The organism is Ensifer sp. ENS02, from assembly GCF_014851885.1.
GTDB classification, from domain to species: Bacteria; Pseudomonadota; Alphaproteobacteria; order Rhizobiales; family Rhizobiaceae; genus Ensifer; species Ensifer adhaerens.
Genome location: NZ_JACVAO010000009.1, coordinates 280044 through 334883 on the forward strand (window position 1 = coordinate 280044; position 54840 = coordinate 334883).

Sequence of the window (54840 nt, forward strand, 5' to 3'; positions counted from 1 at the left end):
GAACATGCGGCGGCGTTAAACATTGAAATCGAAAGTGAAATCGGGGCGGATTGCCTCGACCGGCAAATGCTTTACCAAGACAGCGCGCCGGGCGGCATTTCCGCCCTCGTTGAACAGGGGCGCCCATCGCGGCGCGGGGACGAATTCGGAGACGACTATGTGCGGTATTGTAGGCATCGTTGGCAACCAGCCGGTATCGGAACGACTGGTCGATGCGCTGAAGCGCTTGGAATACCGCGGTTATGATTCCGCCGGTGTCGCCACCGTCATTGGCGGCAAGCTGGAGCGCCGGCGCGCCGAGGGCAAGCTCGTCAATCTGGAGATCAGGCTGCGCGAAGAGCCGCTCGCCGGCACGATCGGCATTGCCCACACGCGCTGGGCAACCCATGGCGCGCCGACCGAACGCAACGCCCACCCGCATTTCACCGACGGGGTCGCCGTCGTCCACAACGGCATCATTGAGAACTTCGCCGAGCTGAAGGACGAACTGATCGCCAGTGGCGCAAAGTTCGAGACGGACACCGACACCGAGGTCGTGGCCCATCTGCTCTCCAAGTTCCGCCGCGAGGGCCTCGGCCGGCGCGAAGCCATGCACGCGATGCTGAAGCGCGTCACCGGTGCCTATGCACTGGCGGTGCTCTTCCAGGACGATCCTTCGACGATCATGGCGGCGCGTAACGGCCCGCCGCTTGCGATCGGTCACGGCCGCGGCGAAATGTTCCTCGGCTCCGACGCGATCGCGCTTGCGCCCTTCACCAACGAGATCACCTATCTGATCGACGGCGACTGGGCGGTGATCGGGGCGAACGGCGTGCATATCTTCGATCTCGACGGCAACGTCGTCGACCGGCCGAAGCAGCTGTCTACGGCCGCCGCCTACATGATCGACAAGGGCAACCACCGGCACTTCATGGAGAAGGAGATCTATGAGCAGCCGGAGGTGATCGCGCACGCGCTCAGCCACTACATCGATTTTGCCGGCAACCGCATAAAGGCGCTCTCAGGCACGATCGATTTCGCCAAGGTTCCGAGCCTTGCGATTTCCGCTTGCGGCACCGCCTATCTCGCTGGCCTCGTCGGCAAGTACTGGTTTGAGCGTTACGCCCGCCTGCCGGTGGAAATCGACGTCGCGTCCGAGTTCCGCTACCGCGAGATCCCGCTGCCTTCCGAGGCGGCCGCGTTGTTCATCTCTCAATCCGGCGAAACCGCTGATACGCTGGCGTCGCTGCGCTATTGCAAGGAACTTGGCCTGAAGATCGGCGCCGTGGTCAACACGCGTGAATCGACCATCGCGCGTGAATCCGATGCGGTCTTTCCGATCCTTGCCGGTCCGGAAATCGGTGTCGCCTCGACCAAGGCCTTCACCTGCCAGCTCGCAGTGCTGGCGTCGCTCGCGATCGGCGCCGGTCGCGCCCGCGGCACGGTGAGTGCTGAGGAAGAGCAGGTCTTGGTTCGCTATCTCGCGGAAATGCCGCGTCTCATGGGGCAGGTGCTGAACGCCGTTCAGCCGAAGATCGAGCTTCTTTCGCGCGAGCTGTCGAAGTGCCGCGACGTTCTCTACCTCGGCCGCGGCACCAGCTTCCCGCTGGCGATGGAGGGGGCGCTCAAGCTCAAGGAGATCTCCTATATCCATGCGGAAGGTTATGCCGCCGGCGAACTGAAGCATGGACCGATCGCGCTGATTGACGAGAACATGCCGGTTATCGTCATCGCGCCGCACGACCGCTTCTACGAGAAGACCGTTTCCAACATGCAGGAAGTCGCGGCCCGCGGCGGCCGGATCATTCTCATCACCGACGAGAAGGGCGCCGCCGCCTCGAAGCTCGAGACCATGGCGACGATCGTGCTGCCTGATGTCGATGAGGTCATCGCGCCGATGATCTTCTCGCTGCCGATCCAGCTCCTTGCCTATCACACGGCGGTGTTCATGGGCACCGACGTCGACCAGCCCCGCAACCTCGCCAAATCGGTGACCGTCGAATGATCTATGTCCGGCACGAGCGCCCCGGCGACGAAGCGGCGATACATGCCGTGACCGCGGCCGCCTTCGAAGGGCATCCGCACAGCGACCAGAGCGAACCCTTCATCATCGAGCGACTGCGTGAGTCCGGTGCGCTGAGTGTGTCGCTGGTCGCCGAGATGAACGAGGAAATCGTCGGGCACATCGCCTTTTCGCCCGTCACTCTGACGCCGGAAGAGCCCGGCTGGTTCGGGCTCGGGCCGGTCTCGGTCAAGCCGGACGTTCAGGCCCAGGGCATCGGCCGGCAGCTGATCCTCGAAGGGCTCGAATGGCTGCGGGCGGAAGGGGCCGCCGGCTGCGTCGTGGTCGGCGATCCGGCCTTGTATCAAAAGTTCGGTTTCCGTAACGAATCGGCTCTTGTATTCCCCGGTTGTGCGCCGCAATATTTCATGGCGCTGGCTCTCTCCGGCGCGATGGCGGCCGGTACGGTCGCCTATCATCCGGCCTTCGGCGTCGAGTGAGGTTGAGACGGAAGAAGCATGACGGAACATTCGAAACGCGGCTATATCGGCACCCGGCTGCGCAACTACTTCCTGACGGGTTTGATCATCTGCGCACCGGTCGCGATCACCGTCTGGCTCGTGCGCACCTTCATCGACTGGGCCGACGGTTGGGTGAAGCCCTACCTGCCGAACTTCTATAATCCGGACACCTATTCGCCCGTGGCCATTCCCGGCTTCGGTCTGCTCGTCGCTATTTTCGTGATCACCTTCGTCGGTTTCATGACCGCAAACCTCGTCGGTCGGTCGATCGTGAATTTCGCCGAGTCGCTCCTCAATCGCACGCCGCTCGTCCGCACGATCTACAAGTCCACCAAGCAGATATTCCAGACGGTGCTGCAGGAACAGTCCTCCTCCTTCAAGAAGGCCGGGCTGATCGAGTATCCGAGCCCGGGCATCTGGTCGCTGGTGTTCATCGCAACGGATGTGAAAGGCGAGATCGCCTCGAAATTCAAGGAACGCGGCATGGACATGGTCGCGGTCTTCCTGCCGCCGACCCCGATCCCGACGGCGGGGTTCCTGCTGTTCATCCCGCGCGACAAGATCATCCCGCTTGACATGAGCGCGGAGGACGCGGCGAAGCTCCTGATCTCGGGGGGGCTCGTGACGCCCGACCAGAAGCCGCTCGCCAATGCACCTTTGAAAATCGGTCAGCAGAAGACTGAGATTCCCGTATCTTGATGCCGGGCCGCCGTGATCGTCGCCTTGGCAGGGTGGTCGGTCAGCCGGCGCGCAGGAAGCGGATCGCCTCATCGCGGCGGTAGAGATAGAGCAGCGTGCGGAGCGCTTCGCCGCGCTCCGAAGTGAGGTCCGGATCGCGCTCGATCACGTAGGCGGCGTCCTTCCGCGCGATTTCGAGCAGATCGCCGTGGGCCTCCAGGCTGGCGATGCGAAAACCGGGCGTGCCTGACTGGCGCGTGCCGAGCAACTCGCCTTCGCCGCGCAGCTTCAGGTCTTCCTCGGCGATAAGGAAGCCGTCCTCGCTGTCGCGCAGGATCGAGAGCCGCGCGCGGCCGGTTTCGCCGAGCGGCCCCTTGTAGAGCAGGATGCACGTCGATGCCTCGTCGCCACGGCCGACGCGGCCGCGCAACTGGTGAAGCTGGGCAAGGCCGAAGCGTTCCGCATGCTCAATCACCATGATCGTTGCGTCGGGCACGTCGACGCCGACTTCCACGACTGTTGTCGCAACCAGCAGGCGGATCTCGCCGTTCTTGAAGGCGAGCATGACGGCGTCCTTCTCCGCCCCGTTCATACGGCCGTGTACCAGGCCGACATTGTTGCCGAAGCGCTTGGCGAGGCCTTCGTATCGTTCTTCGGCCGACATGACGTCGACGGCTTCGGACTCTTCCACGAGCGGGCAGATCCAGTAGGCCTTCTTGCCTTCGCGAAGGGCGGCGTCGAGCCGATCGACGATGTCGCCAACGCGCTCCGTCGGGATCGTCACCGTCTGGATCGGCTTGCGTCCGGCGGGCTTTTCCGTGAGCTTCGAAACGTCCATGTCGCCGAAGGCGGCAAGCACCAGCGTGCGGGGGATCGGCGTTGCCGTCATGACCAGCATATGCGGCGAGATGCCCTTGGCGGTCAGGCGCAGGCGCTGGTGAACGCCGAAGCGATGCTGTTCGTCCACCACCGCCAGTGTCAGCTCCTTGTAGCTCACCGTGTCCTGGAAAAGCGCATGCGTGCCGATCACCATGCGCGTTTCTCCGGACGCGATGCGCTCGAGAATGGCGTCGCGCTCCTTGCCCTTGGTGCGGCCGGTCAAAACGTCGATGGCGATGCCGGCGGATGCGGCCATCCTTGCAAGCGTCGCATGGTGCTGGCGGGCGAGAATTTCGGTCGGCGCCATCAGCACCGCCTGACCGCCGGATTCGACGGCGGCGAGCATCGCCATCAGCGCCACCATCGTCTTGCCGGAGCCGACATCGCCTTGCAGCAGCCGGAGCATGCGCTCGGTGCCGGCCATGTCCTTCAGGATGTCGGCGATCGCCGTCGACTGACTGGCTGTCAAGGAAAAGGGAAGGGCGTCGATGACCGGACGGGAAAGTACACCGGTCGCGTGAACCGGTACTCCCGCGACCTTGCGCAGGCGCTGGCGAACGAGAGCCAGGGACAATTGCCCGGCGAGAAACTCGTCATAGGCGAGGCGGCGGCGGGCAGGTGCCTGCGGATCGAGGTCGGTCGCGTCGCGGGGATCATGCAGCGCGCGGAAACTTTCGGCTGCGGTGCTGAAACCTTGTCGCGTCAGCAGCGCGTCGTCCGTCCATTCGGGCATGTCCGGAACGCGGGCGACGGCGGCCTCGATCGACTTGCGCAATATCCTTGGTGAAAGTCCTGCTGTCAGCCCGTAGACCGGCTCGACCAGCGGCAGGTTTTCCGCCTCGCTTGCCCGGACCGCATAGTCAGGGTGAACCATGGAGGGGCGGCCGTTGAACCAGTCGACCTTGCCGCTGACGATGACTGTCTCATCGACCGGCAGCGATTTTTCCAGCCAGTTGCCCTTGACGCGGAAGTAGGTGAGCGCCAGCTCCCCGGTCTCGTCATGCAGGAAGACGCGATAGGGCAGGTTGGGCTTTCCGCGTGGGGGCGGCTGGTGGCGATCGACCCGACCGGTGATGGTGACGATAACCCCTTGAGGCGCGTGGGCGATGCCAGGCTGTTGGCGCCGGTCGATCAACGAATGCGGCGCGTGAAAAACGAGATCGACCACGCGGCAGTCTTCGATCGTCTCGCGACCGAGCAAACGGGCATAGAGTTCGCCGATCTTCGGGCCGATGCCTGGAAGCGTGTCGAGCGGGGAGAAGAGCGGATCTAGCAGGGCGGGGCGCATGGCGATGAAATTGCGATGATAATTCGGGCTTTGGCAAGGCTGACAATCGGCTATTCAGAGTTTATAGAGCCGTTGACGACAAACCGTACCCCAAAGGCCTCGCGCGTTCGTCCGAGCGTGCAGGCGTCATCGCGGGCGGCAGGAAGGAATTTCCCATGACCGGCATCTCTCGCACCAGCGCCGATCTCGATCCGCGTCGACGGCGGATCCTGTTTCGCGCTTGGCATCGCGGCATTCGCGAGATGGATTTGATCCTCGGGCAATTTGCAGAGGCTGAGCTCTCGACGCTTTCTGAAGCACAACTCGATGAACTCGAGACGATCATGGGCGAGGAAGACAACGATCTCGTCAAGTGGATCATCGGCGAACAGCCGGTGCCGGCTTGCTATCAGACGCAGATGTTTCAGCGCATCGCTGCCTATCGTCCGGATTTCGACAAGCTTCCCGAAGGGATGAAATAGACCGATGATGCTGGCTGGCCTTGATCCGAAGAAGATTGTCGAAGCACAGCGAGAGATCACGATCGGGCCGGTGCCCTCCGGGGCCGAGGCGCTGATCCTTGCTGAGCTCGCCCGCGCCGGCCAGCCGGTCGCCTACATTCTTTCGGACGGCCAGCGGATCGCCGATCTTGAGCAGGTCCTCTCATTCGTCGCGCCAGACATTCCGGTGCTCACTCTTCCCGGCTGGGACTGCCTTCCCTATGACCGCGTCTCGCCGAGCGCCGACACGTCGGCACGGCGGCTGGCGGCGCTGAGCGCCTTGATTGCGCACAAGAAGAAGCCGCATGCGGCGATCGTGCTGGTGACGGTCAACGCCGCCCTCCAGAAGATCTCGCCGCAGGACGTGATCCAGAGCCTGGCGTTTTCGGCCCGTCCGGGCAATCAGGTGCGTATGGACGACATCGCGATGCGGCTGGAGCGCAACGGCTTCGAGCGTGTCGCGACCGTGCGTGAGGTTGGCGAATACGCAGTGCGCGGCGGCATCCTCGATGTCTTCGTGCCGGGGAGCGGCGAGCCGCTGCGCCTTGATTTCTTCGGCGATACGCTCGAAACAATCCGCTCGTTCGATCCGGCAAGCCAGCGCACCACCGGTCAGGTCCGCTCCCTCGATCTCAATCCGATGAGCGAGGTGTCGCTGACGCCCGAAACGATCAGCCACTTCCGCAAGCACTACCTGTCGCTGTTCGGCGCGACGACCCGCGACGACGCGCTTTACCAGGCTGTCTCCGAAGGCCGGCGCTATGCCGGCATGGAGCATTGGCTGCCGCTGTTCTATGACGGGCTGGAGACAGTCTTCGACTATCTCGACGGCTTCCGTATCGTCACCGATCATCTGGCGCGCGAAGCTGCGGCTGAGCGCTCGAAGCTCATTCTCGACTATTACGACGCCCGTTTGGCCTCGGCGTCTCCGGGCAAGGCGCAGGCCACCCAGGGTACGCCCTACAAGCCGGTTCCGCCGGAGCTGCTATATCTGAGCTCGCAGGGCTTCAACGCCGGCCTGAGCTCACGCGACGCCATTCGCCTGTCGCCCTTCAACGAGCACGAGGGCGAAGCCCGCCAGGTCATCTCGGTCGATGCGCGCCAGGGCATGCGTTGGGCGAAGTCGGCGGGTGAGGGCGAAGCCGAAGACGAACGCGTTAACGTCTTCGATCAGGCGGTCAAGTACATCGCCGAGCGGCGCTCGAAGGGCGCCAAGGTGGTGATTTCAGGCTGGAGCGAAGGATCGCTCGATCGCCTGCTCCAGGTTCTCGCCGAACACGGTCTCGGCAACGTCAAGCCCATCAAGGCACTCGCCGAGATCAAGTCGCTGAAGCCGGGCGAGGCGGCCTCGGCCGTGCTCAGCATCGAAGCCGGTTTCGAGACGGGCGATCTCGTCATCATCGGCGAACAGGATATTCTGGGCGACCGCATGGTCCGCCGCTCGAAGCGGCGCAAGCGCGGTGCCGACTTCATCGCCGAGGTGGCTGGTCTCGACGAGGGCAGCTATGTCGTGCACGCCGAACACGGCATCGGCCGTTTCGTCGGCCTGCGCACCATCGAGGCGGTCGGCGCCCCGCATGATTGCCTCGAGCTCGTCTATGCCGACGATGCCAAGCTGTTCCTGCCGGTCGAAAACATCGAGCTTCTGTCGCGCTACGGTTCAGAAGGCACCGATGCGATCCTCGACAAGCTCGGCGGCGTCGCCTGGCAGGCGCGCAAGGCCAAGCTCAAGAAGCGGCTGCTCGATATGGCGGGCGGCCTCATTCGCATCGCCGCCGAACGCCATACGCGCCGGGCGCCGGTGCTCGCCGCACAGGACGGCGTCTATGACGAGTTTGCCGCCCGCTTCCCCTATGACGAGACCGAAGACCAGCTGAACTCGATCGAGGCGGTGCGGGAGGATCTCGGCAGCGGCCGTCCGATGGACCGCCTCGTCTGCGGCGACGTCGGCTTCGGCAAGACGGAAGTGGCGCTTCGTGCCGCCTTCATCGCTGCTATGAACGGCGTACAGGTCGCGGTCGTCGTGCCGACGACACTGCTTGCCCGCCAGCACTTCAAGACCTTTTCCGAACGGTTCCGTGGGCTGCCGATCCGCATCCAGCAGGCGTCGCGCCTCGTCGGTTCCAAGGAACTGGCGCTGACGAAGAAGGAAGTGGCCGATGGCAAGACCGATGTCGTCGTCGGTACGCATGCGCTGCTCGGCACGTCGGTCAACTTTGCCAATCTCGGCCTCTTGATTATCGACGAGGAACAGCACTTCGGTGTCAAGCACAAGGAGCGGCTGAAGGAGCTGAAGTCCGACGTGCACGTGTTGACGCTTTCGGCGACGCCGATCCCGCGCACGCTGCAGCTTGCCCTGACCGGGGTGCGTGAACTGTCGCTGATCACGACGCCGCCGGTCGACCGCATGGCGGTGCGCACCTTCATCTCGCCCTTCGATGCGCTGGTGATCCGCGAAACGCTGATGCGCGAGCACTATCGCGGCGGCCAGAGCTTCTATGTCTGCCCGCGTCTGAGCGACTTGTCGGAGATCCATGATTTCCTGAAATCGGACGTTCCGGAGCTGAAGGTAGCCGTCGCCCACGGCCAGATGCCGGCAACCGAGCTCGAAGACATCATGAACGCCTTCTATGACGGCCGTTACGATGTGCTGCTGTCGACGACGATCGTCGAATCCGGTCTCGACGTACCGACGGCCAACACGCTGATCGTGCACCGCGCCGACATGTTCGGTCTCGCCCAGCTCTACCAGCTTCGCGGCCGCGTCGGCCGCTCGAAGGTGCGCGCCTTTGCGCTGTTCACGCTGCCGGTCAACAAGACGCTGACGGGCATGGCCGAACGCCGGCTGAAGGTACTGCAGTCGCTCGACACGCTTGGCGCCGGTTTCCAGCTCGCAAGTCACGACCTCGATATCCGTGGCGCTGGCAACCTGCTCGGCGAGGAACAGTCGGGCCATATCAAGGAGGTTGGCTTCGAGCTTTACCAGCAGATGCTCGAGGAAGCGGTCGCCGAACTCAAGGGCGAGGAAGAAATCCACGACACCGGCTGGTCGCCGCAGATTTCGGTCGGAACGCCCGTCATGATCCCGGAACACTACGTTCCGGATCTGCATCTGAGGCTCGGCCTTTATCGTCGTCTCGGCGAACTGACGGACTTGAAGGAGATCGACGGCTTCGGCGCCGAGATGATCGACCGCTTCGGTCCGCTGCCGATCGAGGTCCAGCATCTCTTGAAGATCGTCTACATCAAGTCGCTCTGCCGCACGGCGAATGTCGAGAAGCTCGATGCCGGGCCGAAGGGCGTCGTCGTGCAGTTCCGCAACAAGGAATTCCCGAACCCTGCGGCACTGGTGGGTTACATCGCCAAGCAGGGCACGCTTTCGAAGATTCGGCCCGACCAGAGCATCTTCTTCCAGCGCGAACTGGCGACGCCGGAAAAGCGCCTGTCCGGTGCAGCAATGGTCATGACGCAGCTCGCCGGCCTGGCGAAGTAACAAAAAACCGTACTGCCGCGTGGTGCGGCAGTACGGTCGAGGTCTGTCGAGCAAGTCTGTTTCAGGTCGTGCCGAGATCAGTTCGGCTTGCCGCTCGCCTTCATCTCGGCGATTTCGCGCAGCGCATTCGTCAATACGTCGACCGATTGCGCGCCCATCACGGCATATTGTCCTTCGAGGATGAAGCAGGGAACGCCGGTCACGCCCATCTCGCGGGCCATGCCAACCTCTTCCTTGACCGCATCCTTGTCGGCATCGGAGCCAAGCAGAGCCGCAACGACGGGGCGATCGAGCCCTGCTTGCTCGGCGATATCGAGCAGGACCGCGTGATCACCGACATTGCGGCCTTCTTCGAAATTGGCCTTGAACAGCAAGCCGACGACGGCCGACTGCGCCTGCTCGCCGTTGGTCGCGGCCCAGCGGACAAGCCGATGAGCGTCTAGCGTGTTCGGGCTGATCTTCACCGCATCGAAGTCGAAGGCGATGCCGTCGGCATTGCCGAGTTCGCGCAGCGTGTCGTGGGCGCGATCGACGGCCGCCTGGCCGCCGAGCTTCTCGGCAAGATGCCGCTTGTGATCGATCCCCTCGGGCGGCAGGTCGGGGTTGAGCTGGTAGGGGCGCCAATTGACCGTGACCAGCACGTCCGGAAGATTGGCAATCGCCTGGTCGAGCCGCGCCTTGCCGAGATAACACCAGGGACAAACAACGTCCGAGACAATATCGATGCTGACGGTTTGCATGGTGTGGGCGCCTTTCCTTGTTCGGTTGAAGGCGAGATAAGCCGGTTTCATCCGGCTTTCAATGCGTTACCAAAAGGGAACCAACCCTCTATTGTGCGTTTTGATCCCACCAGGTCGGAAGCTGGTAGCCGTAGAGCGGCATGGTATCGGGCCGGCCGATATGCTTGCGTCGCGCCACCCACTGTGCGTCGAGGTGATAGAGCGGCACCAGATAGGAATTGTTGACGAGCAACCGGTCATGCGCACGCACCGCCGCCGTGAAGTCTTCGCTCGTGCGGGCCTGCAGGATGTTATTGACCATCCGGTCGACGTCCTTGTCGGCGACGCCGGCGAAGTTGTCGCTACCCTGCCGGTCGCGCGCCTGTGAGGTCCAGCGCCCGGCCTGCTCGATGCCGGGTGACAGCGTCGAGGGGAAGGATTTGATGATCACGTCGTAGTCGAAGGACTGGCTGCGCTGCTGGTACTGCGAATCGTCGACAGTGCGCACGGACGCCTGGATGCCGAGAGGTGCGAGAAATCGCTGGTAGGCGAGGGCGATTTTTTCCTGGCCGGCATTCTGGCTCATGATCTCGAACGCGAGCGGTTTGCCCTGCGGGTCGACCATCTTGCCGTCCTTGATCTGATAGCCGGCCTCGCGCATCAGCGAGACAGCAACACGCAGCACGTTGCGATCGCGCCCGGACGCGTCGGTCACCGGCAGGCGATAGGTGCCGTCGAGGATCGCCGGGTTGATTCGATCGCGGGCGTCGCCGATCAGGCCGAGTTCGCGGTCGTCGGCCGGTGCGCCGAGAAAACTCAGCGCCGAGTTCTGCCAGTAGCTCTGCGTGCGCGTATAGGCGCTGTCGAAGAGGTTCTTGTTGACCCACTCGAAGTCGAAGACCAGCGCCAGGCCCTGCCGGAGCTTCAAGTTGTCGAACATTGGCCTGCGGGTATTGAAGACGATGCCGAGCATGCCGGACGGCGTCTTCGGCGTGAAGGTTTCCTTGACGACGTCGCCGGAACGAACCGCCGGGAAATCGTAGCCGCGCGCCCATTTGGTGGCGCTGCCTTCCGGATAGATGTCGATCTCGCCCTTCTTGAAGGCTTCGAACAGCGAGTTCTCCTGGAGGAAATACTCCACGGAGATCTCGTCGTAATTGTCCTGGCCGACCTTCGAGGGGAGGTCCTTGGCCCAATAGTCCGGGTTTCGCTTGTAGACGATGCGCTCGCCCGGTTTCACCTCTGCGACGCGGTAGGGGCCGGAGCCGAGCGGCGGCTTCAGCGTGGTCTGGTCGAAGGTCGCAAGGTCGATGGCATGTTTCGGCAGCACCGGCGACAGGCCGAGCAGGAGCGGCAGCTCGCGGTCGGCATCCTCGGTGAAGGTAAAGCGCACGCTGCGCTCCCCGACCTTTTCGAGCTTCGCCACCTTGGCCATGCGGTTGCTGAAGGGGACACGCCCCTTGTCACGCAGCAGCTCGAAGCTGAAGATCACGTCCTCGGCGGTAACAGGTTGCCCGTCGGCCCAGCGGGCCTTCGGGTTGAGATTGAACTGGATGAAGGTCCGGTCGTCATCCCACTCCACTGTTTCGGCGAGCAGGCCATACATGGTGAAGGCCTCGTCGCGCGAACGCTGCATCAGCGATTCGTAGACGAGGTTGCCGTATTCCGGATCCCACATGCCGCGCGCGGTGGTGCGCATGCTCTTCAGGATGAAGGGATTGAGGCTGTCGAAGCTGCCGACGACGCCATAGGAGATCTTTCCACCCTTTTTTACGTCCGGATTGACGTAGGGAAAGTTCTTGAAATCGGCAGGCAGCGCCGGCTCTCCGTGCATGGCAATCGCATGCACGGGAGCGGCTGCCGCAGCAGTGCCGAATGAAGTGGCGGTCAGGATCAGCGCCAGACCGGAAAGAATTGCACGCAAGGTCACCTCCCGTGAGGGGTATCAACAGGCCGATTCCCCGAACGTTACCAATGCCGACGGATGAATCCAACCGATCCGCGGTCCAAATTCCGCCTAGTATGAAGTCAAAAAATGACAGGAAACACTGGATAATCGAAGCGAGCCAATGTAACAGGTGTTTCCGGAAACGGGGTCATGCATTTGCCTTATTTGGCCAACAGGACAACGGCGGCTGACGATACTCACCTGCGGAACAACTGTTCCGTTACCGGATTTCAGGAGACGGAATCACAATGATCTTCAAGTCGAATATTGCAAAACGTTCGGGCATGGCAGCGCTGGCGCTCACTGTAGCTGCTGCGGGCGTTCCGAGCGTTGCGTCTGCACAGCAGGCTGGCGGCAAGCCGCCGCAGGGCTGGTTCAAGGTTTGCACCAAGCAGGAAGACAACGATGTCTGCATCGTTCAGAACCTGCTGACCGCCAACAACGGCCAGCTCGTGACCGCTGTCGGCCTCATCACCGTCTCCGGCAAGGTCAACCGCAAGATCATGCAGGTTTCCGTACCGTCCGCGCGCCTCATTCCGACCGGCGTTCAGATGCAGATCGACGGCGGCAAGCCGGTCAAGCTCGACTACGCCATCTGCATGCCCGACAAGTGCGTTGCAGAAGCGCCGCTTTCCGACCAGCTGATCGCCAGCCTGAAGAAGGGCAATGAGGTCGTCTTCACCTCGGTCAACTTCCAGCGCGCTCCGAACCCGATCAAGATGGCCCTGACGGGCTTCACCGGTGTGTTCGACGGCGAGCCGATCGAGCAGTCGCAGCTCGAAGAGCGTCAGCGCCTGCTGCAGGAAGAAATGCAGAAGAAGGCCGAGGACGCGCGCAAGAAGCTTGAAGAAGCCCAGAAGGCTGCCAAGCAGAACTAAGCGGCCCTCCGCAAACTCATAAAGAAACGCCCGGACCTCGCGGTCCGGGCGTTTTCATTTGTTCGAGAGCGCAGTGCCTTAGTGCCGGAACGTCGCCTTGGGCCTGTAGTGGCCGACGCCATCCTTGTCGAACAGGGCATCGACTTGCGCGTGGCGCATCGGCCGGTCGCTGTCGTCGAATTCCAGGTTCTGCTCGGAGACGTAGGCGACATACTCGCTGTCGTCGTTCTCGGCGAACAGGTGATAGAAGGGCTGATCCTTGCTCGGGCGGATCTCCTGCGGAATGGCGTTCCACCACTCCTCGGTGTTGGCGTATTCCGGGTCGACATCGAAAATGACGCCGCGGAACGGGAAAACCCGATGGCGAACCACCTGTCCGATCTCGAATTTGGCGTTTCTCTGTTTCATGACGCAACACATCCTTTCAGGAGATTATCTGGGTTGGCGAACCCAAAACATCAATAGGGAATTCCCTACACCCTCCATTGATCGATCTCGCCGCGCGTGTCCCGCGGACGCGCAAAAGTTGTTGGCAACATAATATCACACAATTCGACGGTTTCGTGCCGCTCCTTGTTCAGGGCGCTCGCAATCGTGCGCGCCAAAGAAAAGGCCGGCGGCTCCGTTTGAGGAGCCGCCGGCCCTTGAGCACGGCTTGAACCGGTTGCCGATGCCGCCGGTTCCAATGGTTTTAGACCGAGTAGTACATGTCGTACTCGACCGGATGCGGGGTCATTTCGAAGCGCATGACTTCCTGCATCTTCAGTTCGATGAAGGAATCGATCTGGTCGTCGTCGAAGACGCCGCCGGCCGTCAGGTACTTGCGGTCCTTGTCGAGGCTTTCCAGCGCTTCGCGCAGCGAGCCGCAAACGGTCGGGATCTTCTTCAGTTCCTTCGGCGGCAGGTCATAGAGGTCCTTGTCCATGGCCTTGCCGGGGTGCAGCTTGTTCTTGATGCCGTCGAGGCCGGCCATCAGCATGGCTGCGAAGGCGAGGTAGGGGTTGGCGGTCGGGTCCGGGAAGCGGACTTCGACGCGCTTGGCCTTCGGGTTGGTGCCGAACGGAATGCGGCACGAAGCCGAACGGTTGCGTGCCGAATAGGCGAGCAGAACCGGTGCTTCATAGCCCGGGACGAGACGCTTGTAGGAGTTCGTCGACGGGTTGGTGAAGGCGTTCAGCGACTTGGCATGCTTGATGATGCCGCCGATGAAGTAGAGGCAGGATTCCGACAGGCCGGCATATTCATCGCCGGCGAAGGTCGGCTTGCCGTCCTTCCAGATCGACAGGTGTACGTGCATGCCCGAGCCGTTGTCGCCGAAGATCGGCTTCGGCATGAAGGTTGCCGTCTTGCCATAGGCATTGGCGACCTGGTGCACGACGTACTTGTAGATCTGCATCTTGTCGGCGTTGCGCACCAGCGCGTCGAACTTGACGCCGAGCTCGTGCTGGGCGGCCGCCACTTCGTGGTGATGCTTTTCGACGGTGACGCCCATTTCGGACAGAACCGTCAGCATTTCAGAGCGCATGTCCTGGCAGCTGTCGATCGGCGGAACCGGGAAGTAGCCGCCCTTGACGCGCGGGCGGTGGCCGAGGTTGCCGGTCTCATAATCGGTGTCGTCGTTCGACGGCAGTTCCGAGGAGTCGAGCTTGAAGCCGGTGTTGTACGGGTCGGCCTTGTACTTGACGTCGTCGAAGACGAAGAATTCTGCTTCCGGGCCAACGAAGACTGTGTCGCCGATGCCGGATGCCTTGAGGTAGGCTTCAGCCTTCTTGGCCGTGCCGCGCGGGTCGCGGTTGTAGGATTCGCCCGAAACCGGATCGAGAATGTCGCAGATGATGACCATCGTCGACTGCGCGAAGAACGGGTCCATATGCGCTGTTTCCGGATCGGGCATCAGCACCATGTCGGACTCGTTGATGGCCTTCCAGCCGCCAATCGAGGAACCGTCGAACATGACGCCATCGGCGAACATGTCTTCGTCGACGCAGACCACATCCATCGTTACGTGCTGCAGCTTGCCCTTGGGATCGGTAAAGCGCAGGTCGACGAACTTGACGTCGTTGTCCTTGATTTGCTTCAGAATATCGCTTGCAGTCGTCATTTGCCGTTATTCCCTGTGTGAGATGACGAGGATTTGAAAAGAACCGGGCCGAACGGCCCGTGATGTCAGATGGCGTCGAGGCCGGTTTCGCCCGTCCGAATTCGGATGACTTCTTCCACATTGGAAACGAAAATCTTTCCGTCACCAATGCGGCCGGTTTGCGCGGCGTTGCGGATCGCCTCGATGACGGCCTCCGCGTTTTCATCCGCCAGCACGACTTCGACCTTTACCTTCGGCAGGAAGTCCACCACGTATTCGGCGCCGCGATACAGCTCCGTGTGACCCTTCTGCCGCCCGAAGCCCTTGGCTTCCGTGACGGTGATACCCTGCAGACCGACTTCCTGAAGGGCTTCCTTCACTTCGTCGAGCTTGAAGGGCTTAATGATCGCTTCGATCTTTTTCATGAGAAAATGTCTCTCCGCTTCTCCCTTGAAAGCAGGATCATGCCCGCTCGCCCTGAATATGCACGTTGCATGCCAGTTTTTCTGCGAAAATCTGTCAGAACGACAAAAAATCTGCTGTCGGCGCGCCGATTGCGGGATTTCCATACCTTTGGCGGGCGCGATCTGCCTATTTTTTATGATTTCCGATCGAAAGATGCCCGCTTTTTGCGGCGTCTCCGCGTCATTGCTGGCGCAAAGCTTGTTATTTGAGCAACAATTATGTGCAAATGCATGATTTTAAGGCAATCGTGGTGGCAGCGCTGAGGCCTTGCTTCACGCGCGTGGGCATGGATAAGTCTGGCGCATGCGCTCCGACCTTCAGCACCTGTTGATCACGCCCGCCGAAATGACGGCAATCGACCGGGCGGCAGCCCAATCCGGCATCGATAGTTTTACGCTGATGCGCAACGCCGGACTGGCGGTGACGGCGGCGGCCCTGCGACATTTTCCGGATGCCCGCCGCTTCGTCGTGCTCTGCGGTCCAGGCAACAATGGCGGTGACGGGTACATCGCAGCCCGCGGCCTTGCCGAAAGCGGGGCGGATGTCGCGGTGTTCGTCCTCGGCGATCCCGCCAGGCTTCAAGGAGATGCAGCGCGGGCCTGGTCCGACTGGAGTGGTCCTGCTGCGCCAATCTCTGCATTCGAACCACAGGCTGGCGATGTCGTCATCGATGCGCTCTTTGGGGCGGGCTTGTCACGCGACCTCCCTGACGACGTCGTTCACCTTATAGAACGGGTCAATGCCAGCGGCGTTCCGGTCGTTGCCATCGATCTGCCGAGCGGCATCGACGGCCGGACGGGCGAGATCCGGGGCGCCGCCTTTGCCGCTCGCCACACTGTCACGTTCATGGCGCCCAAGCCCGGTCATTGGCTTCTGCCCGGGCGATCCCTCTGCGGCACACTCAAGGTGTTCGATATCGGCATTCCCGCGCGCATTGTGCGTGCCGGCGCAGGTTCGCTGCGCCTCAACGCGCCGTTCCTCTGGGCGGGCTGGGGAGGTGACCTGGCGGCCTCGACGCACAAGTTCAAGCGCGGGCATCTGGTCGTTTTCTCAGGCGACCGCCAGGCAACGGGCGCGGCGCGACTTTCGGCGGCAGCGGGCCTTGCGGCTGGCGCTGGCCTCGTTACCGTCGCCACCGGCAAGGCCGCGCTCGGCATCAATGCGTCTCATCTGACGGCGGTGATGGTGAAGGAGATCGACGGAAGCCGGGAGCTTACCAAATGGCTGCAGGACCAGCGCCTGGGCAGCTTCGTGCTTGGGCCGGGTTTTGGCATCGGCAAGAAGGCGAGGGACTTTGCGCTTGCGCTCTGCGATCGCTCTCTGGTGCTCGACGCCGATGGCATCACCTCGTTCCAGACGAACCCCGGCGAACTGTTCGCGGCGCTGGCGAAAGGTGGCGGGCAAATGGTGATGACGCCGCATGATGGCGAGTTCGCTCGCCTCTTTCCGGAGATCGCCGGCGACGACGGGCTTTCGAAGATCGAGAAGGCGCAGGCCGCGGCGCGGGCGAGCCATGCCGTGATCGTCTACAAGGGCGCCGACACCGTCGTTGCCGCGCCGGACGGGCGGGCCGTCGTCAACAACAATGCGCCGCCGTGGCTGGCAACCGCCGGATCGGGGGACGTACTTGCCGGCATCGTCGGCGCACATCTGGCGAAAGGAATGCCGGCCTTCGAAGCGGCGATCGCAGCGGTCTGGCGCCATGGCGCAGCCGGGGCCAAGGCAGGGCCAGGCTTGACCGCTGAAACGCTGATCGGCGCGATACCGCCGATCAGTTGATCGTGAGCGCACAGGCGACAAACCACCTCTTGAGAGGCGACGTTCGCGGTGTCCGCCCAGATGCGCTATCAGCCGCGCGTGCCCTTGGCGATCGGCTCCTGGTAGGTGAAGCCCAAGTCCCAGGGGAAATAGATCCAGGTGTCCTGGCTGACTTCGGTCACGAAGGTATCGACGAGCGGCCGGCCCTTCGGCTTTGCGTAGACGGCAGCGAAATGCGCCTTCGGCAGCATTGCCCGTACTTCGGCCGCGGTCTTGCCGGTGTCCGTCAGGTCGTCGACGATCAGCACGCCTTCACCGCCATCCTTGGTGATTTCAGGCGTGATGCCCTTCAGCACTTTCATCTGCCCCTGCGTGTCGTAGTCATGGTAGGAGGCGACGCAGACGGTTTCGATCATCCGGATATTGAGTTCGCGCGAAATGATCGCGGCCGGAACCAGGCCGCCACGGGTGATGCAAACCATGGCACGCCATTCCTGGCCGTTGTCGGCCAGCCGCCAGGCAAGCGCCCGGGCATCGCGGTGGAACTGGTCCCAGGAAACGGGAAAGGCTTTATCGGGCAGCGACATGGGTGGGCTCCGGCTTGTCTGAACGAGGGTAAGGCGAAGCGTCCGGCAGATCGGGCAGGCGGGAACGCGTCATCCTGATTTGCCGACATGCAATAACGGCATTGAGGCCTTGAGTGCAAGGGCTTCGCGCTATCCCTTTGCCCGCGCATCGGCGATTGCCTGGATCATCGCCTGGACATCAGCCTCCGCTGCAGCAAGCGCTTCCGGATCGCGGGCCCGCACGACGATATCCGTCGAGAAGGTCTTGCCGTCAAATTTCGGGTAGGAGCCGATGCTCGTCTCCGGATGGTTCTTCTGCACTTCGGTCAGCGGGCTGCCGATATCGCCCTCGCCGAAGGGCGAGCGTACGGTGCGGGAGAGGAGGGGCGAGCCGACGTTCAGGCCGGGCAGCAGCGCGTCGAGCATGGCCTGGAAGACCTGCGGCACGCCGGCCATGACATGCACGTTGCCGATGGCGAAACCAGGCGCTGTCGATACCGGGTTGGGGATATGGCGTGCACCGAATGGCATGCGCGCCATGCGCTTGCGCGCGTCGGTAAACTCCATGTTGCGGCGTTCGTACATGGCTCCGAGCAGCGCCATCGCCTCGGGCTCGTAGATGCATTCGACGCCGAAGGCGCGAGACACGGCATCGGCCGTGATGTCGTCATGCGTCGGGCCGATGCCGCCGGATGTGAAGACGTAATCGTAGCGGCTGCGCACCGCATTGATCGCCTCGACGATCGCCGCCTCGTCGTCGGCGACGATGCGCACTTCCTTCAGGTCGATGCCGACCATGGTCATCATGTCGGCGAGGTGACCGATGTTCTTGTCCTTGGTTCGCCCCGACAGAAGTTCGTCGCCGATGGCGACCATGGCGGCAGTGACGACTTTTATGCTGCTCATCGGGTGATCCTGTTTGTTTAGTCAGTCATTTAACAGTGAATTATTATTGTTCACATTGCGAGAACAGTCTGTTTCCCGGACGGCTCCTGGCATGCGGCTGCATTTTGATAAATCTTCCGCGCAGCAGTGATCAAGTGGGATCGCTTGTATCCAAAGGAGCAATTATGGCCAAGGTTCTCGTTCTCTACTATTCGGCATACGGACACGTCGAAACCATGGCTTACGCCGTGGCCGAAGGCGCCAAGTCTGCCGGCGCCGAAGTCGACGTCAAGCGCGTTCCGGAACTGGTGCCGGACGAGATCGCCAAGGCCTCTCATTTCAAGCTCGACCAGGCCGCGCCGATCGCCCATGTCGAGGAGCTTGCCCAATACGACGCGATCATCTTCGGCGCCGGCACGCGCTTCGGCACCGTTGCTTCGCAGATGCGCAACTTCATCGACCAGACCGGCAGCCTGTGGGCGTCTGGCAAGCTGGTCGGCAAGGTCGGCTCGGTCTTCACGTCCTCGGCCACCCAGCATGGCGGTCAGGAATCCACGATCCTCGGCTTCATTCCGACGCTGATGCATCACGGCATGGTCGTCGCTGGTCTTCCCTACGCATTCCAGGGCCAGATGGGCCTCGACGAAATCAAGGGCGGCTCGCCCTATGGCGCCTCGACGATCACCGATGCCGACGGCTCACGCCAGCCGTCCGAGGTCGAACTCCAGGCGGCCCGCTTCCAGGGCGCACACGTCGCCAAGATCGCTGCGAAGCTTTCGGCCTGATCATTTCGACGCAATCGTTTCAAGAGCTTAGGCGGCGCCGCAAGGGGCCGCCTTTTTGTTTTGCGGCTAGCCTTTCCGGGTGATTCGCGAATGTGGCAATTCCTACCACACTTGTGCTAATATCCGCGGCGTTCGGCATTGAGTATGCCTTTGACGAGGAGGAATGCAGGGCCGTGCGGCAACGGCCCGCCGAAGACGGAAACGTCTTTCGGATTATCGGGAGGGAAGTATGGCGCGAATTACGTACACCATCGTTCCTCATGACGGCGGATGGGCCTATAAGGCCGCCGACGCCTTTTCGGAACCCTTTCCCAACCGCGAAACGGCGCTTGCCGCCGCCAAGGCCGCCGCCGCCGAACAGCAAGTCGGCGGCGACGACGAGGAGATCAGCTTCCAGGACGAAGAGGGCCACTGGCACTTCGAACACACGGATGGCGGCGATCGGCCTGAAGCGACCGTCGAAGACGGCTGAAACGGTCAAGGCGACCGGCTCATTGCGAACACACAGCGTTTAGTATTGCGTGCACACCATCTCTCCACGGAGGATATTCGATGCACTACAGCGTTCAGATCTTCACCTGGACCCCGCGGCAGGGTGTCCACCAGGTCGGATCGGCAATCGAGGTGGACGCCCCCAATTCCAAGGCGGCAGCGGTCTCGCTTCTCGGCCTCAGGCTGGAAAACCAGGGATGCGCAACGAAACTCGCCGTCCGCGTCTGGCACGACGACGCCTACCAGGCGGAATGCGATTGTTATTACTACAACAACTGAGCGGCCAGTCTCGCCGGCGCAACGTCTCGCCCTCCTGAGAGCGTCGGATGCGCCTATCCTGTTGATCCTTGAAAACCGATTGCCTGGTGCGGGCGGCGGGGATCGAACCCGCACAGCCAAGGCCGAGGGATTTTAAGTCCCTTGCGTCTACCAGTTTCGCCACGCCCGCATACAGCCTAGATCAAACACTCAGGTCAAACAGTCAAGGGTGATCGGGGGGTTCGGGGTGGACAACGCGCTTAGGCGCGCTGTTCTCTCGTCTTCATGAAGTAGAAGACGGCCGCGGCAATCAGTGCCCCAAGGCCGTAGACGATAAACGCGTCGACAAACGGCCAGCCCGAATCGAACGAGTGGATGGCGGGTGCGGGAAACAACAGAACCGCCAAACCCGCGAGGCGCGAGGAAAAGACGCTCAAAGCCGAAACCTTCCGCAGCAACCAATGAGCATGCCCACCACCACCATCGATATCGCTGAAAACAAGCGCCAACATTGGTTCCCCTCATCTAAGCCACCATGGGGACGATAAGCTGACTCGTGTATCATCGATACGGATCATCTTATAATTGCAGTCGACTTGGCGCTTGCGGACGACAGTCAAGCCTTCAGTGTCAAGCGCTCAAGGACCGTGCCCAACCCGCCGAGATCCGCAATCTCGCGAAAACGCGGATGGTCCTCCGGCTTATCGTGGTGTTCGAACGACCAGGTGAGCGCGTGCGGGACATAGACACCCCAGCTTCCGGCACCGAGTGCAGGCACGATATCCGACTTCAGCGAATTGCCGACCATCATGCTTTTCAGCGCTCCGTCGCCGTGGCGTTTGAAGATGCGCTCGTAGGTGGCGACGGTCTTGTCGCTGACGATCTCGACGGCGTTGAAGTAGTCGCCAAGGCCGGAGGCGGCGAGCTTGCGCTCCTGGTCGAAGAGATCGCCCTTGGTGATCATGACAAGGCGAAAATGGCCGTGAAGCGCCTCGAGGGTTTCCTTGACATGCGGCAGCGGTTCGACCGGGTGCACGAGCATGTCGCGCCCAGCGGCGAGGATCTCGGCAATGACGGAGGAGGGCACCTTGCCATCGGTGACGTCGACGGCGGTTTCGACCATGGAGAGCACGAAGCCCTTGATGCCGAAGCCGTAGAGCCCAAGGTTGCGCTTCTCTGCGGCAAGCAGCCGGTCGGAGAGATGTTCGGTGTCGGTGTGCGGCCTCAGAAGCTCGGCGAAGCGCGCTTCCGTCAGCCGGAAGAACTGCTCGTTCTGCCAGAGTGTATCGTCGGCATCGAAGCCGACGGTCGTTACAGTATGGGGCATAATATTACGGTCCGGCAATCTTGAAGGGTTGGTCGACGCTGGCGCTTTTGCCGCTGTTGACGTCATTGAAGTGGAAGCGCAGCACATAGTCGCCGGCAGGCGCGCCGGAAACGTCGATGGTCAGCGTCGAATAGATTTCCTGGTTTCTGAGGTGGCCTGTGAAGGTGAAATCGCCGAACGCCTTCTGGCCGGCGAGCACGTCGCCCTTCGGATTGAGAATATCGAAATCCACGGTGAAGTGGCTTTCGAGTTGGCCTTTCGTTGCCGAATCCTTCCACGTGAGGCCGATCGGCTCGATATAGGAGATCAGCGACTCTCCCTCCTTGAAGACTGCGCCCTCGCGCGGATCGTACATGGCGTAGCCAGTCGGCGCCTTGGTCACGAAAACCGCCTTGCCGATCGCCAGCGGCAACGTTTGCGAAAAGTCGCTCATCGCCTGGCGGAGCAGGTCATGGGCTTTCGCCGCGTCGCCGGAAGCCGCGAGCTTTTCGGCCTGCACCGCCGCGTCGGCAAGCGGGCCGGCATGGGCCGCGAGACCAGCCGAAAGCGTCACGGCGGCGGTCAGCATCGCCAGACGACGTATATGTTTCACCATGACGTTCCCCCATCGCCGGTTTCGACCGACTTTCGGCATCTGCTGCACCGAGTCAAGACGATAGGGCCGCCAGGCGAATGGTCAATGCTTCCAGAAGACCGGCGTCAGGATTACCAGCACGGTCAGCACTTCGAGACGACCGAGCAGCATCATCAGCGACAGCAGATAGAGTTCGGGATCGCCGAGCGTCGAGAAGTTGCCGGCCGGCCCGATGATCGGACCAAGGCCCGGGCCGACATTGGAAAGGCAGGTAATGACGGCCGAAGTGGCGGTGACCAGATCGTAGCCGAGCGCGCCCATGGCGAGACTGCCGAGCACCCAGAGCAGCATATAGGTGATGAAGAACAGGAAGATGGAGCGCTGCGTGTCCGCGTCGACGGTGTTGCCGCCATAGCGCACCGCATAGATCGCATTGGGGTAGACGATCTTGTTCAAACCCGACCGGATCGCATTGAAGAGCACGATGAAGCGATAGGCCTTGATGCCACCGGCGGTCGAGCCGGAGCAACCGCCCATGAAGGTGGCGATGAAGGCTGCGATGACGACGAAGGGCCCCCAGAGGCTGTAGTCCTGGCTGGCATAGCCGCTGGTCGAGAGGATAGAGGTGATGTTGAAGAAGGAGTGTGCCAGCGCCAGATGGAATTCCACGCCATTGGCGAGCCGATGATAGACGGCAACGGCAATCGAGAAGGCCGAGAGATAGCCGAGGAACACGATGATCTGCGGGTCGCGCAGCGCATCCAGCCTGCCACGGGCGACCAGCACGATCAGGATCGAGAAGGGCAGGCTGCAGAGCGCCATGAAGAAGGTGGCGGTCCAGAGCAGCGGAATGCTGCCGAAATAGGCGAAGGATGCGTCATGGGTGGAAAAGCCACCCGTCGCCACCGTCGACATCGCGTGGTTGATCGCATCGAAGCGGTTCATGCCCGTCAGGAAATAGCCGATCGTGCAGAGAAGCGTGATGACGACATAGATCGCGAGGAAAGCGCGGCTGAAGCTCGCGAGCCGGGCAAATGGTTTGTCGCCGGTGTCGGAGGATTCCATCTTGAAGAACGACATGCCGCCGACCCTGAGATAGGGGATGACGAACAGGCCGAGCACGACGATGCCGATGCCGCCGAGCCAGCACAAAAGTGACCGCCAGAGGAGGAGCCCGGGCGGCGCATCGTCCAGACCGACGATCACTGTCGCACCGGTCGTCGTGATGGCCGAGACGGATTCGAACAGTGCCTGGGCAAAATCGAGCTTCATCGATGACAGCCAGAGCGGGATCGCGCCGACAACCGAGAACACGGCCCACAGCATATTGACGAGAACAAAGCCGAACTTCTTGGAGAAGGGCGGCGGGCCCATGCGCGTCGCCATGAAGGTCGCAAGCGAAAGGCCGCCGACCATGAACGCCGAAGCGGCAAAGATCTGCCAATCCGAATGGCCGTAATAGAGATCGACCATCGCCGGCACCAACATAGCGCAGGCAAGATATATGCCGAGGATCGCCGAAATGTGCACGGCATGCCGGATCAGGGTTGCGTTCAAGCGTTTATTTCCCGGAAGAACAGTGTGGCCGTGCCGGTGGAACGGTCAGTGCGTCATTTTCAACGTCGGCCCGATTCGAGTCAAAGCCATGGCTTCGGGCGTTGCGATGTGCAATAGCGACGGCCAGCGACCAACTCAACGGAAGACCGCACGTGATGAAGCAGGATGTCGAAACCGCAACCGAAGCCTTGCGGGAGATCTTCCCGCCGACGCCGCTGCAGCTCAACGAGCATTTGAGCGCACGCTACGGTGCGAATATTTATCTGAAGCGCGAGGATCTTTCGCCGGTTCGCTCCTATAAGATCAGGGGCGCCTTCAACTTCTTCCGCAAGGCGATCGGTGCCGGCGCCTCGGGTAAGACCTTCGTCTGCGCCTCGGCCGGCAACCATGCCCAGGGCTTCGCCTTCGTCTGCCGCCATTTCGGCGTTCCGGGTGTCGTGTTCATGCCGGTGACGACGCCGCAGCAGAAGATCGACAAGACCAGGATGTTCGGCGGCGAGTTCATCACCATCAAGCTGGTCGGCGATATCTTCGACCAGTGCTACAAGGCTGCCCGCGACCACGTGGAGGCGATCGGTGGCGTCATGGTGCCGCCTTTCGACCACGCCGACATCATCGAGGGACAGGCAAGCGTCGCGGCGGAAATTGCCTGGCAACTGCCGGAAGAGGTGGTTCCGGATCTCGTCGTGCTGCCGGTTGGCGGTGGCGGTCTTGCCGCCGGCGTCACCGGCTACCTCAAGGATAAGGTTGCAGCCGATCACTTCATCTTCTGCGAGCCGTCGGGTGCGCCGAGCCTGCGCGAAAGCCTGGAAACCGGCAGCGTCGTGACCCTCGATCAGGTCGACAACTTCGTCGACGGTGCCGCGGTTGGGCGCATCGGCGACCTCAATTTTGCGGCACTTCGGCGTTTCTCGCCTGACCAGGTCATGTTGCTATCGGAGAACGCGATTTGCCAGACGATCATCGACATGCTGAATGTCGAAGGCGTCGTGCTTGAGCCGGCTGGCGCTCTTTCGATCTCGGCGCTGGAAGCGCTAGGACCGGAGACGCTTGCGGGCAAGACGGTGGTCGCGGTCGTTTCCGGCGGCAACTTTGATTTCGAGCGCCTGCCTGACGTCAAGGAGCGGGCGATGCGCCACGCCGGCCTCAAGAAGTACTTCATCCTGCGCATGGCGCAGCGGCCGGGCGCGCTCCGCGACTTCCTCAACCTGCTCGGCGACGAGGACGACATCTCGCGCTTCGAATATCTGAAGAAGTCAGCGCGCAACTTCGGTTCCATCCTGATCGGCATCGAGACGAAACATGCCGAGAATTTCCCGGTGCTGAAGGCTCGCTTCGACGCCGCGGGACTGCGCTACCAGGACATTACCGAGAACGAGATCCTTTCCAACCTCATCATCTGACGGGAGTGGGCGTCGCGGTCAATTATCGGCACTTAGGCTTTGACAGTGTTGGCCGCGGCGTCTAAGTCTTGGGCATGGCATCGTTTTTCTCGAAATTGTTCGGCCGTTCCGGCAACTCCGAAGACCAGGCGCAGGCAGCACCGGGGAAATCCGAGGCCTATGCCGATTGCACCATCCGTGCGACGCCGATGCGCGAGGGCTCGCAGTTCCGTCTGGCGGGTAATATCGAGAAGGTCTCGGCCGAAGGCAGCGCCAAGGTTCGCAGCTTCATCCGTGCCGATCTCTTCACGTCCGAGCAGGACGCGATCGACGCGGCGCTGCGCAAGGGGCGCCAGATCATCGACCAGACCGGCCCGTCGCTGTTTTCCGACGACGCCTCGTCGCGCCAGGTCTGAGCCGGCTCGTCTCTTCAAGATAATCTAATGTAAACATAAGTTTGCCTGTCGAAGCTCATGTCTTGCAGTAGGAGTGCCGTGGGCTTGTGTCGGCGGTTCAGCTGGCTGATCGACTGCGCGCCAAGTGTGTGGGCGGCCGCAAGCGGCGGCCCACACTGATCGGTTGGGGACTCAGAGCTTGATGCGGAAGCGCGCAAAACCCTCGGCGGCATCGCCAGCGTCCTCGATCGTCACGCCCTTCACCTGTGCCAGGAACTGCCGTGCCTTCGGTCCACTGTCGAATGTCACGCTCGTCCCGGCGAGCGGAACGAAGGTCCAGTTGGCGTCGGCCGACGGATTGATCGTGCCCTGGTCGATGATGTAGCGCACCACCACATCGCGGTTGGTGTCGGGAGCCACGAACACCACCTTGTCGGCGGTGATGTCGGGGAAGTTGCCGCCGCCGCCGGCCCGGTAGTTGTTGGTGGCGACGACGAATTTCTGCGCCGGATCAATCGCTTGTCCATTGAACTGCAGGTTCTTGATGCGGTTCGATGCGGCGTTGATCGTGTTGCCGTCCTTGTCGAACTTCGGCGGTACGGAAAGGTCGATCTGATAGGTGACCCCGTCGATGACGTCGAAATTGTAGGACGGGAAGCCGCCGTTGATCAGCGGCGCGTCGGAAGCCCCCGGCTTGACCTCGTTGAAGATGCCGGCCGACATTTCCAGCCAGTTGCGCACCTGTTCGCCTGTTATGACCACGGCCTGCACCGTGTTCGGATAAAGGTAGAGATCGGCGACGTTCTTGATCGCGATGTCGCCGGCTGGAACGTCGGTGTAGTAATCGGCGCCGCCGCGGCCGCCGGCCTTGAAGGGGGCCGCGGCCGAAAGCACCGGCAGGTCGCGGTGCTCGGTGTCCTTCAGCATGTCCTTGATGTACCAGGTCTGCGCCTGGCTGACGATCTGGACCGACGGGTCGTCGGCAACCAGGGCGAAGTAGGAATAGAGCGGCGCGCTGGTCTTGCCGACGGGCGTGCGCACATAGGCAAGCGTCGCCTCGTGGTCCTTTTGTGCGGCGGCCAGAACGTCTTTTCGATCGGCGACTTCAGCCACGACTTTCTTTTCAACGCGGCGATAGATTGGCCGCGCTTCGCTTGTCGAGCTGACGACGCGCCAAGCGCCACCCTCACGCTCGATCAAGAGGTCGATCAGGCCGAGATGCGAACCCCAGAAGCCGCCCATGACGCCGGGCTTGCCGGAGATCAGGCCCTTCTTGTTGTCGACGCCGCCAACGCCGTCGAACTTCGGCCCAGGAAAATCGAGATGGCTGTGTCCGGTGACGATCGCATCGATACCTTCGATCGCGGCGAGCGGAACGGATGCGTTCTCGAGGTTCTCCGCATAGGCTTCCTGGCCAATGCCGGAGTGGGAGAGCGCCACGACGATGTCGGCGCCTTCCTCGCGCATCTGCGGCACCCAGGCTTCCGCCGCCTTGACGATGTCGCGGGCATCGGCCTTGCCCTCCAGGTGCTTGGCGTCCCAGGTCATGATCTGCGGCGGTACGAAGCCGATGAGACCGATGCGGATCTGATGCTCCTGGCCGGAACCGTCCTTCACCTTGCGGTCGAGGATGACATAGGGCTTCAGGAACAGCTCATCCTCCCGCGCATTGGCGGCAAGCGCTCCCTTCGTCAGGTTGGCGCAGACGAGCGGGAAGTTCGCCCCGTTCAGCACCTTGAACATGAAGTCCAGGCCATAGTTGAATTCGTGGTTGCCGAGCGTGCCACAGTCATAGCCGAGCACGTTCATGGCCGCGACGATCGGGTGGAGATCGCCGTCCTTCATGCCACGCTGATAGGCGATGTAGTCGCCCATCGGGTTACCCTGCAGGAAGTCGCCGTTATCCACGAGGATGGAGTTGGTCGCTTCGGCGCGGATGGCGTCGATGATGGAAGCGGTGCGCGCAAGGCCGACCGTGTCGTTCGGCTTGTCGCCGTAATAGTCGTAGGGGAAGACGTGGACGTGCAGGTCCGTCGTTTCCATGATCCTGAGATGCGCCTGGTTAGCGGCAGCGCGAACCGAGAATGGATGCAACATGACGAGTGCCGAGGACGCTGCGGCCCCCGCAAGAAGCGAGCGGCGCGTGAGGTTAAGCGGGGAAGTCATCGATGTCATGCGGTCCTCCATTGATCAAGAATGCGGGTCTTCATGGAAACGGGATGCAATCGGGAGTTTTGTTCGTCGGAAGGCGAACGACGGTGGGTGGGCGCCGACTATGCCGGAAAGCCGACGTTTCCGAAAGCGGCAGATTTTCGCACTGAAAGGTCGAGCGACAGCAGACATCCGGTAAAGTTTTCTTCAAGTTTCCTGGTTAACGGTGCTTGAGGAAACGGAACTTTCTCAAGCACATGCCAAACGCCAACCTTCTTCTCTTCGTCGGCGAGGCGCTGGTCTACGTCACGGCGATGATCGGGCTTTTGCACCTTCGTGCCCGGTTGGGTCTCGGGGTCTTTGTCGCGGCCCTCGGCGTCATGCACTTCATCGAGACCTATCTTGCCGCGGTCTTTTATGTGCAACTGCCGTTCGGCGTGATTTCGCCCGGATCGGCCGTGCTATTCTCCGGCAAGCTGATGATGATCCTCCTCCTCTATGTGAAGGAGGACGCAGCAACGGTGCGCCAGCCGATCTATGGCCTGCTCGCCGGCAATTTCCTGACGGTGGCGCTCAGCCTTCTGCTGCGGCAGCACGATACGGTGTCGATCGTCGCGGAGCGCTCCGCCGACCTCGCCTTCATCGACGAGATGGGGTGGCTGATGGTCTGGGGAACGACGATCCTCTACTTCGATGCGCTGATGATCATCCTGCTCTACGAGCGCCTCGGGCGGTGGTTGCGTCACTTCGTGACCGCCCGTTTCCTCATCTGCGGTTTCGTGGTGCTCACCTTCGATCAGGCCGCCTTCTATGCGGCGCTGCGCTGGTGGAACGGCGCCCCGGCCGAGGTCTTCTGGGGCGGCTGGATGGCGAAAATGCTGGCAGCACCCTTCTATGCCATTGCCGTCGGCCTTTATCTTAACCTCTCGCGCCACCCGTCGCTTGCCATGTCGGACCGGCCGCTTGGCGACATCTTCAACACGCTGACCTTCCGTGAGCGCTACGAGGACCTCTTGTCGCGCTCCGGGCAGGACACGCTGACGGGCTCGCTCGACCGCAGCCGGTTCGAGGCCGAGGCACCGGCAATGCTGCGCGCCGCGAGCGCCGAAAACGCAGCCGTGACGCTGATGATCATCGACGTCGACCACTTCAAGGGTGTGAACGATCGATTTGGCCACCTGGAAGGGGACCGTGTGTTGCAGCGTCTGGTGGAAACGGTGAAGTCGAAATTGCGCCCGGTCGACCGGCTGTTTCGCTATGGCGGCGAGGAATTCGTGATCCTGTGTCCGGCAATGATGCATGCCGATGCGCTGCGCCGCGCCGAGGAGATCCGGATTGCGATCTCAGATCAGATTGCGACGCCGGACGGTCGCTCGGTTACGGCGAGTATCGGGCTTTCTTCGACGCCTACCGATGGGGTCTCTGTCGAGGATTTACTGGCGCAGGCCGATCTGAGGCTCTACGCCGCCAAGGGACGCGGCCGCAATTGCGTCGTCGGCCGATAGGTTTTCGGCCGCTTTCAGATGCCGACATTGGGCCGATCGATGATTTCGCGCAGCGAGAAGCTGGAATTGATCTTCACCACATGGGGCAAGGCCGAAAGCCAGTCACGGTGAATGCGTTCGTAGTCTTGCAGATCCTTGGCCGCGACCCGCAGGATGTAGTCATATTCTCCCGACATCAGGTAGCAGACAAGCACGTTCGGACAGAGCTTTACCGCTGCCTCGAATTCGGCGAGCGTCTTTGCGAACTGCCCCGAGAGCGAAATATGCACGATGACCATGATCTGGTAGTCGAGCGCCTTGTGGGCGATCCGCGCATGATAGCCGGCGATCGTTCCCGATTTTTCCAGGATGTCGACGCGCCGAGAACAGGCGGACGGAGAGAGTCCGACCTTCGCTGCGAGGTCGGCATTCGAGATCCGGCCGTTCTGCTGAAGAATGCGCAGAATCGCATGATCGATGGCATCAAGTTCGCTCATTCGTGATTTCCCTCAATCCTGCGCCCATTGTCGCAACATTCTTCGAAATCAATGCGCGCTGGCTTTCGTCTTTGCAAGGACATTCGATTGTCGGCGTGTTTTGCTGATTGCCTCATCAAAAGCGGCGCAAAGCCCAACAGGAGAGGAACGCAAGGATGCGTGTCGGTTGCCCGAAGGAAATCAAAAACCATGAATATCGTGTCGGCTTGACGCCCGGCTCGGTGCGTGAATATGTTGCCCATGGCCACGAGGTAATCGTGGAGACCAAGGCCGGGGCAGGGATCGGCGCGGACGACGATGCGTACCGTGCCGCTGGCGCGAAAATCGTCGCGACGGCGAAGGACGTGTTCGAAAAGTCGGACATGATCGTCAAGGTCAAGGAGCCGCAGCCCTCCGAATGGGCGCAACTGCGCGAAGGCCAAATTCTCTATACCTATCTGCATCTTGCGCCCGATCCGGAACAGACCAAGGGCCTGTTGAATTCCGGCGTCACGGCGATTGCCTATGAAACCGTCACCGACGATCGCGGCGGCCTTCCGCTGCTTGCGCCGATGTCGGAAGTTGCCGGGCGCTTGGCGATCCAGGCCGGTGCGACCTCGCTGCAAAAGGCCAATGGCGGCCGCGGCATCCTGCTCGGCGGCGTGCCGGGCGTGCTGCCGGCCAAGGTGACCGTCATCGGCGGCGGTGTCGTCGGCCTGCATGCCGCCCGCATGGCGGCGGGTCTTGGCGCTGACGTCAGCATCATCGATCGCTCGATCCCGCGTCTGCGCCAGCTCGACGATCTCTTTGCCGGCCGCGTGCACACGCGCTATTCGACCATTGACGCGCTGGAAGAGGAAGTGTTTTCAGCCGATCTTGTCATCGGCGCCGTGCTCATCCCGGGGGCAGCAGCACCAAAGCTTGTGACCCGCGAAATGCTGACCGGCATGAAGAAGGGGGCTGTCATCGTCGATGTCGCCATCGACCAGGGCGGCTGCTTCGAAACCTCGCATGCCACGACCCATTCCGATCCGACCTATGAAGTCGACGGCATCGTGCATTACTGCGTTGCGAACATGCCGGGTGCCGTGCCGGTGACCTCGGCGCATGCGCTCAACAACGCGACACTGCATTATGGTCTGCAACTCGCCGACAAGGGCCTGAAAGCGATTGCCGAAGACCGGCATCTGCGCGCCGGCCTCAACGTGCACCGCGGTCGCGTCACAAACGCACCCGTCGCTGAAGCACTCGGCTATGATGCCTATGCGCCGGAAGCGGTGCTGAACGTCGCCTGACGGAATTGATCCAGCGGCCCGGCAGCGATGCCGGGCCGGTTGCCACGAAGGCGTCAGGCGGTGACGATCCGGCACTGGTAGCAGCTGTACTTGGTCGAGCGCACATGGACGGCTGAAATGTCGGATTGTGCCAGCAGTTCATTCGCTCGAGTTTCAAGCTGTTCCCTGGCGATTACGTCACCGGTCCCATAGACGATCCGTTCGTCGGGGCCGTAGCCGCGCAGGAGATAGCTGTCACGCGAGCTCAGGATCGGCGGCAGGGTTTCGCCATCATGCGCCGGGCACGCCTCGGCGTGCATGAACACCGGGCCGGTTTCCGCATAAGGCTGCAATGAGGAAAACGGTCGAAGCGCGAAAACCAAATAGGGCGCGCCGGCTTCGACATAATCCAGGCAATGACGGCACGGTACGCCGTCGCCATCGGAGATCTGTCGCTCCGGCGCATTGCCATACGCGTCAAGCCCGCCCTCTCTCATCCGGCGGGCTTCCGCGTCAGACATCGGAATATAGCGCAGCGACATCGTGTATCTCCTTGATCGGCTTGAATTGTTCGATCAGGAGAGTGCACCGGCCGCAGCCATCGGGACACCCGGAACTTGCCGGATGGTGTTCGTCAGAGGTTTTTCACCAGGCTCAGAAGCTCGGCATCGGTCAAAGGCTCGACCGTGGCCTCGCGGGTCGCGACTGGCGAGAAGCCGAATTGCTGATAGAGCTGCAGCGCGCGGGGATGGTCGAGGTTGTTGGTGGTCACCTTCAGCTTGCTCGGATTCAGCGCCCAGGCGGCAAACAGCGTCTGCAGCAGGAACCATTTGCCGAGCCCGAGGCCGAGTGCGTGTTCCATCAGCCCGAAATGCACAAGTTCGACCACATCGTCGTCGCCCTGATGCAGTTCGAAGAATCCGGCCGGCGCGCCGTTGACGTAAAGAACCGTCACGCTCCTCCGCTTGTCGCCAAGCAGTGCTGCCAGATCCTCGTCGCTCATCCGCAGCCGTTCGGTCCAGTGCCAGCGACGTCCGACGCGCAGATAGAGAAACCGATAGTAGCCGAGCGGAATGTCGGAGACGCGCAGGATCGCCGTCTGGATATTGACCGGCATCGGCAGGCTCTGCTTCGGCGGAGCGGTCATTTCGAGTTCGGTGACGTGCGCCGTCAGTGAGGCGAGCTTCGGAGGGCGCATGGCGTCACTCGCGACCTGTGACGACGGCGGTGTCGGTGCGGCCACCCCATTCCGACCAGGATCCGTCATAGAGCGTGTTGTCGGTGTGGCCGAGCGACTGTAGCGCCAGGGTGATGATGGCGGCAGTTACGCCCGATCCGCAGGTCGTGACCACGGGCTTCGAAAGATCGACGCCGGCCGCTGCGAAGGTCTGGCGGAGGCTCTCAAGATCCTTGAGCTTCCCGTTTTCCGAAAAGACGCCGGAAGGAAGGCTGTGGGCGCCGGGCATGTGACCGGAACGAAGGCCGGCACGCGGCTCGGCTTCCTCGCCATAAAAACGCGGGGCGCCACGGGCATCGGCGATCTGGATCGCGCCGTCGGCGACGATCTGCTTCATTCCGGCCAAGGAGGTAACGGCGGTGGGCGTAAAGCTCGGCTTGAACGTGGCCGGCTTGGGCGAGGGGACATCCGTGCTGACGGGTCGGCCTTCCCGGTTCCAGCCGTCCATGCCGCCATCGAGCACATAGACATTCTTGGCACCCATGATGCGCAGTTCCCACCAGACGCGCGGCGCCGTCATGATGCCCGGGCCGTCATAGACGACGATCGTATCCGTCTCGCTGACGCCAAGCGTGCCGACGGCTTCAGCAAAGGCTTCCGGCGAAGGCAGCGTATGCGGCAGGCCGCTCGTATGGTCGGCAATGGCGTCCTGGTCGAAGAAGACAGCACCGGGAATGTGGCCGGCGTCGTATTCCGCCTTCGGGTTGCGCTTCTGTGCCGGCAGGTACCACGAGGCGTCCAGGATCCGGATCGAGGGATCGCCGAGGCGCTCCTGCAGCCAATCGGCGGAAACGACAAAGGCGCTCTTGTTGTTGGTCACGATCGCAACTCCTTACTCAAACTGATGCGCGGTCTTCGGCGCTGCCGAAGCGGATACGGAACCGGCGGTTCTCCTTACCCTTTTTCTCGATCTTGGCGATGTGGATGGCGCCGACTTCCTGCGTCTCCGACACATGCGTACCGCCGCAGGGCTGGCTGTCGACCGCCGAGTTCTCGCCGATGCAGACAAGGCTGACGCGCCCAAGGCCGATCGGCGGGCGAACATTCTTCGACTTGACGATGCCGGGGTTGGCGGCCAGCTCGTCATCGGTGATCCACTGGACGTAAACGGGGTGGTTTTCGTCGACGAGCTTCATCAGTGCTGTTGTGACCTCGTCCCGGTCGATCGTCTCGTTCATGTCGAAATCGACACGGCTCTCGTCCTCGCCGACCGACGCTCCGGTGATCGGGAAGGGGCAGACGACCGAAAGCAGATGGCAGGCCGTGTGCATGCGCATCAGCCGGTAGCGGCGCGGCCAGTCGATGTGCAGAACCAGCTTCTCGCCGATCTCGGGCGCCGGCTGGCCCTCGGCTGGCACATGGATGATGATATCCTTGGTCTCCCCATGGCGGGCGACCGCGATGTCGATGCGGCTGCCATCGGCGCGCTCCAGAAAGCCTGCATCGCCAGGCTGGCCGCCGGAGGTGGCATAGAAGCAGGTCTGATCAAGCTCGATCCCGCCATCTTCGAGGATTCCGGTGACGCTGGCCTCACATGTCGAGAGGTAGAAGTCGTCACGGAAGAGGGCAGTCACGGTCCTGGTCATCGCATTCCTATCCAACTGATTCGTATGGCACTGCAATGTTGGAAGCCGTCTTCAACCACGTCGGCACCGGCAGCCCCTTGGAGGCGAGGAAGTCCGGGTTGAAGAGCTTCGACTGATAGCGGTTACCATAGTCGCACAGGATCGTCACGATCGTATGTCCCGGCCCGAGGTCCTTGGCGAGCCGCACGGCCCCGGCGATGTTGATGCCCGTCGAGCCACCCACGCAAATACCTTCCCGTTCAATCAGGTCGAAGACGTAGGGCACGGCTTCCGAATCGGGAATCTGGTACGAGAAGTCGGGTGTGAAGCCTTCCAGATTGGCGGTGATTCGGCCCTGGCCGATGCCCTCGGTGATCGAGCTTCCTTCGGATTTCAGTTCGCCATTGGCGTAGAAATTGTAGAGGGCCGCCCCTTGCGGGTCCGCCAGGCCGATCTTGACCGCGGGGTTTTTCGCTCTGAGGCCCTGGGCGACGCCGGCCAGCGTCCCGCCGGAGCCGACGGCGCAGATGAAGCCGTCGACCTTGCCGTCCGTGTCGCGCCAGATCTCGGGCGCCGTGGACTCCACATGGGCGTCGCGGTTGGCGACGTTGTCGAACTGGTTGGCCCAGATCGCCCCGTTTGGCTCGGTCTTGGCCAGTTGCTCGGCGAGGCGGCCGGAGATCTTCACGTAGTTGTTGGGGTTCTTGTAGGGAACGGCCGGCACTTCGACCAGCTCGGCGCCGAGCAGCCGCAGGGCGTCCTTCTTTTCCTGGCTCTGGGTTTCCGGAATGACGATGACGGTGCGGTAGCCGAGCGCCTGGCCGACCAGCGCCAGGCCGATGCCGGTATTGCCGGCCGTGCCTTCGACGATGACACCGCCCGGCCGCAACTGGCCGGTGCGCTCCGCATGGCGAATGATCCAGAGCGCCGCGCGGTCCTTCACCGATTGTCCGGGGTTCAGAAACTCGGCCTTGCCGAGGATCGTGCAGCCTGTCGCGTCGGATACGGATTTCAGCCGGATCAGAGGCGTGTTTCCGATTGCTTCGAGCACGGACGGGAGAATGGCCATTTTCAGAACCTCGTGTTTGAGGACAGGCACCGCGGTAAGGCGGCACGTACCAGGTAAAAGCGAACGGCGGCCAGCGAATATCGACAACGTTCCGGGACCGCCGAAATGTTGGCGTGTTTTCGGCTCAGCCTGCACTTCAGGCAAGAAATAGCGTTTCGCCGTCGCTCTGTCCCGAACAAAAATCGTCTCCAGGGACTGCGAGAGCCGGCGGCAAGGAGCGCTGCCGCGAAGAAGGGCCGGGCAAGTCATTTTTCGCCCACAGAAGGAGATGCGTACGTGTTTCCCGGCGCGTGCCGAGGAGTGAGTGATGAGTATTCAATCTACGAAATCGGAACAGAAACTGGCTTGGGTGACGGGCGCAAGCTCGGGAACCGGGCGGGCACTGGCGCTCGCGCTGGTGCGGGAAGGCTATTCCGTCGTCGTGACGGCGAGAAACCACGACAGGCTCGTGGACCTGCAGCATGAAGCAGCAAGCGAAGGGCGGATCACCGTGCTCGACGGCGATGTCACCGACCCTGCCGACATGGAGCGGGTGATGGCGGCGATCGAATATGATCACGGGCACCTTTCGCTCGTGGTGCTGAACGCCGGGGTCGCGCTGCCGGTGCGCGGAGACGAGCTTCACCGCGAGGCCTTCGAGAAGAGCTTTGCCGTCAACCTCAACGGCGTCGTCAACTGTCTCTTGCCGGCGGTGGACCACATGAAGACGCAGGGGTACGGACACATCGCCATTGTCTCGTCGGTAGCCGGCTACGGCGGACTGCCGACCAGTGCCGCCTATGGCGCCACCAAGGCCGCGCTGATCAATATGGCGGAAAGCCTGAAGTTCGATCTCGACCGGCTCGGCGTCCGGCTGCAGATCATCAGCCCCGGCTTCGTCGATACGCCCGGGACCGCGCGCATTCGCTTTCTCCGACCGGCGCCGGTGAACAGTGAAGAGGCGGCAAGGCGCATCGTTGCCGGCCTGAAGTCGCGAAGGTTCGAAATTGCCTTCCCACGCCGGTTTGCCTACGCGGTGAAGCTCATGGACCTGCTGCCCTACAGCCTCTATTTCCGCCTGCTGAACTGGCTGACCCGCGGCAAGGCGGAGGCCATGGAAGGACAGAAGCGCGCCGGACCCGGCGGCCGTCCCCGTCAGGCGGTGTGAAGCACCAGCACCGCGCCGAAGATGAGCGCCAGTCCGACCCAGCCGATCGGCTTCAGCTTCTGACCGAACAGGAAGCGGCCGCAGATGGCCGTCCCGAAGATCCCGGTTGCGCCAAGTACGGCATAGGCGATGGCGAGCTCCATGCCCTTGATGGCTTCCGCCAGGAAGGCAAAGGCGGCGAGCACCAGCAGAATCGAAAGGATGCCCCAGCCGCGGCGGGCGAACCCTTCCGATTTCGTCGAGGCGAGGTTGGCCGCAATATCGAGGATGCCGGCCACGACCGCGAGAACGAAGTAGATGCTAGGCGCGCTCATCGGCGGCTCCTTCACGCGCTGCCTCGTCCTCATCATGATACTCGCCGGCATTGACGAGCAGGATGCCGACGATCGCCATCGAAAGCCCGAGCATTTCGCGTCCGGTCAGCACATGGCCGAAGACGAAAACCGAAACCAGGGTGATGATGGCGACGCCCGAACCTTCCCAGATCGCATAGGCGACGCCGACCGATATCGTCTTCACCGCCTTTGCCAGGAAGACGTAGGAGAGTGCGATCGAGACATACATGACGATGTGGCCGAGATAGGAGCCGCTTTCGGAAGCGGCCTTCATCACCGTCAGGCCCACCACTTCGGTCGCGATGGCGAGCGCGAGGAAAAACCATGCAAGACGCATGCTGTACCTTTGAACAGAAACTTGGATCGACCGCCTCTTAAGCGCTACGGGTGACGCGGTAAAGACGCGCCGTGCGCTTCACTCGAAGACGATCTGCCGGACGTCGATGTTGCGGGCACGGAACCCGGCCTCGCAGTAGTAGAAGTAGAACTCCCACAGCCGCTTGAAGCGCAGGTCGAAGCCGAGCGGCTCGATCCTGTTCCAGACCGCCCAGAACCGCTCCCGCCATTCGCCGAGTGTGCGGGCATAGTCGACGCCAAAGCCGAAGTCGTTGATCATCCGCAGGCCGACATTGCGGCCAAGCTCGACCAGATGCTCGCGCGTTGGCAGCATGCCGCCCGGGAAGACGTATTTCTGGATGAAATCCGGATTGGAACGATACTCCTCGTAGGATTCGGGTTTGATCGTGATGATCTGCAGTCCGGCCTTGCCCCCGGGTTTCAGGCACCGCTTCAGCTGCGAGAAATAGGTTGCCCAGAATTTTTCGCCGACGGCCTCGAACATCTCGATCGAGACGATGCGGTCATAGGTGCCCCTTTCTTCACGATAGTCCTGGAACTTCAATTCGACCCGGTCGGCAAGGCCCGCACGCTGCATGCGTTCGCGTGCGAAGGCCAGTTGCTCGCGGCTGATCGTCAGCCCGGTGACCTTGCAGCCGATTTCCGTTGCCGCAAATTCGGCAAAGCCGCCCCAGCCGCAGCCGATCTCAAGCACATGATCGCCGGTGCGCAGGTTCGTCGCTTCCGCGAGCGCGCGGTATTTGGCTTTCTGCGCTGAGCGAAGATCATTGGCGCCCGTTGCATAAAGCGCAGACGAATAGGTCATGCTCGGATCCAGCCATTCGCTGTAGAAGGCGTTGCCGAGGTCGTAATGGGCCGAGATGTTGCGGCGCGCGCCGGAGTGGGTGTTGGCATTGCGCCAGTGCAGGAACTTGTCGAAAAGGCGCAGGAGCCCGCGCGCACGGTTTGGAAAATTCCTGCCGATTTCGGCGTTGACGAGGAACAGTTCGAGAAAGGCGCCGACATCGGGACTGTCCCAGTCGCCGTCGATGTAGCTTTCTGCAGCCCCGATGGTGCCGCCCGAGATAGCACGCTGCGGCAGGTTCCAGTTGTTGAGGTTGAGGATGGCGCTGGGGCCGGCCCTGGCGCCTTTGATCACCAGCCTGCGGCCGTCTGGCGTGGCGAGCATCAACGTTCCCACTTGAAGGTGCACCAGGGCGCCAAGCACCATGCGCGCCTTGAGCGGAAAATCCCGCACGGCCGTCGCCAGATTTTCGGAAGATAGCTCCACCGCACCGGCATATGCAGCAAAATCGGCTTCCAGGTTACGCATACACCACCCCCTCAGCTGTTGCATCCGTAACGTGAGCCTAGCCGCAATCGGGCGAGACGCCAACTGAGGAATTCTACCGGAGGCTCTACGTCTCCTCGGAAACTCCCGGTGCGCTTGTGATCTGCCGGAAGGCTGCCAGTGCCCGATCGCGGGCAAGGGCATGATCGATGATCGGATTCGGGTAGGTTGTGCCGAGTTCGATGCCGGCTTCGGCAAGGGCCGTGGCGGGCGCTGCAAAGGGGCGATGGACATAGCGCGGGTGGAGGCGCTCCAGCTCTGGCACGAAGCGCTTCACATAGAGACCGTCGGGATCGAATTTCTCCCCTTGCAGGACCGGGTTGAAGATGCGGAAGAACGGTGCGGCGTCCGCGCCCGATCCGGCGACCCATTGCCAGCTTGCGGCATTGTTGGCCGGATCCGCGTCGACCAGCGTGTCACGGAACCAGGCTTCTCCCTTGCGCCAGTCGACGAGCAGGTCCTTGATGAGAAAGGAGGCGACAATCATGCGAACGCGATTGTGCATGTAGCCGTGGCGCCATAGCTGGCGCATGCCGGCATCGACGATCGGGTATCCGGTGAGCCCGCTGGTCCAGCGGGTGAAATCGTCCTCGTCGTTCAGCCAATGGAAGCGGTCGAATCGACGGTCGAGGTTGCGGCGGCCAAGCTCCGGATAATGAAACAGCAGATGATAGGAGAATTCGCGCCAGGCGAGTTCCTTGCGGAAGGTGGCCGCCCCTTCGCCGCTATCGGCCTGGGGCCCAGCTGCCGCATGCCAGGCCTGCGCAGGCGAAATTTCGCCAAAGGCGAGATGAGGCGACAACAGGGATGTACCATCCGCGTCGGGAATGTCGCGGCAGCGTTTGTAGGCGTCGAGCTTCTCATCGACGAATTCTTCGAGACGGGTGGCCGCACCGTCTTCGCCCGGCGTCCAGACCTCGCTGAATGTCGCCGCCCAGTCCGGTTTCGTCGGCAGCAGCGACCAGTCGTCAAGGCGTTCCGATCGCGGCCATGCTCCAGGGGCTGCGATATGGTGCGGCCGGTCGATCGGCGGTGCCAGCTCGTTTTTTAGTTCGAGCGCGCGCCAGAACGGCGTGAACACGCGGTAGGGGCCGCCCGTCGTCGTCAGCAGCCGCATGGGCTCATGCAGCAATTGTCCTGCAAAGCTCTCCGCGATGATTCCCCGCTCGGCCAGCGCCTTCTTGAGCGCGGTATCCGTGGCGATGCCGTTCGGGTCGTAGCGCCGGTTCCAGTAGATGCGCTCCGCACCGCTTGCGCGCGCAATCTCGACAATCACGTCAAGCGGCGCGCCTGATCGAAGAACGAGGCGAGAAGCTTGCCGCGCGAGACTTGCGCCCAAGGCCTCGAGCGAATGGTGCAGCCACCACGCCTGCGCTGCCCCGAGCGGACCGTTGCCGCTGTCGGCGGGTTCGCGAATATAGAGGGGAATGACGGCTGCCTCGCCTGCGGCAGCCGAGAGGGCGCGATTGTCGGCCAGGCGGAGATCCTTGCGGAACCAGACGATGATGGGCGGCGCCGCGGCCTTTGTCATGAAGAACCATCGGGAGGTTGGGGATTGATCACCTGAAGAACATAGGTGCAAAATGAAAAAGAGCCATTCGCATCGCTGCAAATGGCTCTTTTAGAAAGTGGCTCCCCGGGCCGGATTCGAACCGGCGACCTGTCGATTAACAGTCGAATGCTCTACCGCTGAGCTACCAGGGATCATCCGCGCCGCTGTTGTGCTGTGCGCTTCAGAAGTGAGGCTGCTAATACGCATGCTTTTCTGATTTGCCAAGCGCTTTTTTCAAAAAAAATGACAAGTTCCGTTGCGAGGCTGTGGAGAAGTCCCCAATTGTGGGAAAACACGCCGGATAGGGAATGATGAATAAAAACAGGAAGCAGACGCATTTCGGCATTGATCCGCAAACACGACAGATCGTGCTGGGAAAATGGCGTATCGCGTTGCCCGACTCGCCCCTGCTGCGCATCCTGCTGGGTTCGCTGCTGGTGTTTTGTGGTTTTCTCGGTTTCTTGCCCGTGCTGGGCTTCTGGATGATACCGTTGGGCCTGATCGTGCTTTCCCACGACATTCCCTCGGTTCGCCGCCGCCGTCGTCGTCTGGCCGTCTGGTGGGCGCGCTGGCGCGGGAAGGCCAACTCCTCGAACGGCTCCTGAGCCGGACGCCGATTTAACGATCTTGTTGTCGAGGCAGGGCGGTCGGCAGTTTTCGGTTCCTCGCGGCCGTCACGTACCAATTCCGAATCTCTCAACAAGGGCCGTGGCCGCGCAGGCGAATGACCGGTTCCTCGCGGTCTTCCCCTCTGTTGGGGTGCCCTCGAAAACTTTTCGGCAACCCATCAAACGCATAATGCGGTCTCGAATCAGGATGGGAACCGATGGCCAAAGCCACTACGAAACGTCGACGCCGCAGTTCGGGCCGAAGCACCAGCAAACAGGGCGGCATGGCGCCGTGGTATCTGGCCGCAGCGCTCACCCTTGGCGGCGTCATGGTCTACGACCATCGCGCCGAGTTGCGGCACTGGCCGGTGGTTTCCGATGTCATGGCCTTTGCATCGCGATCGGAAACGAAGCCGAAGCCTCAGCGCGCGGTTCCTGAAGCGCAGGAGCGCGTTGCCCAGCAGGCGGATAGGCACAAACCGAATCCGAAGCCCAACCCGGCGACGAAGGTTGCCCTGGCCGCCCCGGTGCCGTCGGTGAATGTCGGCGTCACGCCGCCAACCCCTCTCGTGCGGCCGAATGAAGAGGTGAAGACGGCATCCATCCGTACCGATCAGTTCTATTTTTGCGGCATTCGCAACGACAACTGCGTGATCGATGGCGCGACCTTCGTCTTCCATGGCGAGACGATCCACGTCGCCGATGTCGATGCGCCGCGAATCCGCCAGGCAAGCTGCGACAAGGAGCGTTCGCGCGGCTTCTACGCCAAGCAGCGCCTGCGCGAATTGCTGAATGCAGGCGACTTCAGGCTGATCTCGGCGGGAGGGCGATCAGATGCCAAGGCCGGCGAGAAACTGCGCCTGGTCACCCGCGGTGACCAATCTCTTGGACGTGTACTCGTTTCCGAGGGGCTCGTGCGGCCGTGGGAAGGGCGCCCGACGCCCTGGTGCTGAGATCAGCTGGGAGACGATCGGCGGACATCGTCGATCGTTCTGTGGAAAGTATCCGTCCTGCAAATCGACGGCGCGTTTTTCAGAAAATGCCTCTTGCGGTTTTTCTGCAATCATTCTAAATCCGCGCCAACGCTTGGTTATCCGAGCTGTGAGGCCTCGTGGCGGAGTGGTGACGCAGAGGACTGCAAATCCTTGTACCCCGGTTCAATTCCGGGCGAGGCCTCCAAAAATCTCACCTCGTTAAGTTTGGTTTGACGTTCTGCCTTAGGGCAGCGCGGTAATATTCGCGACCCCACGTCCGCGCAAGCCACGTCTCCTATGCCTCCGTCGGATCTTATCGCTTCGGTGAATTCGGTAGAGGGGGAACGATGACTCCGCTGAGATCAACCGCATCGGTAGCGTCCGTCAACATTAAGAACGGAGGCAATGGCATCAATGAAAAAGAGACTGATCCTGACGGCGTTGGCGTGTTTTGCTGCGACCGCTATTGAGGCGCGCGCGGACGACCTGGTTTTCCAGCTGAAGAACAACACCGGCGCGGTACTGACGAATTTCTATACGTCGCCGGTCGGCGTCAATGAATGGGAAGACGATGTTTTCGGTCGGCAGGTCCTGAACCCCGGCGAGAGCATGGAGATCACCATTGCCGACGGGCGGGACGTCTGCAAATACGACATGCGATTCGAGTTCGAGGAAGGCTCGGCCCTCGATACGACCGAGGACACGCAGGATCTCTGCGAACTCGGCGAATACACGATCCACGAATAAGCGATCTGGATTTCAGGTCGCCTTAAATGGAAAGAGCCTCGCCACTTTCAGTGGCGAGGCTCTTTTGATTCGGCGTTCTGCCTGGAATTCAATGGTAGCGGCGGATCAGCCCGACGAGCTTGCCCTGGATCTTCACGCGATCCGGTCCGAAAATGCGCGTCTCGTAGGCGGGGTTGGCCGCTTCGAGCGCAATCGACGCGCCCTTGCGACGGAAGCGCTTCAGCGTCGCTTCCTCGTCGTCCACGAGCGCCACGATGATGTCGCCGGGATTGGCCGAGTTGCCGTTGCGGATGATCACCGTGTCGCCGTCGAAGATGCCGGCCTCGATCATCGAATCACCCTTTACTTCGAGGGCGTAATGCTCGCCGCTGCCGATCATGTCGAGCGGGACGGTAATGTCATGAGTGTTGTTCTGGATCGCCGAGATCGGCACGCCGGCAGCGATGCGCCCCATCACCGGGACGGAAACAGACGTGCTTTCGGCGACCGGCGCCGGCTTCGGCGTGGCAGGAGCGGCGGCCGGCGGCTTTCCGAGGCTGCCCTCGATCACGCTCGGCGAGAAGCCTCTGCGCGGCTGTTGCTGGCCGGCGGCGTAGGCTTCCGGAAGCTTGATGACTTCGAGCGCGCGCGCCCGGTTCGGCAACCGGCGAATGAACCCGCGTTCTTCGAGCGCCGTGATCAAACGGTGAATGCCGGACTTCGACGCCAGGTCGAGCGCATCCTTCATTTCATCGAAAGACGGCGGTACGCCCGACTCCTTCATGCGTTCGTGGATGAACAGAAGCAATTCCTGTTGCTTGCGGGTCAGCATGGCACGTCGCTCCAGAGGCGTGAAACAAATCAAGAACAGACACTATCTGTTCCATATGTGTTCCGCAAGTGCCTAAAATTCCGTGAATTCAGGCAATTGGCTGCTTCTGTGGGGGGCGATTGGTCACTTTTGCGGGAGCGGGGCGGTTTTCGGCGACGGTTGCGTCCCAAAACAGCGCCGGGCAGGCCGGTCGCGCGCGTGATTCGAACGAATCGCGGCTCTCTTCGCGGAGAGACTTAAGTCGCTTGCGAGGCCGAGCAGGCGTCTTCGAACTCCTTCACCGTTTCGGCGCTGTTGTCTTCCGGAAGCACTGCGTCGGCCGCATCGGTCGCAACGGGCGTATCGCCGTCATAAACGAAGGACTGGATGTAGAACGCGAGCGCGCCCTTCCAAACATTGCGTCCATCGATCTGATGGCACGGCACGGCCCGTTCGAAATCGGTCTGGAGTTCATCCACCGTCGCGGCACTGAGCTTGACGTCAGGCATATTGGGCGATGCGACTATCGAAGCGAGAAGCAGGGCGGCAAGCACGGTGATCGTCCACTTGATGAAGGGGTGGGACTACGGGGTGGTAAACGATGTGAACCGCGCTTTCGTTCCGAAGTCCAGCAAGCATGGCGATCACTCTGCCTTGTTCAACAGCTCTTTGCCCGCAGGCTGTGGCTGATTTGCGCCAGCCGCTCCATCTCAACCTCGTCTCGGCCGTTCTTTATGGACCGGCGCGGAGAATGCATCGGAGCTGCCAGCTTTCGCATCGGGCCTGGGGCGCGCAAAAATCCCTGCGGGGAAGGGCCTTCACCGTCTCGACAGGCCTCTAAAAAAAGATAACTTTGCGTGGAAAGTGGGGTGGTTGCATGCATAGATTGTCGTTGGTGGTGCTCGGCCTGTTGCTCACGGCTGGAGCGGCGTCTGCTGAAGAAGGGCGTTCGAATATCTGGAAACGGATCAACGCCTGGACGGTGGGATCCGATCCTTCCCTGGGAGGCTCGTGTTACGCGGCGACGAGCTATGACGCCGGCGCTATCCTTCGTATCGGCTTTTATCCGCGGGGATCGACGAACCTGGCGTTTCTTTCGATCGGCAATGCCGAATGGAAATCCATCGAGCCGCAGCGGGAATACGATGTTGCCTTGCAGCTCGACCGTGGTCGTCAGTGGCCGGCCGTTGCGTTCGGTGTTGATCTGACCGGAGCCAAGGCCCTTGTCGTCAACTTTTCCAACACCGACTTCTTTACCGAATTCGTTCGCAAAAACACCTTGGCGCTGGCCTTCGAGGGGCGCGTCGTCGCGAGCCTCAGCCTGCGTGATTCGATGAAGGCGGTAAGCGAGATGTTCAAGTGCCAGGAGGCGGTGAGCGCCTTGATCCCGAATGGCGGTCAGGGAGCGGCGAACGATCCCTTTGCGGGCGCCGGTGGCAATGCGCCGAACAACGATCCCTTTGCCGGCGGCGGCCAGACCAAGTCGTCGAAAGATCCTTTCGCCATGTGATGGGCGCGTCCGCTTGCCGCAGAGAGGTGAATATTCCTAAAATATTGCCTGGGATCGGCTAGGCACCCTCGACAGTGACGGGGGGACCTATCAAAATGCGGGCAAACGGGGGTTTTGCATGCGTAGATTGCTGGTCGGATTGGTAAGCTGTCTGATCGCCGCGGGATCGGCCGCGGCTGAGGAGTCCGAAATCATCAAGTGGAAGGATGTCGACGGCTGGACCGTTGCATCCGACACCTCGATGGAGGGCTCCTGCTTCATCTCGTCGGTATTCGACGGCGGGGTCACCTTGCGCCTTGGGTTCTATCCCAAGGGCTCCGAGTCGCCGCTCTATATGAGCTTCGCCAGCGACGACTGGAGGTCGCTCGAGGTCGGCAAAGAGTACGACCTGACCTTCCGCTTCGACAAGACCGATCCCTGGAGCGCCTCGGCGACCGCCGCCGGTGATGCGAGCGGAAAGTTTCTGTTCGTGAACGTCACCGACGCCGAGTTCCTGACGGGCTTCGTGCGCAAGCGGGCCTTGGCCATCGCGTTTGAAGATCGCGTCATCGCAAATCTCAGCCTGCGCGGCACCGGCCCGGCGGCCGACGAGCTGATGAAATGCCAGCGGGCGGTCGACGAGATCATCGCCGACGAGGGCCGCAAGTCCAAGGAGAAGAAAGCCGACCCGTTCAGTGCACCGAGCGAGAAGCGATCGGCGCGGGATCCGTTCAGCCTCTGAAAACAGGTGGCCACGGGATCGGGCAGCGTTTCGCGAAGGCCGGACGGTGGCTTAGCATGGTGGTGTCCCCAGAGAGACTCGAACTGGCGATCTGCTGATGACAAATCAGCCGCTGTTCCGATACCTCGGCAACCGGGCACCTTCTGATCGTTTTGGTGGAGCCGAAGGACGCTAAACCATTGTTTCTAATAATGTTTTCTTGTGTCTTTCTGGGTATTTAGTTTTTGGTAGCTGTTGCTAATAATTCCCTTTTGTGGCTATCTGTGCCTAACTATGAATATGGCAATGAATAGGGCACTCGATGACCTCTAAACCCGCCTCGAAGAAAACCAAACCCGCCAACCGGGGAGTCGAACCTTCTGCAACCAAGAATCGCAAGATAGCACCGCTCACATGGCACCGTCAGGACCGCTCTGGACCCGGTTCCTACGTGCTGATCAAGCAGGGCATGCATGGTCCGACTGGTGAATACTGGATCGGTAGCGCCGCCATGGTCAGCGAAGCCGCCGCAATCGAGATCGCTGCCGGTTTGCGCGACAGGATCGCCAAGGGCGAGGACGTGTTTCAGGAGAAGCGCGACCGTAAGAAGCAGACCGTCACGCTCGGCTGGGCTTGCGATGAGTTCTGGAAGGTTCATGAGCCGACGCTGAAAAACGACAAGCACAAGAGCCAATGGGTGCACGGCCTGACCGTCAAATGGAAGGCGCTTCGCGACAAGCCAATCTCGAAGGTGACGGTCGATGACGTCTATCGCACGATCAAGCCGGTATGGGAAACGACGCTCGAAACCGCCGAGAAGAATATCGAGCAGCTGCACAAGGTTTTCCTATGGGCCATCGCCTTTGGTTACGCCAAGGAAAGCCCGGCGCAAAAAGCGGTTCTTAAAAACCGGCTCGGCACCCCTCGAAAGAAGGTGCAGCACCTCGCCGCGCTGCCATGGCGCGACATGCCCGCCTTTATGCCGCGTCTCAGGTGCGCCACCGGCCTTGGCGCTAGAGCGCTCGAATTGGTGATCCTGACCGCAACCCGCACGACCGAAGCGAGGGCTGCACGGATCGAAGAGTTCGACCTGAAACAGAAGATCTGGACCATTCCTGACACGCGTATGAAGGGCGGCAAGCAGCATGTCGTTACCTTGTCCGATGCTGCCGTCACGCTGCTGTCGTCACTCATCGATGACCGCAAGAAAGGGTTGCTCTTCCCGGGCATGGATGGCGACAAGCCCATCTCTGACATGACCATGAATGCGGTGCTGAAACGCATGAAGGCGGCTTGCACCGTCCACGGTTTCCGTTCGTCATTCCGCGACTGGGCCGGTGCCAACGATCAGCCTCGCGAGATCGTCGAGGAGTGCTTGAGCCATGAAGTCGGCAATGCCGTCGAGAGGGCCTACAAGCGGGAAGCCTTGCTGAAACAGCGCCGGATAGTGCTTGAGGCGTGGTCGGCCTATCTGGCACCGAAGGAGTCCAATGTCGTGGCGATCCGGGGCTGATCGCTTTTTTCTGATGACTGGCAGGGCTGCTATCAGCGGGGTTGATAAAAAATCGCCAACAGCTGGCAACAGCAGATAACTCAAGACCTTATATGTTTCGTGTACATGATTGATATTACACAATAAACATGTTGCGATCCGTGGAAATCACTTCCTATTATTCTTCGCGCCACCGGAGAAAGAGAGGAAGTCACATGGACGATTATGAACCCCTCGCCAAGGCTATGGGCCGGATCGGACGAAGCCGCGAATGGTACTATAAGAACCGTCATCGGCCCGGTTTCCCGGTCGGCAAGAATGTGCACGGCCAAATCTATCTGAAGCCTCGCGAACTCTTCGCCTACATCGACAGTTGCCCGGATAATCTGCCACCCGGCGCACCTCCTGCCACGGTCAAGCGCAAGCCGGGTCGCCCGCGCAAATATGCAGCTGAAACCATTGCGTGAGGGGCGGCGATGTCGATGACGAAATCCGAACGCGAGGAACTGCAACGCCTTGTGCGCCAGCGTGAGAAGGTAATGAAATCTGCTGCGAAACAGCGCAGCCTTGAATTGCTCGCCGACTTCGAAAACCAGATCAGCGCAGAATACAGCTTCGACGATGACGCGGTATGGGCCGAGGCCACGCGCCTCGCCGACATCGAGGTCAAGAAGGCGCAGGAGGTCGTCGCTCGCCGTTGCGCCGAACTTGGCATCCCGCGCCAGTTCGCGCCGGGTTTAAGTCTAGGGTGGCGTCATCGCGGCTACAACAACATGCTCAACGCACGACGCACCGAACTGCGCACGGCGGCGAAGGCTCACGTCGCTGCCCTTGAAGCACGCGCGATAACCGAAATCGAACAGGCATCGGTCGATGCGCAAACCCAACTCGCTCTGGCCGGGCTCACGTCCGAAGCCGCGCTTACCTTCGTTGCCTCGCTGCCAACCGTCGAAAGCCTGATGCCGCAATTGTCCTATCAGGAACTTGCTGGCGAGAGTGACCCGCCAATTGTCGAGCGGATTCTTACGCCGAACGCCATCCGGCAGCAGCGTTACCGTGACAAGCAGAAGGCGTTACGTGACGGCGAAGTAACGTTACCGGACACCGCCGAATAGCGCCTCATTCCGCAAATTGGGCGCGCCGACACCCGGCATAGATCGGGGTCGGCAATCATCAAAGCCAATGGGAATTATTCCGCGAAAAACGAAGCCCCGGTGTGAACCGGGGCCGGGAGGAAGATCGCCAAATGTGCATGAAAAACGCCTCTGCACATCATAGGCGCATTCCTTCCGGTTTCAACCGATAAGGAATGTTTTCCTATGCAACACGTCAGCCGCAGGTCGCAGGGGCAAACAAAGCTGAAGCCCTTCCAAGACCTCACACCCGACGATTTCTTGCGCCACCGGCCAACCGGCAAATTCATCTACATCACCAACGGCGAACTATGGCCCGCGTCGAGTGTCGATGCTTCCACCCCCGGCGTTCCAACCGGCAAGGTCGATAAAGACGGCGAGCCCGTCGTCATCCCGGCATCGTCATGGATATCGAGATACCGGCCAGCCTTTCAGATCGTATGGGCTCCGGGCGAAGAGAAGCTGATCTACGGCAAGCTTGCGGGCGAAGCTGGATGGATCGACGAAAGCCGGGCCATCATTTTCAATTCCTACCGGCCAGCGCCGAAGCTGACGGGCGGCATCGCCGACAAAGCCACGCCCTGGACGGATCATGTCAAACGCCTTTTCCCGAAAGATGCCGACCACATCTTCAAATATCTGGCGCACACCGTCCGCCACGTCGGCAACAAGATCAATCACGCACTCTGCCTGTTCGGCGAACAGGGATGCGGCAAAGACACTATCGTGGTGCCGATCTGCACCATTCTCGGCGTATGGAACACCCAGACCATCGACCCGCCTACCGTGCTGGGCAGGTTCAACGGCTTCCGAAAGTGCGCTCTGCTTTTGATCGAGGAAGTCAGGAATACCGGCGAGCAAGGCCGCTATGCCTTCATGCAAGCCTGTAAAACAATCGTCGCCGCTCCACCGGATTTCGTCCGCGTGGATGAGAAGAATATGAAAGAGGTCTATGTCGCCAACATCAATGCGACCGTCATGTATTCGAACGAACTGCTTGGCGGGCTGCTGCTGACAGAAGACGACCGCCGCCATTACATCGCCGCGACCGAGGTCACGAAAGAGCAACTGTTCGAGAAAAACCCGAACTACTTCCCCGACCTGTACAACTGGTACGAAGAGGGCGGGGTCGCCCATGTGGCCGCATTCCTCGATACGGTCGATCTCAGCGACTTCAACCCGAAAGCGCCACCACCGAAAACCCCGGCCTTCTGGAACGTCATTCACGCCAACGCCAGCGCCGACAAATCCGACCTCGAAGAACTGCTTGAGAAGATCAGCGGGGAGATGGCCAAACGCGGCGAGGTGCTGAAGGTCATCACCATCGAAAAGCTCGCCAGTTCCACCCACTGCCCCTACGAACTTCGCGAATTTCTGAGGGATCGGGCACAACGCTGGAAGGTGCCGCAACTGCTCGAAGAGCGCGGTTTTCCCCGACTCCATAATCCGGCAACCAAGCAAGGACTCTGGACCATCGGCGACAAGAAGGTTGCGATCTACGGCAACAAGGCAGTGCCGATAGAGGACCGGGTTAAAGCAGCACAACTGCTAACAGGGGGCAACAAATGAATGCCCCGGCACTGCCCCGGCACTACCCAGTGCCGAAGAAAATTGAGGCGATATCAATCGCTTACACCCGATTTGGCGGCTTCGGCACTCGGCACTGCCCCCCTTACAGATTTTTTTCCTCGTCCGCGCGCGCACATATGCGAGGCGTACCCAGTGCCCCAGTGCCGGACGCCAAAACAGCGAGAAGAAACATAGGGTTAGGCCCGGCACTACCCAGTGCCGACCCAGTGCCTGACAGTTGCCAACAGTTGGCATCACCAGCCAACAGCCATTCAATCCAAAGCCCATCGCAAACCCATCATCCGCAGTCGATCAAAGGAGGATCGCCATGGATAAAACGCGCAAGATCATCGCCCGGCTGTTGAAAGGGGCGACGACGATCATCTTCACCGAAACCGTCTGGCGTCCGAACGAACAGGGCGGCAAGGATTGGTATTTCACCATGGCGAGCGGCGGCAAAGGCGCTGAGTACCGCATCGATCGCATCAGCGTTCCAGCCGACGACATGGAGAACGCACGCAACGCCTTCACCAGCCGCGTCATGGCGCACGTGGTCGGAAAGCCGGTCGTCGTCATCGATTGCCTCAGCGAACTCGACGCCGCGCGCCTCTGTGAACAGACGTGGCCTTGCGAGCGATCCAGACGGATACGCCGCAACCTTGAAGCCGAATTGCTCGCATGAACCGAAATCGGCAAGGCGCAAACCAGAGGAGAAGGCAGCATGACGAAACAGAAAGCCGCACAGTTGGCGCGCCTGATGGCCGGAACCGTCATCATGGCCGCGATGATCGCCAGAGGTGACGATCTCGACAAGGTAGCGAAGGAAGCAGCCAAGGCCACCGACGAACTGATCAAGCAGGGCTGAAACGAAAAACGGCTGGCCTCCGAGTGTGTGGCCAGCCGCCCTTGGCAATCGTGTGACGCCGCAGACGCGTCGGATCGAAACCACGCATAACGCATCAGCACCCCAGCGACGGGGCGAGTACGAGGTTACCACATGACGCCGACCGAGATGATGAGGATTTTCGACGGCACCGCGACCACGACGCGCGCCAGTCTTCTGATCGATGGCAATGTCCTGCTCTTCGAAGACCTCTGGCAGACCGATGACTACGACGAGTTCCGGGTCCGGCTCGAACGCTTCGCCACGGCGCTCGGCCTCACAGCCCGAAAGCGCTTCTACGCCGAACCATCCGACGAACTCGCTATGCGCATCGCCGCCGATGTGAGGGTCGTCGCCGAAAGGATCGCGTGGTTATGGGTGACGGATCGCGCCGAACCGAAAGGGAGCGCGTGATGCAAATGATCTATCGCGCCAAGGATGGGAAGCCGCATCTGCAAGGTCAGCGATGCACCGTCATCATCCGACCGTCAGGCTGGGGCAAGGCATGGGAACCGGCGCTCGCCTTCATCGGTGGCAAGCGCAAGAGCCGTGTCGGCAACTGCCTTGTCGAGTTCGAGGATGGAAGGCGAGAGATCGTCAGCTTCTGGTCGATTGCAAAGGCGGAATGAATCCGAAGGTGCAATCCCCCAAGAGGGTTGCGGGCTTATGGTCAATCTGTCCATAGCGCAGCGCCCGGTCGCGTGACGTCCCGTCAGGTCGAGCATTGTGTATATTATCCACGGTGGTATCGCCGCCCGGCCCGCGCACCATGGCTTTGTCGATGGCGTCGAGTGCAACGCGGTCGTCGTCACATCTGGAAGTAGATGCCCCGGCGCATCAACCAAACCGGGCGCGGAATGGCCGGGCGCAACTAGAGGGGGCGGGCATAGTTCGTTGCCAGAGACCGGCCCCTAGAGACCGCCGGCCTCCTCGAAGACTCATTTCCGGGCTTTTGGAAAAGGGGGTTATATCCGCCCGGATATAGCGGTTCTATCCCCTCGCGACCGGCCTCGAACCTCTCTCCAGAGAGAGGTTTCCCCTCTCAACTTACCCAAAAGGTAACGCGATTTCAGCGGCTTAGCCTGCTATCCTTCATGTGCCGTGGAAAATCGCAGATCGGCCTGCGACTGAGAACTTCCCGGCCCATAGGGAGGTTTTCATGTCCGCGTCCATCCTCGAAAAACTCGACGAACAGAAGGCGTTGCTTGTCGGCATCAGCCGGAAAATGCGCGGCCACCAGAAGGTTGGCCCGGAAGCACTGCTACGGAAAACGCTGATCAAGGCGCTGATCGTGAGCATGGCGTCGGCGCGGTCGAGCGGCTTCGATTTCGAGTTCGGCCTGAAGACCACATATCCCGGCGATCCGACCTTGAAGAGCCTTGCGCAGTTGGCGCGCTCTTCCGTGCAACCGGCGCTGACATCTGTCGCGGGATGGGCGGCGGAACTGGTGCAGGACGGGGTAAATCCCTCGCTGCTGCTGGCGCTGGCACCTCAGTCGGTCGTGACGAAGCTTGCGGCCATGGCGTTGAGGGTGGACCTTGCGGCCTCGCCGTCGCCGATCCGGTTTCCGTATTCGGTTCCGGGCGCGATCATCCCGACGCCATTCATCGCTGAAGGCGATCCGATCCCGCTTAGAACCGGCCATTTGAGTTCGCTTTCGCTGGTCGGCAAGAAGGCGAGCGTCATCAGCGTCTACACTTCTGAGTTGATGAAGCGCAGCGTTCCCACAATCGAAACGATTGTCTCGCGGACCTTGGGGCAGGACATTGCCCGGTCTATCGATAACATCTTCCTGTCGGACGATGCGGCGACCGCATGGTCGCCCGGTGGCGTTCTGGTCGGCGCGACCGATGTGCCAGCCTCGACCGCGACCGATCCGGTGACGGCGGCGGCGGCTGACATCAGCGCCTTGATCGATGCCTTGTCGAACCCGGCAGCGGCCACCAGCCCGGTTCTGATCGTCAGCCCTGGGCGGGCGGCATTTCTGGCGCTGTCGTTTCCCGGCAGCTTCCCGGTGATCGCGAGCGAGTTCGCTGGCGACCGGGTGATCGCGCTGGATTGCGACGATCTGGTGATCGGCGTCGAGCCCGGCTCGCCCGACATTTCCGTCACCAAGGAAGCGGTTCTGCATGAGGACAGCAACGCTCTGGCGATCTCGACTCCCGGCGCTCCGAACGTCGTCGCGGCACCCACGCGCAGCCTGTATCAAACCGACTGCCTTGCGCTGAGGCTGGTCGAAAATCTGGATTGGCGCTCCTCGACGGTCGCGGCTGTCGTCACCGGCCCGGCGTGGTGAGGTGCGGCCATGAACATGATCTATCGAAATGGGCGCGCCGAAGGGCCGAAGGCCGGACCATCCGAAAACCTCATGAATAAGTTCGCGGCCTATATCGGCGAGAGATTCCGCGCGTTCGAGACCTCGACGCTCGCCAGCCTCGACGGCAAGTTCGCCACCATGCGCCGGGATTTCATTTCGAGCGTGAGGTCGAAGGCGAGCGAGATCGCAAACCGCGAGGTCGAGAACCGGATCGCCCACGAAATCGACAAGGCGCTCGCCGCCCATCGTCAGGAGCGGATCGCGCTTGCCCGGCGCGTCGAGGAACTTGCCGACCAGATCGAACGGATGAAGCAGGGGTATCAGTCATGAGCAACGTCCAGCCGATCCGGCAAGACCGACGCCTGTTGTGGACGTCGAGCCTTCATGGCTACGGCGGCGGCGTCACCGAGCCGAAGATTCACATCGTCCTTCCCGATGGCCGGGTGCAGCTGCTCAAGAGCGGCGGCGACGAGATGCTGATGATCGATCTGTCGCATGAGGAGTCGATTGCCGCGCTCGAAGGCATAGTCGCCGAATTGCGGGCAAGGGGGCGTTAGAGGGCCGGGATGATGGATTATACCGGCGACATCGACGAACGCTCTCAGTACCTCGAAAAACCGGCAAAGCAGACGGTTCTATGCGTGCTGAACGAACGTTGGCGTGTTGTCCATGACGGCAGATCGCGACCGTACTCGTCTTGGGAACTTCAATATCGAGCCGCACCGGGCAAATGGCATTCGAAATCCTTCTGCCAGCACAACTGGTCGCTGATGGCGGCGATCATGCGAAAGGCCGGTGACTGCGATCCCGCAGCACTTGCGGTCGTCACGGCTCTGCCGGAAAGGGCGTATTGAAATGGCTGGCGAAACCGACACCAAACTCGTTTTGCAATTATCAGCAGACATCAAGAGCCTTCAGAAGTCGCTGAAGGCCGCGAACGACGATGTGAAGCGCACGACGACCGGCATCGAGAAGGATTTCGCCAACGCCGGGAAGAGTATCGACCGGACGTCGCAGCAGATCAGCCGTTCGATTCAGCAGTCGACGCGAAACTTGGGATTTCAATTCAGCGACATAACCACAAGTTTGCTCTCAGGCGCATCACCCTTCACAGTTGCGGCGCAACAGGCATCGCAAGCCGGTGACGCGATCACCGATCTCGCCGCAAAGGGCGGTTTATTGAAGGGTCTCGGCGGGGCGCTGGCCGCGACACTCTCTCCGGCCAATCTCGCGGTCGGCGGGGCGATCATCGCCTTCGGAACGTTGACATCGGCGATGCAGACGTTCTTCAACTCGACCGGCGAGGAGGCCGACAAGGCGCGCGAGGAAATCGAGAAGCAGCAGAAGGCGATCAAGGAAATCGGCGAACGCTGGAAAGGCACCCTTCCGGGCGTCAAGGCCTACACCGACGAACTCTTGCGCGCGGCTGAGGCCACGCAGCTGGTCGCCGACAAGCAGAAGCTTCTGGGTGATGCGGCGAAGGACACCACAGAGACCTTCTCGAACTTCGTCGCCGACATCGCCGCAGTGCGCATCGATCTGCAAAACTTCGACTTCGAGAAATACGGCAGAGTTGGCGACGAACTCAGCCAAGCCTTCAACGATGTGCAGGAAGCGATCAAAGCGGGCAAAGACCCATCCGAACAGATCAAGCGGCTTCAGGAGGCGATAGCGAAGGCGGCGGGCTCGCAAGTGGACTCAGCCAAGACCCTCGCCACCACCTTCGACACCGACGTCATGCCGGTATTGAACCGGGTGCTTCAGAAGTTCAAGGAAATCGGCGACGCCTTCAAGGACGTCAGGAACCCCATCACCGATTACAGCATAGGACCGGGCGGCATCGGCCTGTCAGGGGTCGACCAGGCGGCGGCAATCAACCAGAGGGCCGACGCGCTCAACTCGGCGGCGGCAAGGCTGATCAAGGCCGAAGAGGGCTTCATCACAGCGGCCAAGTGGGACAAGAATCATTTCCGCGTCGGCTTCGGTTCCGACACCTTCGTCGACGATCTCGGCAAGGTGCAGGAGGTGACGCAATCGACCGTCATCACCCTTGCGCAAGCCAATGCCGACCTTTCCCGGCGCATCGTCGAGTTCCAGAATACGATCAAGGGTCAGATCGGCGGCGACATCTGGCGCTCGCTTGAAGAGAACCAACAGGCCGCATTGACCAGCGTCGCCTACAACTTCGGCAACCTTCCGTCATCGATCGTCAAGGCGATCAAGGCCGGTGACCGTGGACAGGTGGCGAAGGCCATCGCCGATCTCAGCGCCAATCCCGAACGGCGCAAGAGAGAGGCCGCACTTTTCGGCGGCAGTGATTTCAGTCCGGGCGAGGCCGCACGCAACGCCACCCCGTACATCGACGAGGAGGCGCGCGCGCTCGACGATGCCGCAGCGGCAGCAGCCAAGCTGCTTCAGGCGCAACGCGAACTATCACCGGAACAGAAGCGGCTTGCCGACGACGCCGCGAAGGTGGCGCAAGCGTTCACCGGCACAGCACAGGCCGCGCTCTCCGGCTTCATCAGCGACTTGAGGAACGGCGTCTCGGCTGGCGATGCCTTCAGAAGCATGTTGAACCGCGTTCTCGACACGCTGATCGATCTGACGATTCAGGCGCTCTTCAGCAGAGACGCATTGGGCGGCGTCATCACGAAGTTCATCACCGGATTCGGCGGCGGCATGAGCGTCGGAACGGCGCACCGTGGCCTTCATGGCGGCACCCGCGACATGCGCAGCGGCGTTTCCCCACTCC

The 54840-nt window shown here is 61.5% G+C and carries 59 protein-coding genes and 3 tRNA genes (1 of these 62 cut by a window edge); 35 read left to right on the top strand and 27 right to left on the bottom strand.

What is annotated here, in order from left to right; genetic code table 11:
* Positions 1-157 precede the first annotated feature (157 nt).
* From glmS to IB262_RS20945, 3 genes are read left to right on the top strand one after another with little or no spacing between them, the layout of a single operon-like run.
* A complete protein-coding gene (gene glmS, locus IB262_RS20935; RefSeq protein WP_112975412.1) occupies positions 158-1984 on the top strand; it encodes a glutamine--fructose-6-phosphate transaminase (isomerizing) in 1827 nt (608 codons plus the stop codon).
* Entirely contained in the window at positions 1981-2481 is a 501-nt protein-coding gene (locus IB262_RS20940; RefSeq protein WP_089044661.1) for an N-acetyltransferase, read from the top strand. Before glmS ends, IB262_RS20940 begins: the two co-directional genes overlap by 4 nt.
* Positions 2482-2499: 18 nt before the next feature.
* A complete protein-coding gene (locus IB262_RS20945) occupies positions 2500-3201 on the top strand; it encodes a DUF502 domain-containing protein (protein ID WP_034791018.1) in 702 nt (233 codons plus the stop codon).
* A gap of 40 nt (positions 3202-3241) precedes the next feature.
* Here IB262_RS20945 and recG read toward each other — a convergent pair whose 3' ends face one another.
* Positions 3242-5347 (bottom strand): ATP-dependent DNA helicase RecG, encoded by a 2106-nt coding sequence (recG, locus tag IB262_RS20950; RefSeq protein WP_112975411.1) that lies wholly within the window; start codon positions 5345-5347, stop codon positions 3242-3244.
* 155 nt (positions 5348-5502) lie between these two features.
* Between recG and IB262_RS20955 the strand changes: the two genes are divergently transcribed.
* Together IB262_RS20955 and mfd are read left to right on the top strand one after the other, a co-directional pair.
* Positions 5503-5808, top strand: coding sequence for a succinate dehydrogenase assembly factor 2 (locus IB262_RS20955; RefSeq protein WP_034791024.1), 306 nt, complete (start codon positions 5503-5505; stop codon positions 5806-5808).
* A gap of 7 nt (positions 5809-5815) precedes the next feature.
* Positions 5816-9319, top strand: coding sequence for a transcription-repair coupling factor (gene mfd / locus IB262_RS20960; protein WP_060517410.1), 3504 nt, complete (start codon positions 5816-5818; stop codon positions 9317-9319).
* A 77-nt stretch (positions 9320-9396) separates the two neighbouring features.
* Here the strand turns inward: mfd and IB262_RS20965 are convergent, their stop codons facing one another.
* Positions 9397-10059, bottom strand: coding sequence for a DsbA family protein (locus tag IB262_RS20965; protein WP_060517076.1), 663 nt, complete (start codon positions 10057-10059; stop codon positions 9397-9399).
* A gap of 88 nt (positions 10060-10147) precedes the next feature.
* Positions 10148-11962: an extracellular solute-binding protein gene (locus tag IB262_RS20970; protein WP_082566348.1), complete on the bottom strand. Its 1815-nt coding sequence runs from the start codon at positions 11960-11962 to the stop codon at positions 10148-10150.
* 272 nt (positions 11963-12234) lie between these two features.
* Here IB262_RS20970 and IB262_RS20975 point away from each other — a divergent pair, with 272 nt between their 5' ends.
* Complete coding sequence (locus IB262_RS20975; RefSeq protein WP_034791027.1) at positions 12235-12864, top strand: invasion associated locus B family protein; 630 nt, start codon at positions 12235-12237, stop codon at positions 12862-12864.
* 78 nt (positions 12865-12942) lie between these two features.
* Here the strand turns inward: IB262_RS20975 and hspQ are convergent, their stop codons facing one another.
* The 3 genes from hspQ to IB262_RS20990 form a co-directional block, all read right to left on the bottom strand.
* Entirely contained in the window at positions 12943-13272 is a 330-nt protein-coding gene (gene hspQ / locus IB262_RS20980; protein ID WP_034791060.1) for a heat shock protein HspQ, read from the bottom strand.
* 283 nt (positions 13273-13555) lie between these two features.
* Complete coding sequence (glnA, locus tag IB262_RS20985; RefSeq protein ID WP_034791062.1) at positions 13556-14965, bottom strand: type I glutamate--ammonia ligase; 1410 nt, start codon at positions 14963-14965, stop codon at positions 13556-13558.
* A 65-nt stretch (positions 14966-15030) separates the two neighbouring features.
* Positions 15031-15369 carry a P-II family nitrogen regulator gene (locus IB262_RS20990; RefSeq protein WP_003528058.1) on the bottom strand — a complete coding sequence of 113 codons (339 nt, stop codon included), beginning with the start codon at positions 15367-15369 and terminating at the stop codon, positions 15031-15033.
* 6 nt (positions 15370-15375) lie between these two features.
* Between IB262_RS20990 and IB262_RS20995 the strand changes: the two genes are divergently transcribed.
* Both IB262_RS20995 and IB262_RS21000 read left to right on the top strand, forming a co-directional pair.
* A complete protein-coding gene (locus tag IB262_RS20995) occupies positions 15376-15618 on the top strand; it encodes a hypothetical protein (RefSeq protein WP_143034211.1) in 243 nt (80 codons plus the stop codon).
* Positions 15619-15712: 94 nt separating this feature from the next.
* On the top strand, positions 15713-17188 hold the full coding sequence (locus IB262_RS21000) for an NAD(P)H-hydrate epimerase (RefSeq protein WP_112975410.1): 1476 nt from the start codon (positions 15713-15715) through the stop codon (positions 17186-17188).
* A gap of 68 nt (positions 17189-17256) precedes the next feature.
* Here IB262_RS21000 and gpt read toward each other — a convergent pair whose 3' ends face one another.
* Together gpt and IB262_RS21010 are read right to left on the bottom strand one after the other, a co-directional pair.
* Positions 17257-17754, bottom strand: a complete 498-nt coding sequence (gene gpt / locus IB262_RS21005) for a xanthine phosphoribosyltransferase (protein WP_034791068.1) — start codon at positions 17752-17754, stop codon at positions 17257-17259.
* 129 nt (positions 17755-17883) lie between these two features.
* The gene (locus IB262_RS21010) at positions 17884-18639 is read right to left on the bottom strand and encodes a competence/damage-inducible protein A (protein WP_112975409.1); all 756 of its coding nucleotides are present in this window, start codon (positions 18637-18639) and stop codon (positions 17884-17886) included.
* Positions 18640-18803: 164 nt separating this feature from the next.
* On the opposite strand from IB262_RS21010, the gene wrbA reads away from it, so the two are divergent.
* From wrbA to IB262_RS21025, 3 genes are all read left to right on the top strand, one after another.
* Positions 18804-19403 (top strand): NAD(P)H:quinone oxidoreductase, encoded by a 600-nt coding sequence (gene wrbA / locus IB262_RS21015; protein ID WP_034791083.1) that lies wholly within the window; start codon positions 18804-18806, stop codon positions 19401-19403.
* A 229-nt stretch (positions 19404-19632) separates the two neighbouring features.
* On the top strand, positions 19633-19875 hold the full coding sequence (locus IB262_RS21020; RefSeq protein ID WP_034791085.1) for a DUF2188 domain-containing protein: 243 nt from the start codon (positions 19633-19635) through the stop codon (positions 19873-19875).
* An 80-nt stretch (positions 19876-19955) separates the two neighbouring features.
* Positions 19956-20174 (top strand): hypothetical protein, encoded by a 219-nt coding sequence (locus tag IB262_RS21025; RefSeq protein ID WP_034791089.1) that lies wholly within the window; start codon positions 19956-19958, stop codon positions 20172-20174.
* A gap of 84 nt (positions 20175-20258) precedes the next feature.
* Here the strand turns inward: IB262_RS21025 and IB262_RS21030 are convergent.
* The 5 genes from IB262_RS21030 to IB262_RS21050 all read right to left on the bottom strand — a co-directional run bounded on the left by IB262_RS21030 (position 20259) and on the right by IB262_RS21050 (position 23611).
* Positions 20259-20343: transfer RNA gene (locus tag IB262_RS21030), tRNA-Leu, on the bottom strand.
* Positions 20344-20413: 70 nt separating this feature from the next.
* Positions 20414-20665, bottom strand: coding sequence for a hypothetical protein (locus tag IB262_RS21035; protein ID WP_112975408.1), 252 nt, complete (start codon positions 20663-20665; stop codon positions 20414-20416).
* 104 nt (positions 20666-20769) lie between these two features.
* Positions 20770-21480, bottom strand: coding sequence for an HAD family hydrolase (locus IB262_RS21040; RefSeq protein ID WP_210337648.1), 711 nt, complete (start codon positions 21478-21480; stop codon positions 20770-20772).
* A 4-nt stretch (positions 21481-21484) separates the two neighbouring features.
* On the bottom strand, positions 21485-22075 hold the full coding sequence (locus tag IB262_RS21045; protein ID WP_034791097.1) for a hypothetical protein: 591 nt from the start codon (positions 22073-22075) through the stop codon (positions 21485-21487).
* An 81-nt stretch (positions 22076-22156) separates the two neighbouring features.
* Positions 22157-23611 (bottom strand): TrkH family potassium uptake protein, encoded by a 1455-nt coding sequence (locus tag IB262_RS21050; protein WP_112975406.1) that lies wholly within the window; start codon positions 23609-23611, stop codon positions 22157-22159.
* 155 nt (positions 23612-23766) lie between these two features.
* Between IB262_RS21050 and ilvA the strand changes: the two genes are divergently transcribed.
* A complete protein-coding gene (ilvA, locus tag IB262_RS21055) occupies positions 23767-25014 on the top strand; it encodes a threonine ammonia-lyase (protein WP_034791101.1) in 1248 nt (415 codons plus the stop codon).
* Between the two features lie 74 nt (positions 25015-25088).
* Positions 25089-25409, top strand: a complete 321-nt coding sequence (locus IB262_RS21060) for an HlyU family transcriptional regulator (protein ID WP_112975405.1) — start codon at positions 25089-25091, stop codon at positions 25407-25409.
* A gap of 171 nt (positions 25410-25580) precedes the next feature.
* On the opposite strand, the gene IB262_RS21065 is transcribed toward IB262_RS21060, so the two are convergent.
* Positions 25581-27554 (bottom strand): bifunctional 2',3'-cyclic-nucleotide 2'-phosphodiesterase/3'-nucleotidase, encoded by a 1974-nt coding sequence (locus tag IB262_RS21065; protein ID WP_060606514.1) that lies wholly within the window; start codon positions 27552-27554, stop codon positions 25581-25583.
* Positions 27555-27796: 242 nt separating this feature from the next.
* On the opposite strand from IB262_RS21065, the gene IB262_RS21070 reads away from it, so the two are divergent.
* Entirely contained in the window at positions 27797-29044 is a 1248-nt protein-coding gene (locus IB262_RS21070) for a GGDEF domain-containing protein (RefSeq protein WP_112975404.1), read from the top strand.
* A 14-nt stretch (positions 29045-29058) separates the two neighbouring features.
* Here the strand turns inward: IB262_RS21070 and IB262_RS21075 are convergent, their stop codons facing one another.
* Positions 29059-29520 (bottom strand): Lrp/AsnC family transcriptional regulator, encoded by a 462-nt coding sequence (locus tag IB262_RS21075; RefSeq protein ID WP_034791115.1) that lies wholly within the window; start codon positions 29518-29520, stop codon positions 29059-29061.
* Positions 29521-29675: 155 nt separating this feature from the next.
* Here IB262_RS21075 and ald point away from each other — a divergent pair, with 155 nt between their 5' ends.
* The gene (ald, locus tag IB262_RS21080; RefSeq protein WP_034791117.1) at positions 29676-30794 is read left to right on the top strand and encodes an alanine dehydrogenase; all 1119 of its coding nucleotides are present in this window, start codon (positions 29676-29678) and stop codon (positions 30792-30794) included.
* A gap of 53 nt (positions 30795-30847) precedes the next feature.
* Here the strand turns inward: ald and IB262_RS21085 are convergent, their stop codons facing one another.
* The 5 genes from IB262_RS21085 to IB262_RS21100 form a co-directional block, all read right to left on the bottom strand.
* Positions 30848-31315, bottom strand: a complete 468-nt coding sequence (locus tag IB262_RS21085) for a DUF1203 domain-containing protein (RefSeq protein WP_090295550.1) — start codon at positions 31313-31315, stop codon at positions 30848-30850.
* A 92-nt stretch (positions 31316-31407) separates the two neighbouring features.
* The gene (locus tag IB262_RS35970; protein ID WP_034791121.1) at positions 31408-31971 is read right to left on the bottom strand and encodes a GNAT family N-acetyltransferase; all 564 of its coding nucleotides are present in this window, start codon (positions 31969-31971) and stop codon (positions 31408-31410) included.
* A gap of 4 nt (positions 31972-31975) precedes the next feature.
* A complete protein-coding gene (gene sseA / locus IB262_RS35975; RefSeq protein WP_244546735.1) occupies positions 31976-32830 on the bottom strand; it encodes a 3-mercaptopyruvate sulfurtransferase in 855 nt (284 codons plus the stop codon).
* 16 nt (positions 32831-32846) lie between these two features.
* The gene (locus IB262_RS21095; RefSeq protein ID WP_090295547.1) at positions 32847-33596 is read right to left on the bottom strand and encodes an alanyl-tRNA editing protein; all 750 of its coding nucleotides are present in this window, start codon (positions 33594-33596) and stop codon (positions 32847-32849) included.
* Between the two features lie 7 nt (positions 33597-33603).
* Complete coding sequence (locus IB262_RS21100; RefSeq protein WP_060517101.1) at positions 33604-34644, bottom strand: cysteine synthase A; 1041 nt, start codon at positions 34642-34644, stop codon at positions 33604-33606.
* Between the two features lie 304 nt (positions 34645-34948).
* On the opposite strand from IB262_RS21100, the gene IB262_RS21105 reads away from it, so the two are divergent.
* Positions 34949-35791, top strand: a complete 843-nt coding sequence (locus tag IB262_RS21105) for an SDR family NAD(P)-dependent oxidoreductase (RefSeq protein WP_051659213.1) — start codon at positions 34949-34951, stop codon at positions 35789-35791.
* Here the strand turns inward: IB262_RS21105 and IB262_RS21110 are convergent.
* The 5 genes from IB262_RS21110 to IB262_RS21130 all read right to left on the bottom strand — a co-directional run bounded on the left by IB262_RS21110 (position 35779) and on the right by IB262_RS21130 (position 39517).
* A complete protein-coding gene (locus IB262_RS21110) occupies positions 35779-36105 on the bottom strand; it encodes an SMR family transporter (RefSeq protein ID WP_034791131.1) in 327 nt (108 codons plus the stop codon). The two genes, IB262_RS21105 and IB262_RS21110, sit on opposite strands and share 13 nt — an antisense overlap.
* Positions 36092-36463: an SMR family transporter gene (locus IB262_RS21115; protein ID WP_060517105.1), complete on the bottom strand. Its 372-nt coding sequence runs from the start codon at positions 36461-36463 to the stop codon at positions 36092-36094. The genes IB262_RS21110 and IB262_RS21115 overlap by 14 nt, the downstream gene beginning before the upstream one ends.
* A 78-nt stretch (positions 36464-36541) precedes the next feature.
* Complete coding sequence (locus IB262_RS21120; RefSeq protein WP_112975402.1) at positions 36542-37795, bottom strand: cyclopropane-fatty-acyl-phospholipid synthase family protein; 1254 nt, start codon at positions 37793-37795, stop codon at positions 36542-36544.
* A gap of 85 nt (positions 37796-37880) precedes the next feature.
* Positions 37881-39344 (bottom strand): deoxyribodipyrimidine photo-lyase, encoded by a 1464-nt coding sequence (locus IB262_RS21125; protein WP_112975401.1) that lies wholly within the window; start codon positions 39342-39344, stop codon positions 37881-37883.
* A 98-nt stretch (positions 39345-39442) separates the two neighbouring features.
* Positions 39443-39517, bottom strand: a tRNA-Asn gene (locus IB262_RS21130).
* Positions 39518-39676: 159 nt separating this feature from the next.
* Here IB262_RS21130 and IB262_RS21135 point away from each other — a divergent pair.
* The 4 genes from IB262_RS21135 (at position 39677) to IB262_RS21150 (ending at position 41694) form a co-directional block, all read left to right on the top strand.
* The gene (locus IB262_RS21135) at positions 39677-39970 is read left to right on the top strand and encodes a hypothetical protein (RefSeq protein ID WP_034791391.1); all 294 of its coding nucleotides are present in this window, start codon (positions 39677-39679) and stop codon (positions 39968-39970) included.
* A gap of 221 nt (positions 39971-40191) precedes the next feature.
* Entirely contained in the window at positions 40192-40926 is a 735-nt protein-coding gene (locus IB262_RS21140; RefSeq protein WP_246802679.1) for a thermonuclease family protein, read from the top strand.
* Between the two features lie 152 nt (positions 40927-41078).
* A tRNA-Cys gene (locus IB262_RS21145) sits at positions 41079-41152 on the top strand.
* 209 nt (positions 41153-41361) lie between these two features.
* Positions 41362-41694, top strand: a complete 333-nt coding sequence (locus IB262_RS21150; protein ID WP_112975399.1) for a hypothetical protein — start codon at positions 41362-41364, stop codon at positions 41692-41694.
* Positions 41695-41782: 88 nt separating this feature from the next.
* Here IB262_RS21150 and lexA read toward each other — a convergent pair whose 3' ends face one another.
* A complete protein-coding gene (gene lexA, locus IB262_RS21155; RefSeq protein ID WP_034791199.1) occupies positions 41783-42505 on the bottom strand; it encodes a transcriptional repressor LexA in 723 nt (240 codons plus the stop codon).
* A gap of 236 nt (positions 42506-42741) precedes the next feature.
* Complete coding sequence (locus tag IB262_RS21160) at positions 42742-43038, bottom strand: hypothetical protein (protein WP_034791202.1); 297 nt, start codon at positions 43036-43038, stop codon at positions 42742-42744.
* Between the two features lie 338 nt (positions 43039-43376).
* Here IB262_RS21160 and IB262_RS21165 point away from each other — a divergent pair, with 338 nt between their 5' ends.
* From IB262_RS21165 to IB262_RS21235, 15 genes are all read left to right on the top strand, one after another.
* Positions 43377-43994, top strand: coding sequence for a hypothetical protein (locus IB262_RS21165; protein WP_060539237.1), 618 nt, complete (start codon positions 43377-43379; stop codon positions 43992-43994).
* A 127-nt stretch (positions 43995-44121) separates the two neighbouring features.
* The gene (locus IB262_RS21170; RefSeq protein ID WP_060582150.1) at positions 44122-44715 is read left to right on the top strand and encodes a hypothetical protein; all 594 of its coding nucleotides are present in this window, start codon (positions 44122-44124) and stop codon (positions 44713-44715) included.
* A gap of 430 nt (positions 44716-45145) precedes the next feature.
* Positions 45146-46207, top strand: coding sequence for a site-specific integrase (locus IB262_RS21175; RefSeq protein WP_192493746.1), 1062 nt, complete (start codon positions 45146-45148; stop codon positions 46205-46207).
* 194 nt (positions 46208-46401) lie between these two features.
* Entirely contained in the window at positions 46402-46653 is a 252-nt protein-coding gene (locus IB262_RS21180; RefSeq protein WP_192493747.1) for a hypothetical protein, read from the top strand.
* Between the two features lie 15 nt (positions 46654-46668).
* The gene (locus IB262_RS21185; RefSeq protein WP_192493748.1) at positions 46669-47301 is read left to right on the top strand and encodes a hypothetical protein; all 633 of its coding nucleotides are present in this window, start codon (positions 46669-46671) and stop codon (positions 47299-47301) included.
* A 204-nt stretch (positions 47302-47505) separates the two neighbouring features.
* Entirely contained in the window at positions 47506-48888 is a 1383-nt protein-coding gene (locus IB262_RS21190; RefSeq protein WP_192493749.1) for a primase-helicase family protein, read from the top strand.
* Between the two features lie 328 nt (positions 48889-49216).
* Complete coding sequence (locus IB262_RS21195; RefSeq protein WP_192493750.1) at positions 49217-49570, top strand: hypothetical protein; 354 nt, start codon at positions 49217-49219, stop codon at positions 49568-49570.
* Between the two features lie 39 nt (positions 49571-49609).
* Entirely contained in the window at positions 49610-49753 is a 144-nt protein-coding gene (locus tag IB262_RS21200) for a hypothetical protein (RefSeq protein WP_192493751.1), read from the top strand.
* Positions 49754-49885: 132 nt separating this feature from the next.
* Positions 49886-50185: a hypothetical protein gene (locus IB262_RS21205; protein ID WP_192493752.1), complete on the top strand. Its 300-nt coding sequence runs from the start codon at positions 49886-49888 to the stop codon at positions 50183-50185.
* Positions 50185-50400 carry a hypothetical protein gene (locus IB262_RS21210; RefSeq protein ID WP_192493753.1) on the top strand — a complete coding sequence of 72 codons (216 nt, stop codon included), beginning with the start codon at positions 50185-50187 and terminating at the stop codon, positions 50398-50400. Before IB262_RS21205 ends, IB262_RS21210 begins: the two co-directional genes overlap by 1 nt.
* Before the next feature lie 530 nt (positions 50401-50930).
* Complete coding sequence (locus IB262_RS21215; protein ID WP_192493754.1) at positions 50931-52067, top strand: phage major capsid protein; 1137 nt, start codon at positions 50931-50933, stop codon at positions 52065-52067.
* Between the two features lie 72 nt (positions 52068-52139).
* Positions 52140-52418: a hypothetical protein gene (locus tag IB262_RS21220; RefSeq protein WP_192493755.1), complete on the top strand. Its 279-nt coding sequence runs from the start codon at positions 52140-52142 to the stop codon at positions 52416-52418.
* Positions 52415-52645: a hypothetical protein gene (locus tag IB262_RS21225; RefSeq protein WP_192493756.1), complete on the top strand. Its 231-nt coding sequence runs from the start codon at positions 52415-52417 to the stop codon at positions 52643-52645. The genes IB262_RS21220 and IB262_RS21225 overlap by 4 nt, the downstream gene beginning before the upstream one ends.
* A gap of 9 nt (positions 52646-52654) precedes the next feature.
* Positions 52655-52942, top strand: a complete 288-nt coding sequence (locus tag IB262_RS21230) for a hypothetical protein (protein ID WP_192493757.1) — start codon at positions 52655-52657, stop codon at positions 52940-52942.
* Position 52943: 1 nt separating this feature from the next.
* Positions 52944-54840, top strand: partial view of a phage tail length tape measure family protein gene (locus IB262_RS21235; protein ID WP_192493758.1) — the 5' portion only. Its footprint extends 287 nt past the window's final position; 1897 of the gene's 2184 nt are visible here — the first part of the coding sequence; the start codon lies at positions 52944-52946; the stop codon falls past the right edge of the window.

Coding starts and splice junctions, on each gene's coding strand:
- gpt (WP_034791068.1), bottom strand. CDS start 17,754: ATGTCGCTGCCCGATAAAGCCTTTCCCGTTTCCTGGGACCAGTTCCAC.
- IB262_RS20990 (WP_003528058.1), bottom strand. CDS start 15,369: ATGAAAAAGATCGAAGCGATCATTAAGCCCTTCAAGCTCGACGAAGTG.
- IB262_RS21210 (WP_192493753.1), top strand. CDS start 50,185: ATGCAAATGATCTATCGCGCCAAGGATGGGAAGCCGCATCTGCAAGGT.
- IB262_RS21190 (WP_192493749.1), top strand. CDS start 47,506: ATGCAACACGTCAGCCGCAGGTCGCAGGGGCAAACAAAGCTGAAGCCC.
- IB262_RS21060 (WP_112975405.1), top strand. CDS start 25,089: ATGGCATCGTTTTTCTCGAAATTGTTCGGCCGTTCCGGCAACTCCGAA.
- IB262_RS21120 (WP_112975402.1), bottom strand. CDS start 37,795: ATGCGTAACCTGGAAGCCGATTTTGCTGCATATGCCGGTGCGGTGGAG.
- IB262_RS21045 (WP_034791097.1), bottom strand. CDS start 22,075: ATGGTGAAACATATACGTCGTCTGGCGATGCTGACCGCCGCCGTGACG.
- ilvA (WP_034791101.1), top strand. CDS start 23,767: ATGAAGCAGGATGTCGAAACCGCAACCGAAGCCTTGCGGGAGATCTTC.
- mfd (WP_060517410.1), top strand. CDS start 5,816: ATGCTGGCTGGCCTTGATCCGAAGAAGATTGTCGAAGCACAGCGAGAG.
- IB262_RS21095 (WP_090295547.1), bottom strand. CDS start 33,596: ATGACCAGGACCGTGACTGCCCTCTTCCGTGACGACTTCTACCTCTCG.
- IB262_RS21000 (WP_112975410.1), top strand. CDS start 15,713: ATGCGCTCCGACCTTCAGCACCTGTTGATCACGCCCGCCGAAATGACG.
- IB262_RS21220 (WP_192493755.1), top strand. CDS start 52,140: ATGAATAAGTTCGCGGCCTATATCGGCGAGAGATTCCGCGCGTTCGAG.
- ald (WP_034791117.1), top strand. CDS start 29,676: ATGCGTGTCGGTTGCCCGAAGGAAATCAAAAACCATGAATATCGTGTC.
- IB262_RS21215 (WP_192493754.1), top strand. CDS start 50,931: ATGTCCGCGTCCATCCTCGAAAAACTCGACGAACAGAAGGCGTTGCTT.
- IB262_RS21110 (WP_034791131.1), bottom strand. CDS start 36,105: ATGAGCGCGCCTAGCATCTACTTCGTTCTCGCGGTCGTGGCCGGCATC.
- IB262_RS21125 (WP_112975401.1), bottom strand. CDS start 39,344: ATGACAAAGGCCGCGGCGCCGCCCATCATCGTCTGGTTCCGCAAGGAT.
- IB262_RS21205 (WP_192493752.1), top strand. CDS start 49,886: ATGACGCCGACCGAGATGATGAGGATTTTCGACGGCACCGCGACCACG.
- IB262_RS21040 (WP_210337648.1), bottom strand. CDS start 21,480: ATGCCCCATACTGTAACGACCGTCGGCTTCGATGCCGACGATACACTC.
- IB262_RS20940 (WP_089044661.1), top strand. CDS start 1,981: ATGATCTATGTCCGGCACGAGCGCCCCGGCGACGAAGCGGCGATACAT.
- recG (WP_112975411.1), bottom strand. CDS start 5,347: ATGCGCCCCGCCCTGCTAGATCCGCTCTTCTCCCCGCTCGACACGCTT.
- IB262_RS20995 (WP_143034211.1), top strand. CDS start 15,376: ATGTCTCTCCGCTTCTCCCTTGAAAGCAGGATCATGCCCGCTCGCCCT.
- IB262_RS21115 (WP_060517105.1), bottom strand. CDS start 36,463: ATGCGTCTTGCATGGTTTTTCCTCGCGCTCGCCATCGCGACCGAAGTG.
- IB262_RS21100 (WP_060517101.1), bottom strand. CDS start 34,644: ATGGCCATTCTCCCGTCCGTGCTCGAAGCAATCGGAAACACGCCTCTG.
- IB262_RS21180 (WP_192493747.1), top strand. CDS start 46,402: ATGGACGATTATGAACCCCTCGCCAAGGCTATGGGCCGGATCGGACGA.
- IB262_RS21135 (WP_034791391.1), top strand. CDS start 39,677: ATGAATAAAAACAGGAAGCAGACGCATTTCGGCATTGATCCGCAAACA.
- IB262_RS21010 (WP_112975409.1), bottom strand. CDS start 18,639: ATGAGCAGCATAAAAGTCGTCACTGCCGCCATGGTCGCCATCGGCGAC.
- hspQ (WP_034791060.1), bottom strand. CDS start 13,272: ATGAAACAGAGAAACGCCAAATTCGAGATCGGACAGGTGGTTCGCCAT.
- glnA (WP_034791062.1), bottom strand. CDS start 14,965: ATGACGACTGCAAGCGATATTCTGAAGCAAATCAAGGACAACGACGTC.
- IB262_RS21065 (WP_060606514.1), bottom strand. CDS start 27,554: ATGACTTCCCCGCTTAACCTCACGCGCCGCTCGCTTCTTGCGGGGGCC.
- wrbA (WP_034791083.1), top strand. CDS start 18,804: ATGGCCAAGGTTCTCGTTCTCTACTATTCGGCATACGGACACGTCGAA.
- IB262_RS21025 (WP_034791089.1), top strand. CDS start 19,956: ATGCACTACAGCGTTCAGATCTTCACCTGGACCCCGCGGCAGGGTGTC.
- IB262_RS20975 (WP_034791027.1), top strand. CDS start 12,235: ATGATCTTCAAGTCGAATATTGCAAAACGTTCGGGCATGGCAGCGCTG.
- IB262_RS21140 (WP_246802679.1), top strand. CDS start 40,192: ATGGCCAAAGCCACTACGAAACGTCGACGCCGCAGTTCGGGCCGAAGC.
- IB262_RS21195 (WP_192493750.1), top strand. CDS start 49,217: ATGGATAAAACGCGCAAGATCATCGCCCGGCTGTTGAAAGGGGCGACG.
- IB262_RS21070 (WP_112975404.1), top strand. CDS start 27,797: ATGCCAAACGCCAACCTTCTTCTCTTCGTCGGCGAGGCGCTGGTCTAC.
- IB262_RS20965 (WP_060517076.1), bottom strand. CDS start 10,059: ATGCAAACCGTCAGCATCGATATTGTCTCGGACGTTGTTTGTCCCTGG.
- IB262_RS20945 (WP_034791018.1), top strand. CDS start 2,500: ATGACGGAACATTCGAAACGCGGCTATATCGGCACCCGGCTGCGCAAC.
- glmS (WP_112975412.1), top strand. CDS start 158: ATGTGCGGTATTGTAGGCATCGTTGGCAACCAGCCGGTATCGGAACGA.
- IB262_RS21075 (WP_034791115.1), bottom strand. CDS start 29,520: ATGAGCGAACTTGATGCCATCGATCATGCGATTCTGCGCATTCTTCAG.
- IB262_RS21150 (WP_112975399.1), top strand. CDS start 41,362: ATGAAAAAGAGACTGATCCTGACGGCGTTGGCGTGTTTTGCTGCGACC.
- IB262_RS21185 (WP_192493748.1), top strand. CDS start 46,669: ATGACGAAATCCGAACGCGAGGAACTGCAACGCCTTGTGCGCCAGCGT.
- IB262_RS35970 (WP_034791121.1), bottom strand. CDS start 31,971: ATGCGCCCTCCGAAGCTCGCCTCACTGACGGCGCACGTCACCGAACTC.
- lexA (WP_034791199.1), bottom strand. CDS start 42,505: ATGCTGACCCGCAAGCAACAGGAATTGCTTCTGTTCATCCACGAACGC.
- IB262_RS21085 (WP_090295550.1), bottom strand. CDS start 31,315: ATGTCGCTGCGCTATATTCCGATGTCTGACGCGGAAGCCCGCCGGATG.
- IB262_RS21020 (WP_034791085.1), top strand. CDS start 19,633: ATGGCGCGAATTACGTACACCATCGTTCCTCATGACGGCGGATGGGCC.
- IB262_RS21200 (WP_192493751.1), top strand. CDS start 49,610: ATGACGAAACAGAAAGCCGCACAGTTGGCGCGCCTGATGGCCGGAACC.
- IB262_RS20955 (WP_034791024.1), top strand. CDS start 5,503: ATGACCGGCATCTCTCGCACCAGCGCCGATCTCGATCCGCGTCGACGG.
- IB262_RS21035 (WP_112975408.1), bottom strand. CDS start 20,665: ATGTTGGCGCTTGTTTTCAGCGATATCGATGGTGGTGGTGGGCATGCT.
- IB262_RS21230 (WP_192493757.1), top strand. CDS start 52,655: ATGATGGATTATACCGGCGACATCGACGAACGCTCTCAGTACCTCGAA.
- IB262_RS21225 (WP_192493756.1), top strand. CDS start 52,415: ATGAGCAACGTCCAGCCGATCCGGCAAGACCGACGCCTGTTGTGGACG.